The sequence below is a fragment of the Thermoanaerobacterium sp. PSU-2 genome, assembly GCF_002102475.1.
In the GTDB taxonomy this organism is placed as follows: Bacteria; Bacillota; Thermoanaerobacteria; order Thermoanaerobacterales; family Thermoanaerobacteraceae; genus Thermoanaerobacterium.
The window spans coordinates 1-57,671 of sequence record NZ_MSQD01000010.1; the positions used below are offsets into that span (position 1 = coordinate 1).

Here is a 57,671-nt window from a genome sequence, read left to right on the forward strand (position 1 = left end):
TCATCTATAGTTGTATAATAAATTTTACAGGTTTTTTCTGAAAAGTGGATCACTTTTTCGTTAGCACAGAGCCACTTTTTGGCTCACTTTTATATTAGCATATACATAACTGTTAACATAATCAGAATATTTTATAAAAATATATGGAGATAATTTTAATCTCCATAATATAAATAAAATACACAATTTTATAATAGAAGAAGGAACTTACATATAAGCAACAGCTTTTGGCAATTTCATAAACAAAACTTCAGCACTAATATTAGCATATTAGCAACTTTGCGTCATTAGTATTCATACAACCATATTTCATTTAACGCAAAAATAGAGTTTATAAAGTCAATTTTCATTCCTAGTTGTGCCTCGCTAAGCATGGATGAAAATCCTATGAATAAATAATCATGACAACATAAATAACTCTTTAAATATCTTTCAAATCCATATCAATATACACAACTTCTGAGTTTTTTTACATTTTCCTCATAATTTCTATCTCCATAAAACAGTCCCGCTGTTCCTGCTACAAATATACGGGCTCCAGCATCATAAAGCGGTGGTATAGTTTGTATGTCAATATGTCCATCCACTTCTATTTCAACATTGTTGAAACCTAAGCTATTAAGAAAATCTCTTGTTTTTTTTACTTTATTAACTGTAGAAGGTATAAAATCCTGACCGGCAAAACCTGGATTGACCGCCATTATCAGCACGATGTCTAAATAATCAACAATTGGTTCTAATAATAAATGGGATGTTCCAGGATTTAATGCTATTCCTACTTTTACATTATTATTTTTTATTTCTTGAAGAGTTCTATTTAAGTGGGTACATGCTTCAATGTGTACTGTTATTATGTCTGCACCTGCATCAACAAAATATTTTATATATCTTAATGGCTCTTTTACCATTAGATGTACGTCTAATGGTATATTTGTAATCCTCTTTATTGATTTTATTTCAGTACCACTCATTGCAAAGTTATCAACAAAGTTCCCATCCATTATGTCTATATGAAATAAGTCTACTCCGCTTTTTTCTAAATCTTTTATTTCATTATTTAAATTAAGAAAGTCACAGCACATCAAAGATGGAACTATTTTGATTTCTTTCATTTTCTATTCCTCTTCTCTATGTCAGATATCATTTTTATCCTATTTAAATGTCTACCACCTTCAAATTCTGTTGTAAGCCAAACATCTATGATCATTTTGGCTAGTTCAATACCTACTACTCTTGAACCTAATGCTAAAATGTTTGTATCGTTATGCTGTCTGGACAATTTTGCTGAATAGCAATCGCTGCATACTACTGCTCTGATGCCATTCACTTTGTTTGCAGCCAGCGATATGCCTACCCCTGTTCCGCAAAATAACAATCCTTTTTCACATTCACCGCTGGCTACTGCTTTTGCAACTGCTTCTCCATATATAGGATAATCCGTTCGCTCTTTTGAATAGCACCCAAAATCTTTATATTCAATGTTCTTTTCATCTAAATATTTTTTTATTTCTTCTTTAAAATCAAATGCTACATGATCGCTACCTATAGCTAACATTTTTATCATCCCTTCTAAACATTTTAAGAAAATACAAGTATATACATTTTGACCATGTATATACTTGTCAATTATAACTATTTCTTATATACACCAATTAGACATACTGTTATTACAAATTTAAATTTAATTAAATAATATCAAGAAATCGCTAAAGCACTAATTGTTGCTTAAATCTTCTCCATTAGTTGCAATAACTTTTTTGTACCAATAAAAACTCTTCTTTGGATAACGCTTTAAATTGTCATTTTTATCAACATATACAAATCCGTAGCGCTTTTCAAAACCTTCACGTGTTGAATATAAGTCAATAGCTGACCATGTTAAATATCCTATGATCTCAACTCCTTCTTCAACTGCTTCTTTCATTCTTTCTATATGCTCTTTTAGATATTTAATGCGGTAATCGTCATTAATTGTTCCATCATCTTCTAGTTTATCGCGATGTCCTAAACCATTTTCTAAAATCAATATAGGCATTTGATATCTATGATAGAAATCTATCAAAAAATGTTTGAATCCATATGGATCAATGTTCCATCCCCATTCTGTCTGTTCACAATATGGATTTGTGCCTTTTATGTTTGACATGGATATTATTTGTTCATCATTATTTGATTTTATTACGCTGCTCATGTAGTAAGTAATTGATAAGAAATCTGGCTCTGCAGCACCTATTATATTCAGATCTCCATCAAAAATAACATCTGATAAATCATATTCGGAAAAGTATTTTAGGTAATACTTTGAGTACTTTTTACGAGCTAATATATCCGCATATCCATAGCCGAATATATATGCAAATTGATCAGCTGCTTCAACATCTTTAGGATTGCAACTAAATGGATATACACATGTATTGCATATATTGCCACCTGTTTTTGCTTCTGGGTCAATTTTATGAACTAATTGTGTAGCTTGTGCATAAGCTAGATTCATATTATGCTGTAGTTGAAATAGTTCTTTCTTGTTCTTTGTTTTATAACCAGTTATATATTCATCATCGAAAATTACACAATTTTGTTCATTGAACGGTACCCAGTATTTTACGCGACCTTTAAACCTAGTAACAACTGTTTCAACATAATGCAGGTAGTCTTTTACGCATTCTCGAGAAATCCAGCCGTTGTATTTTTTTAAAAGGTTGTATGGCAAGTCATAAGCGTATAAGGTTACTACTGGTTGAATATTGTACTTCTCAAGCTCTTTTAACATTGTATCATAAAAAGCTAAACCATCTTCGTTTGGCTCTAAATCATCGCCATTGGGAAAGATTCTTGACCATGACATCGTAAATCGATAAATTTTGAAGCCCATTTCACCTAAATATCCAATGTCTTCTTTTAAATGATGATAATGATCTGAAGCTATTTTAAAATCTTCAAAGTTTGATTCTTTCGGCATATTGGGTATTTCCCTTACGTCTGCAATAGAAAGTCCTTTACCTCCTTCATTCCAACCTCCCTCAAACTGCTGCGCATTCGTAGAACTTCCCCATAAAAATCTTTTTGGAAAACCTTTATTCTTCATCTATATTCCCCTCTCATATTTCTCGTTTAATTATCTGTTATTTCCTGCCATTCTCTTCCATGTATAGCGTCTACCTCTTATTGTCAAAGATAATTGATAAAGATTTTCTGGCACGACAACACCAGGGTAACCTGCATCACCAATGGCATGTATATCTGCACCTGTCTCTTTCATCATCAATGCTATTTGCCTTATTGTGTCTACATCTGCTCCTTCCACAGAGCTATCAAGAAATACCATAGCTAATGTACCTGGTTTGTATGAATGAGTAAATTCTACACATTCTCTAATCATGTCTGTTGAAATTCCATGGCGAGATCCCGGAGCTGGAAGTGTAATAACGTCTGCACCTACATCAATTAAGTCTTTAATTACTTCTTTTGCAAGCCTTTTTGCAAGAGGATCTCCCAAAACTTTTTCAACTGTACCATCTTCCCACTTTCCAGCAAAAATAAGAGCTTTATCTCCTACTATGCTTTTGGTCAGTTTGGTAGCTGCTATTATACTTTCAAATGTTGTACCCGTTCCAGGATTACCACCAAGTATTATGAAATCTGCTCCTTCATTTAAGCATTTTTCTATATTTTCGGCTGATGCTACTCTATCAGATGCAGCCTCGCGTCTTTCTCCAGCTACATTAGAATTAACCTCAGGACATTCTAAATATATACCTAAAGGTCTATTTACTAATTTTTTTACATCTTTTAATCGCATACCTAACATTCCAGGCATTTCTTTATTTTTATCCAAAGCATATCCATTTAATAATATCAAATCAGCTCCAAAGGCTGCTTCTAATTCTGTATTAGTAATGCCATCAATAAGCCCCGAAAACATAACTAAATTCTGTGCAAGTATTGTTCTCCCTTCGGCAGCAAATATTGATTCTTTTAGCTCTTTTGCAGACATTTTTTCAAAATCGCTTCTTGTACAACTAAGTATCCTCTTAACTTTACTCATATCAAATCCTCCTAAAACACCATTTTGCTTCAAATTATCAATATCTTTAATTCGGCAAGCAATTTAAACAAATTACTTGCCGAATTTCAATGACCAAATCATAGTTTTTATAAGGCAATTAATTATTTACTGCTTTAACGTCCTCTTCCTCTTTTAAAGCTATTCTATCTGCAATTTTAAAAAACGGAAAATATAGGACTACTGACAAAAGATACATTAAGATGAGGTAAATACCAAATCCTACACCTGCACCAAGTAAAAATCCACCGGGAATAAATGGCATCGTAAACACTGAAGAAGGAAGTGCTATTGCAGGAATGCCTATAATGTGTATTTTCATTAATAGATAACCGATTGTAAAAGCAATTACTGGTGTCAAAACAAACGGAATGAACATAATTGGATTCAATACTATTGGAAATCCAAAAACTATTGGTTCAATAATATTAAATACGTTAGGCAATAGCGCAAGCTTTCCCAGAGTTTTATAGCGACTACTTTTAGCAAATAAAGCCATATTTGTTGCTAAACCCAGTAATAACCCCGGTCCTCCAATCCACTGATTAACAGCAAACATGAATGTCAATGTAAGCATGTATGGAATTGGTTTACCAGCAGCTAAAGCTGATTGGTCAGCCATCATAGGTCCTGTCCAAACTGCCATCATCACAGATAGCACAACCAATGTCCCATGTACACCTAAAGCCCATAATATTTGAATCACGAATATACTGATAATAAATGCAGTAAACGAATTACCGAGACCTGTTAGTGGAGTCTCCAACATTTTGTAAATAAATTGACTTAAACTCCCAAATGAAGTCGCACTAAAAATTGCTCTAACTATAAGAAATATTGTAGCAGTAATAATTCCGGGAATAACTGCTTCAAATGCTTGAGATACCATAGGCGGAACTGAATCCGGCATTTTTATCTTCCAGTTTCGATCAACAATGAAACTGTAAATGTATGTTGCAAGTATTCCAACAATAAGAGCTGTAAAAATTCCTTGTGCTCCAAGCCAGTTTATAGGAATAACAGAATTAACTGGTATAGTTTTCTTAGCAGAATCAACAACTGTTGTACTGAAAGGCGTCACTAAAATAAAACTTAGTAAAGACACTACTGACGTTGAAAAAACATCTTTGTTAAAAGCTTTTCCGAATTGATATCCAAGAGCAATAACAAGATAAAGTGCTATCATGTCAGTCGTTGCACTTACTCCAGCGTTGAGTATACCTTTAAGATTTGTTTTCTCTAAAAAAGCAGTATAACCAGCACCAAATGGAGCTGAAACAATCAAAGAGAAAATTGCACCAGCCATAAGTGCTGGCATTGTCGCCATAAATGCTTCTGTAATTGCTTTTAGATACTTATTACTCTGTATTCTACCTGCCATAGGTACCACTTTCTGTGTAATCGCATCCATCTTCATTCTAATTCCTCCTCTTTATTAGAATTTTATAAAATCCCTTATTCTATTTTTTACATCTCTATGATTTAATATCATCTACTCATTATAACTTGATTATTTATCATTTTTGTGATAATTTACTGTTAAATACTAAAATTAAAAACTAAAAGCTATTTTTTGCATTTATATTTATTAATTCTAGTTTTACTTTAATACCTGTTTGGTCAAACTTTGCTACCTGATCCGTATAAATTCAATTTCATTTTTTTAATCTCAATTATCTTTTTTATTTTTTATCAACTTTTTTATTCGAAACAAATATGACTTTACAACCCTAACACATTCTTTAAAACTTTTTCTCCATTCATCATGCCATAGTCTATACTGTCTATTACTTCCACTTTTATTCCTTTAGGTTCGTACGTTTGTTTATACTTATTTAGCAGAAAACCTACCTGGGGTCCTAAAAGCAAGATGTCTGTATCGTTTTCGTACTGCTTAAATTTGCTCTCTGAAGTTGCCCTTATCTCAACCTCCTCTCCTAACTTTTTTGCTGCTTCCTTCATCTTTGTAACCATTAAGCTTGTAGACATTCCTGCTGCACAAATTAAAGTTATCTTTTTCATCTTACTGCCTCCTCATTTTTAGATAATGTGTTTTCCTATTAATATATAATGCAATTATCGTGCCAAAACACTTTCAAGCTTTAACTGCTTTTCGTACATGTCAATAAATTCTTGGGCTAAATCTTTTACAGTTATTGCATTCATAAGGTGGTCTTGAGCATGTACCATAAGAAGCGTAACTTCCTTCCTATTTCCGGCTGCTTCATCTTGAATAAGTTTTGTTTGCACGTCATGAGCTTTATCCAACTCCTCACATGCTTTATCAATCTCCTTTCTCGCCTCTTTAATATTGCCAGATTTCGCATACTGAATGGCAGTCATCGCATGTGACCTAGCATTACCACCATTTACAATAATTTTCATAACTATTTCTTCGTATTCCATTTGCAACGTCCTTTCTTATCATGATTATTGTTGTGTTTTCATTATATTAAATATGCAAATATCGTGCCAAAACACATTGTATAAAAAAATGCGGCAAAATGCCGCGTAAAGTCAATGTATTATTTAAGTATTATCTTGTAGTTGAAAAAAGTCATGATGTAGCAAATCTCATCATCTGAAATATTTATATCGTATTTTTTATTTAAAATCTCACATGACTTTTTAACTATTATATAAAGTTCACGGTTTTCCGAAATATATTTTTCCCTATCAACAAATTCATCAACAGATCCGCCGCCCTTTAATCTATCTATCATACAAGCAACATGCAGGGCTATTCCAATCAAAGCGTTTGTATTAATTTTTGTATTCAGTTCACTTTCAATGGCGCTTATAAATTTTCGTATATCTTGTAGAACACTTTTACTGCTGATATTTTTCAACTGATTTTCTAATGTATCTCCCATCTTTAAATAAGTATTTTCAATATCTATAAGCCTTTGTATAGGCTTTATGGCCTCTAAACTTAATACTTCATGCAATCCATATTGAGGTATGCTTGTATCTATTTTAAATGAGCTCACTATGCATAAAATTTTGTTTTCTCTTTCAATATTTCTCAATCTGGTATGAATGCTTTCTGTCCCCACAAGATTTATAGGAACAATTTCAAATATATTGCTGTCGTATTTAAGATGCTTATCAAGAATATTTTTTACAGCAACAGCGCTTCCTTCTCCAGTTGTACATACAGTTACAATAGAGATTTTCCCTTTCATTTCATTATCTAAATCAGCCCGCCGCTCAATCTCTAAAAATGTATTGACATTCAAAGTTTCATCATATACTTCCTCTAGAGAATACCCCATCATTGCCTTTCTTGTGGCCTCTATGACATGTAGTGTACTTACAAGCGGAATTGTTTTTGTCCTTATTCCAAATTCTTTTTCAATTTCTTCCCCAAAAGTTGTAAGAGACCCCATGTCCACTAAAAATAAGATATCAGATTTTATCCCAGAATTTTTAAGATATGCCTTCAACCTTGAAATAACCTGCTGAGGCTTTTCATCAAGTGGAGCATTAATGCCTATAGCATATTTCGTTCCTAAAAGGTTATTGGCAGTTTCCACCATAGAACTAGCTGTAGCAGTACCATGTGCAATTACAATTACTTTTACGTCTTTCTTCTCTTGCTCTTTTACAACTCTACCGTCGAAGGCAAAAAGCATAGCAAGAAAGCCAGCTTCATCGATAGGCATAGATACATCCAATACTCGCTCTATTATTTTCAGGCAATCAAGGGCTGTATTAAATTCTTCACTATGTTCAGTTCTAATTCTATTTAGCTGGGGATTCACGATCTTTCTATTTCGCTTAATTCGCTCAACCGCATTGTATATGTGTACTGCCATTCCACAGTAAAGTTCTTTGCTTAATTCCTTTTTCAGCCTCTTTTCAGCATATTTTATAATCTCTTCTACCGTTTGGACGATTTCAATGCCAACGACATTTTCGATGTCAGAAACGTCAATAATCTTATTGACTTTGTGAAAATACTTTTCAAAGTAATCATTTATATCTTTCTCCATCTCTTTATCAAGTTCTTCACCTGTAAGTCCCATGCTTTTAAGCTCATGCATCCTAGAATCTATCATTTCATAAATATTATCTTTGCTGCTATCTTTCTCAAACAAGATGTTTTCTTCATTTTTGTCAAATACGTAGTACCTTTTATTTATCTCTAAAAACTTATTCCAAAGTTGACGGTGTTCCGTTTCCATATAAAGGCCATTTCTTATATACTGCGGCAAATCAATGCTATTTATTTTTATTTCTTCTTTTTTATTTGAAACAAAATCTGCATAAGCTTTTGCACACGCAAGCTGAATATCTGTTTTCAACTGCCCAATGTTATTTGGACAGTTATAGCTTAGAAAAGCTTTCATTGAATTTACCGACACAATAATTTGCCTACCGAGTTTATTCGATTCTTCCCTTATAAATTGGCAGATAAGGTTGAATCTCTCATCAATGCTTCTCTCTCGAAGACTTGGCAGACGTATGATCATCGGAATTCTTCTTGTAAATGTCTTAAGAAGGATAGAATCTGGATTCTCTGTAGTAGCAGAAATTATCAATACATTGGATTTTCTCTCTAAATCGGTTTCACCAAGCCTTCTAAATATGCCCTTATCCATAAAGGTAAAAAACATTTCCTGCCCCTCTGGCGGAAGCCTATGAACCTCATCTAGAAAAAGTATTCCTCCATCAGCTTTTTCTATAAGTCCCACTTTATCATAATCCGCCCCTGTATAAGCACCCTTTTTAGAACCAAATATTTGTCCCACCAAAAGTTGTGGATTATTGGCATAATCTGCGCAGTTAAAAACTATAAACGGAGAATTTTCATCCATTCTATTCATTTCAATTGCATATTTGTGTATGAGTTCTGCAAACATTGATTTTCCAACGCCTGTCTCTCCCAATATTAATATGTGCATTCCATTGGGAGGATACAGTATCGCTGCTTTAGCCTGCTCCACTGCAGAAAATAGACTTGGATTTTTTTCTAAAAATTTATCAAGAGAAGTTTCTTCTCTTTTATTTGAAATTTCCTCAACATATCTAAAAAGTACCGGCTTTGTACCTACTTTAACTGCTTTTCCTTCATCACATAGTCTATTTAAATCGCTACTGACATTAGCTCTGCTAAGCCCAAGAGAGTCAGCTATATCAGAAGCACTTACGCCTATTCCTCTATCCAGTTCTTTTAGTTTCTGATAAACAATATCGATTCTCTTCAAAGTTACCACCTCAAGTAAAACAATATAACATAAATCAATTTTAAATCAAATTACGCACAATATTCTCTTTTATTTATTATACATTAACTAAATCTTAATATAAATGAAAAACTTTGCACTTGCTTATTTATTTTTTGCATAAAAAAGAGGCAGCTTTAAAGACCACCTTTTCAAATCCCAAACATCTTTCTTCCATCCATCGTCAATGATCCCATATCTAATTATTATATTGTTGCAGTATTATTTTTGAAAAGACTATCAAATCATTTAAACCATTTTCAATCAAATCCTGGACAATTTTCAAATCTATCAATTGATAATTATGCACAGCGATGTTTCTAAAACCAACCATAGACTTTAATTTTTTCTCTAATGCGCCATCTATGATGCCATTTTTACGAAGCAGTTCAAATGCATCTCTACTATTTTGAGGAATGTGTAATTTCAGTTTTATTAATTACAACATCACTCACTGTAAATCCGTCCCCTTTTTAATATTTTATCAATTATTTCAGCTCTTTCCTCATTCAATTTTGCATAATCTTTCAATGCATACATTTCGAAATTCATTCGACTTAAATCATCACTGCAATAAATTATTTTTTTCGTTCCTACCACCTGAGCTTTGAATACAGTTGATGCTTTTCGCAAATCTATTAAATCCACATCCCGTTTTAGTAAATCCGCTAATTCCTGCGAAATCATAAATAAATCATAACCGCTAATATCTTTATCACTTAAATATGCGATATCAATGTCACTATCGCTTCTAAAGATGCCATTTACAGCCGAACCAAACAGATATATTACATACGGCTCTACTTTATTTATAAGAAAATTCTTTATTACATCGACTTGTTCATCGTTAATATTCATCGTCATCACCACCATTCATTATGATACATATGATATTAATCAAAAAACGATTGTATAAAAAGACCTTAACTTTTCTTGATAAAATCTTTCAAGATTATTATGCCATATTGTTCTATCGCATACAATAGAAATTCATATCCCACCTTAAAAAGATGAAAATTTTCTTTCAAACCTTTTGCTATTTAGTTTTTATTAACAATTGCAAAAATAATTTAGCGTTAATATTAAATAACAGCATTAAAAAATCTCCCCTCTTTTCAGATGGAGAGATTTTTAATCATATATTCATTTGAACATCGTCACAAATGACTTAAATAACGTTCTTACATCATACTGATATTGATTTATTGGTTCCACAGGTCTAGTTATTCCAAAAAGTTTATATACAGCAATTCTTGCAGATCTAACTGAATATTCTTCTGTGAATACTACGTCATCAGGTATTTCACAAAATTGCCCAATAAATGCTAAATTAGTTGAGCCTTCTGGTACAACTTGAGGTCTATCTCCTATCGACCTTGGCATAAATTGTGCTGTAATAAATGGCATCATGCATGGAATGCAATTTGCCGATTTTATTATATCACCCATTTCTTTTTCAAATTTTAAATGATGCAAAAGTTCAATTAATATTTCTTCTCCTGTACATTCTGACATCCTCTTTTTAACATAATTACCTGGATTATCAGGATACAATCCATACCCCCAAAATACTTTCACATTATCAGGCTGATTTCTAAAGTGTGGTTGGTGTGCCAAAACAATTGACATAAACCAATTAGAATCCTTAAATGTAACAAGGGCGCCTGTCCCAGCTTTATTACGCGAAAATTTTTCCATCAAATCAAAAAACTTTGAATCATGGCAAGTTACAGTAAATGATTCCCACTTTGACCCTTGTATATTATCGTCAAATACAGTAGGATTTCCTAAACCTTGTTTTTTCTTTGAAATCTTATCCCATAATTTCCACGATGCACCTTTTTCATTTAAAACAGGTGGCTTTGTCATGGATCCTAAGCTGTAGCCCTCTGTCATTGAACCATTTGTGACAAATACAACGTCGCTTTCATTTAACTCAATTGTTTTTTCCATACCTTCTTCTTTGTAGTATATCTTTGTAACCGTAATTTTATCTGAATCCTTAAAGTCTAGATCTGTTACGACACATTTCAGTTCGAAATCAACATTGTGATTTTCCAAGAACTTCTTTATTGGTAAAATCAAAGAATCGTATTGATTATAAGGTGTTCTTGTCACACCTTCCAATGTATGAATTCTTGGAAATTCATGCATAAACCTTATCATATATCTTCTTAATTCTGCTAAACTATGCCACGGTTGAAATGCAAAAGTCGTTGCCCACATGTACCAAAAATTGGTCTCAAAAAAGTGTGGCTTAAACCAATCACTAATTTTTAACATATTAAGCTTCTCTTCAGGCGTTACAATGAGCTTTGCCAAAGCAATTCTATCATCATTGTCAAAACCCATAGATGATACATCTATGACTTCACCGTTATTATTAACAAGCCTTGCATTAGAATGGGTTGGATGCTGAGAATCAAATTCAATTATTTCTTCTCTAACAGATTTCTCCGGATTGTCAATAGATGGTATTGACAATAAAAGCTCCCAAGTATTTTCATAAGTCTCATCGTTTAACATCCTGCCGCCTCTTATTACATATCCAGTTTCAGGATTACCTGCGCCATCATTGCTTCCACCTAAGACGTTCAATTCTTCGAAAACATGAATATGATCACCTGGAAAGCTGCAGTCCCTAATCAAATAGCACGCTCCTGCAAGTGAGGCTATTCCTCCTCCCACAAAATAAGCATGAGTGTTTTTATAATCCCTCATAAAAATCAGCTCCTTGATTATCGAATATTTCTAAAAATAATATAGCTTTATAAAACTGAATTTGAAATAATCAAAGAGCCTAAACTGTATAAAATTTTGACATTTGATAGAATTTGTATATTTTTTAATCACACAGCTCATATTTTTGTAGAGCTTTCATGAAATTGCCTTCAATAAGTTCACTTAAATCTTTAATTAGTTTCTCCGGCTCTTCCTTCATACCTTTTTTCATCCATTGTATTATTAATCCTATAAATGCCAGGGTATAAAAATTCGCAATAAATTCCTTGTGTTTCTCCTTCACTTTCATGTTCCTGGATATTTCATAAACAACCCCAATAACAAGGTCATATGTTACAGAATAAAGATAATTCTCCAAGTGCTCTCTCCCCAATGAGTTTAATGTATTCATGCAGAATAATTTGTTATCCTCAATGTATTTAAATACTTGATAAAATCCCTCTGTCCAATGTTCATAATTTTTATATTGAGAGATTTTTTCAATAGCTTCTTTTTTATAAATCCACTCAAGCAGTTCAAAAATATCGTGAAAATGATAATAAAAAGTCTGCCTATTGAGGCCACATTTATCTACTATATCCTGTACAGAGATTTTATTTAATGGCTTTGTTTTCATCAATTCTTTAAGCGCATCAGCCATGGCTTTTTTCGTTATTTGAGAATTTGCCATACACTACTCCTCCACGTATGGCAGCGTGGAATTTGCGTATGGAAGAACAAGCACCTTAGGATCGTGATATTTTTTAATAGCTTCATCAAGTGCATCCTGCGAAGTCTTTGCATATTTAAAGAATATTTTTTCAGTGAAACTGCGGTCAAAAGATGATATGAGGTATATATCAGCCCTTTTTAATACTTCGCAGATTACAGCGGCTTTATGCGCTCCAAGCCTGAATTCTTCTTTTATCCATTTCAATGGCTCATCTACAGATGATGAGTTTACCATCCAGTCTGAAAAAAGCTTCTCTCCAAGCCCTTCTCTGCATTCCGCCACTAATATTATTGTTCCACCGTCTTTTACAGAATATTGGGCATTGTCAAGCCCTTTTTGAGCTTGATAAAGGTTAATGTCTTTTGGGTATCCTCCACAAGATGCGACGACAATATCAGCTTTTTCTGGTATAATCCTTTTGTACATTTTATCGATGTATTTAGCGCCTTCTCTGTGAGCTTTTATGGGATCACCTGACACTACTTTCACTATCTCTTTATGGCTATTTAAGACTGCATTTACTATAAAATCGACACCGGCTATCTTGCCACCTTCTTCGATGTCTTCTCTCATGGGATTTCCATCGATTTTGCCTGGCATCGCGCCTTCTGAAAACATGAGGACGTGATTTTTTTCTATTGTATTTTTGCTGCAAACACCTGGTAGCAGCGCTTTATGTCCTCCGCTGTACCCTGCCTTATAGTGAAGCTCTAAGTTGCCTGTAGCTATGATGAAGTCTGCATTGTATACTTCACGAAAGACTTCTACAGGCGTACCTCTTTTTGTAGTGCCAACGTACACGCAGTCATCTATATCATGGTCGATGCACTTTATCCTATTAAACACTTCTTCACCAACAAGCGTCTTCTTTTCATCATCTGTATGTTTCCTGTGGTATCCAAGCCCAAAAACGATTTTTATGCTGTCATCACTTATACCAGCCTTGTTTAATTCATCGATTATAGGCGGTATTAGAATGTGAGACGGCGACGGACGTGTTATGTCGCTGGCTAATATTACGACATCTTTTTTGTCCTTAACCAAATCAGATAAAGGCGCTTTACCAATTGGATCTTTAAGCGACATCGATACTTCTTCCACAGGATTTTCAACGCCGGGTAAGTCCTCAGGATACAGCACTATACACATATTCTCATCTATTCTTACGTCTACCGCACCTTTCCCGTATTTTAAGGAGATCTCTTTATGACCCATCACAAACCTTCCTTTCCACGAATATTCATCTCAGTCTTAAACCTGTCATATAGTACAACATGTCATCTATTTTTTTAATAATCTCATCATCTGCATCGCCATCTATTGATATGCCAATCGTCATGTCATCTAAATACACGCTTGGATTTTTCTTAAGCTTAACTCCCATTTCTCCAAATACTCTCTTTGCAATATTTATGACTTCTATCTGATTGCACCCATTTCCTACTAAGATCTGCCAGCCAGTCCTCTTTATAAGTTCGTCTATTTTTTCTTTGTACCTTTCACCGACTACCTTAGATATGAATGATAGCTCAATATACTTGATGCCATTTAATGTCTTTATGCTTTTTTTATAAGGCTTATGAGGCAAATCCCTAAACACCTCGTCTATGATCTTAAGTGCTTCATTCTGCTCCAGTTTATCATCACCTGTATCGACAAGGCGAATTGTATCAACTGGCGCGTCTTGTCCATTAATAACGAGCTTAAGTCCCGTCTCATTGTAAAATTTATCTTTCACTTCTTCAATATTTTCAATTTCTCCGTCGATCTTTACAGATACTAACTTGTCTGCGCCTTTGTAGGATACTTTGTTAATAGTAACATTTGGCATAAGCTTATATATCACATCATTTATGGCCGATGTGTTTACATTTTCGTTTAATTCGACTTTCCACCATGTCCTCTCCTCAAATTCTTTAAATAAATCTGAATACTTATTTTTAGCTACATCTGGAAAATCAAAGTACAAAATAGCTATCTTCTCATCAAATCTGGCGCCTTTTTTGTAAAGTCCCGTTTCTCTGCTAAAGTATTCATCAACTAACGACAGCATCTGATTCACTTCCATAGGGCCTTCATCTTTTTCTGACTTTAGTTCTTCTTCTGATATAGCGTGATATAAAAACATCATCTTTTTATCAGGTTGGAAATATAATGAGTTATTTAATAAATCTTTTAAAGCATCAGTATCCTCTATACAACCCCATATTCCCCCTATATCTTCTACAGATAATGCGGCATCTGCACCGATTCTGTCAAGTACAAATCTCCAAAGCTTTTCTATATTGATTTCGTTTAAAGCTTCTTCCATTTTCATTGAAGGATATGGATTTCTTTTAAGCTGTTTTCGCGGATTTTGTATATCAATCTCCTGCACATCGCCATTTTGTGGCACGTACACATCTGTTTTAATGTCTTTTTGTATCTCTCTTCCTAAAAAATTTATCGTATCTGGATCGCCATGGATTAAAAACACTTTTTTAGGATAAAGGAAATTTACAAGCGACAGTATCTCGCTCATGTCAGCATGTGCCGAAAGTCCAAACTTGTCAACCGCACATTTTACCGGTATTTCTTTATCCGCCAATTTAAGCTTTTTATCATCGTCTTTCTCATCCGTAAGCTCCAAAAGCCTTCTTCCAGGCGACTCCTCGTCTTGATACCCTGTTATGGCTATCAGATTTTTTTCATCTTCTGCCAGTTTTTCAGCATACCACTGGCTGGGACCGCCTGTAAGCATTCCTGAGCTTGATACTATAACGCATGGCTCTTTTATGATTTCTTCCCTCATTTCAAATTTGTCAACTGGCATTACATTGTCATCAAAAAATATTTCTCCGCCTTTAAAAATTTTCTTAGCCAGAGTTTCCCTTAAGTAGTTTGGATTTAACTTGTAAATCCTGCATATATCTTTTACCATGCCATCTACGTAAACCTTTGTACTTATCATGCCTTTATTTATAGCCTTTTTAAGTATGAGGATTATTTCCTGAGCTCTACCCAAGGCAAAGGCAGGTATCAACACTTTTCCGCCATTTTTTACTACAGATCCTATCTTCTCAACAAGCCTTGATTCTTCTAATTCTCTATTTGCATGAAGCTTGTCACCATACGTAGATTCAAAAAAAGCTACATCAGGCCTTAATTTAGGTATGGAAGCGCCTTCTATCGCATTCTGCCTAAATCTTGAGAAGTCACCTGAGTAAAAAAAGCTTCCCTCATTTCCGACTATGTATATTGACGCTGCACCTGCTATATGGCCGGCACTGTAAAATGTCACCTTTAAATCAGAATCTAAAAAAGGTGAAAATGTATGCCCAGGCGTATGGCATATTATCCTGTTTAACATTTCTTTTACGTGTATCTCAGCATAAGCAGGTATCTCCGCTTCTCTTTCCATTATCTTCAAGCTGTCATACAAAAGTACCCTTGTCAAATCTTTTGCAGCATGTGTCATGTATATCTTGGCATCAGGGTAAATTCTTGATATTATAGGCAGTGCGCCAATGTGATCCATGTGAGCATGGCTTATCAATATCACATCGACACCGCCATTTTCCTGGATAAGCTGAAAATCAGGAAGGTTGTCCTTACTTGACGACATCCTTATGCCACAATCTAATAAAATATTTTTCCCGTCTATATTCACCAAATAGCAGGATGCACCTACTTCACTTGCTCCGCCGCAAAAATAAAACTTCATGTGTATCCCCTTTACTTGACTTTATTTGTAAGCTTGCCTATTCCTTCAATTTCAATTGTGACCACATCCCCTGACTTTATCGGTCCCACTCCCGATGGGGTTCCTGTAAGTATTACATCGCCAGGATTTAATGTCATGACATGGGATATGAATGATACAAGCTTAGGTACATTGAATATAAGGTGCTTTGTGTTGCTGTGCTGCTTCAATACGCCATTTACGTATGTTTTTATCTCTAAGTTTGAAGGGTCTAAATCGGTTTCAATCCATGGCCCTATAGGCAAAAACGTATCAAATGACTTTGCCCTCGTCCACTGGACGTCTTTTGACTGCAGATCTCTGGCTGTGACATCATTTGCGATTGTATAGCCAAGTACATAGTCTAATGCATCATCTTCTGAAACATCCTTCGCCGCCTTTTTTATGACGACAGCCAGTTCTCCTTCGTAGTCAACTCTCTCTGACATTTCAGGAATCACTATGTAATCATCAGGCCCTATCGCTGCAGTTGCAGGCTTTATAAATAGAGTAGGCTCATCAGGGCGCCTGTCCCCCATCTCCTCAATGTGATCTCCATAATTCAATCCGACGCATACAGCCTTTGTCATATCGCATGGCGGCAGAAGCTTCACATCGTCAATCTTTAAACTTTTAATCAAACTCCCATCTATTGTAAAAATATTTTCACCATCTACTATTCCATACTTCTTTCCTTCATCATCTATTCTTACAATTCTCATGTATATCGCTCCTTTTTATATCTTTTTATAGATATTTTAGCATAATATAAAAGAGGTGTAAAAACATTTTAGTAATTTAAAGTAAAAAATTTTATTGACACAAGGGTCTTTTTGTTGTATTATTATTACAATAATTTGAGTGAAAGACGATGAAAGAGGAAAGTAGGTATGTGGAGGATTATAGAGAGTCCGGGATGGTGGAAGCCGGATATCTTAAACATATTGAAGTTCCCTCTTAAGTTGCGATCTGAAACCATAGTAGGTGATGCCGGAGTCTTCTACCGTTAAAAAGAAGGGAGTATGATTGTACTCTTAGAGTGAACCTTTCATGGTTAATAAAGGTGGTACCGCGGAAAATCTCCGTCCTTTGGGATGAGAGATTTTTTTTATAAGATAATATGTTAAAAGGGGTTGATTTGATGGTCATTATAATGAAAGAAAATGCCACAGAAGAGAATATAAAAAATGTCTGCGAATACGTAAATAAATTCAATCTATCGACGCACGTAGTAAATGGCGCCGAAAGGTCTATAATCGGCGTCATCGGAAATGTGGAAGTCCTGGAAGATAAGCCTATATCATCAATGGAAGGCGTATACGACGTCGTCAGGATTTCTTCACCGTATAAGCTTGTGTCAAGGTCTGCAAAGCCTGACAGCACTGTCGTAAGAGTCAAAGATGTAGACATCGGCGGAGGCAGTTTCGTCATGATGGCAGGCCCATGTGCAGTAGAAAGCTATGAGCAAATGCTTGAAGCTGCCAAAGCAGTCAAAAAATCAGGTGCAAAAGTTTTAAGAGGCGGTGCATACAAGCCAAGGTCATCACCATATTCTTTCCAAGGATTAGAAGAAGAAGGGCTTAAGATACTAAATGCCGTCGGGCGAGAAACAGGTATGGTCACTATAACAGAGATAGTCAGCAGCTCCCACATAGAAAAAGTATCACAATACGCAGATATACTGCAAGTAGGCTCAAGGAACATGCAGAATTTCGAGCTTTTAAAAGAGATAGGCAAGTCAAACATGCCGGTTTTACTGAAGCGTGGCTTGTCATCGACTATAGAAGAATGGCTTAATGCAGCAGAATACATCATGAAAGAAGGAAATCCCAATGTCATACTTTGTGAAAGAGGCATACGCACATTTGAGACGTACACAAGAAACACTCTTGACTTAAATGCTGTGGCTGCAGTAAAAAATTTATCACATCTTCCTGTAATAGTCGATCCAAGTCACGGCACAGGCAGGCGTGACCTTATAGCGCCATTATCAAGGGCTGCCGTGGCAGTTGGAGCAGATGGACTCATCATAGAGGTGCACCCGCATCCCGACATGGCCCTTTCAGATGGTGCACAGTCATTGACCCCTGAAGAATTTGACAAAGTTGCAAAAGAAGTGAATAAAATTCTTTTGGCATTGAAAGGTTAAAGCTAAAGCTGGATTATCATACGATAGCCCAGCTTTTTTTATCAGCACACATTAGATTTTTCTATGTTTTACAAACATTCAGCATAGAATAATATACGAAGTTTTAGATGAAGAAAGAGTTGTAAAAATCTACAGGATGTAGACACACTACCAGTAAAAACATTATTCCGTTGATATTATATTACAAACAATGCAGGTGAACTGTCCAAGAAATTAGTCCACCTGCATTGTTTATAAAGTTCGATTGGCATAAACTATCTATGTTGAAATATCCATTCCAATAACCCTTTGTCATCCATTTCTCCACTGGCAAGCTGCAAACCTGCATTAATAATATCTTGATCCGTACAACTAAGCTGTACACCATTCAATTCAAGAAAGACCATCATAGCAAGCATTCCTATACGCTTGTTTCCATCTATAAAAGGATGATTTCGTATTATTGAATAACCAAGTCGTGCAGCCTTTTCTTCAAGGGATGAATATACATAAACGCCGTCAAAAGTTTGAAAAGGTGCGTTAGCAGCAAGGTCCAGAAGCCCGCTGTCACGAATTCCGTCAATTCCACCCGTCTCACGAATCAGAATACTGTGCATTAGTACAATCTGTGGTACACTTAACCGTATCATTTAGCTAATTCCTCAAAAGCACTACGGTGCTTGGCAATTAATCGGATTGCAATGCTTTCTATATCTTCATTTTTTGCAATCTGCTCATCTTTATATTCTTTAAACTCTGTTATAACATATTTCGGAACATTGTTTTTCAAAATTACCACAACACCATTTTTATCTACTAACCTTGCAACTTTCGAAAAGTTTTGATTAGCCTCCGTGATAGAAACCATGTTTTCTGTATTAATCTTCATGCTTTATACACCTCCTACCTTTATTATATCCTAATGTAGGATAAATTCAACCTATTCCCATTAAATAGTAGTAGTAATATTATGACAAACTTGAATTCGCAAGTAATAATTCTATTATTCATAAATTAAAAATATAAAAAATAAATAGCAGCTAAAGCATTTCTTTTAGTATTTTGCGGGCGCTTAATAAAGAAACACTGATTTTAGCTGCACTTTATATCAATACATATTGGGAAAACCCAATTGTTTTAAAGCTTCATAAACTACAATTGCTACGGAATTTGACAAGTTTAAAGACCTTTCCGCCTTTACCTCGTTCATAGGTATCCTTATGCAGTCATCTTCGTACTTCTCTCTAAGCCACTGAGGAAGGCCTGCTGATTCTTTCCCGAAAAGGATGTAAGACTCATCTTCGTACTTTACTTCGTGATAAAAGTGTTTGCCTTTTGTGGTAGCTAAATAATATTTACATCCTTTCGTAGACTCTAAAAATTCCTCTAAATTTTCGTACACCTTTAAGTCAAGGTATGGCCAATAATCAAGTCCAGACCTTTTTAAATACTTCTCACTTAGAGAAAAACCAAGCGGTTTTACTAAGTGAAGCTTAGATCCTGTAAGGACACAAGTCCTTGCTATATTACCTGTATTTTGCGGTATCTCCGGCTCAACCAATACTACATTTATGGGCATTTGCATTCCTCCAGTTTATTTAAAGAACTTCCTTGGTATGTACTTCCACATAGCTTCTATCATCTTATCATTAGGTTCAAAGTAGAGAATCGTCCTTTTGCCGCTATTTTCAAAGACAGCGAAGTACACGTCGGGTGATGTCATCGAACTTACGGCTTCCACCTTGTTTGGTATCTTTCTGTACTCATCTGAATACTTGTCACTTGACACCTTTGCTACAATCTCAAAGTCTTTGCAGTCAACACTTAAAAGTCTTTTCCTTCTGCTTTCAGCTACTATCCTATCTACATCCAGCTCACCGTTGGTATATGCGTACTCGTATTCAATGTTTTGTGATTTAATCACGTAGTAAGCAAAAAAAGGTATGGCAACGATAAAAAAGATGAGGAAACCTTTCACAAAAGGTATAAGTGGTATTATGAAAAAAACAACTACCAATGAAAGTAAAATAAGTCCCAAAGCTTTCAGCATGTCCTTAGATGTCTTTTGTTTTTTTACAAGCTTTTCAATAAATATATCCACAAAATCAACTCCCAGCTTAATTATACTTTTATAATAAATTTATTTTAACAAATTTGCAACATCATTATTTATACCATGAGATATTTCCACTTTCCCTGCTTAAACCTATATGTGTACATGAAAGAACGAACAACGAAGTCAAAGCATATCCCTATCCATATGCCATATATACCCATGCCCATCCACTTGCCTAAAGCGTACCCTATGGCAATCCTAAAAAGCCAAAGCCCTATAAATGCCGTCACGACTATATACACCAGATCTCCCGCTGCCCTTAAAACGCCAGACAATACATTCATTATGGCAAGCATCGGTTCAATTGCAGCAAATATCCTTATTACTACAGACCCCATCCTTATGACTTCAGGATCTGTTGAATAAAGCGCGGCAAGCTGACGTGCAAAGATAAACATGATTATACCTATGACCGTTATTATCCGCACAGCTATTTTATTCGACAGTTTTCCGTACGTCTCCGCCAACATCATCTTTCTAGCCCCCAAGCTTCTTCCAACCAAAGAAGTAGCTGCCAGTTGAAATCCGAATATAGGCATAAATGCAAGGCCATTGGCATTCATGCCTATTTGGTACACTGCAATAGACGCAGTGCCCATTGTAGAAACTATAACCTGCATTATCAAAAATCCGCCTTGCATTATAAGCTGCTCTAAGGACGCAGGGACGCCAACTTTCACAATCCTTAACATCATAGGAAAATTAAGCTTCACGCCGTCTTTTATGCTTAAATTGATCCTTCTCTTTCCAAAGTAAAGAACATAAAGCTGTATAAAACCACCTATGACCCTGGCTATGGTGACAGACATGGCAGAACCTTTTACTCCAAAAGCAGGTATAAGCTGATGTCCACCGATATTTACTCCAAATACCGTAAGGGAATTTAATATTAGGCTTATCAAGTTTATGGTAGCCGTAATGTACATGGGCGTCCTTGTATCACCTGCACCTCTTAGCGCACCGCCTAATACAATATCTATTATTACAAATGGCATGCCCAAAAGAATAATCTTGTAATACATAAGCCCCAGCTCAAATACATCTTTTGCTACAGAACCAAAAAACAATTTTATCAGTGGGACAGCAAAGATGTATCCGAAAACGGTAAACAAAATAAAAATGATTATGCACATTACAAGCGCCTGCATAACAGCAAGCTTTGCATTTTCATCGTCATCTTCTCCTATTAGCCTAGCAACGATTACCGTGCACCCTGTTGACAGCCCTGCAAAGATAGATTGAAAGAAAAACACCAAAGTATTTATCATTCCTACTGCCGCTATAGCCGCTGTGCTTATGTGGCCTACAAATATGGTTGATACCATGCCAACCATCATTATAAGCATTTGTTCAGTTATAGAAGGCCATGCCAGCTCCAATATTTCCTTTTGAAGGCTAAATCGCTGTTCAGCTTTCTCCATTTTGACCCCCCTATATATCGCTTCCTCTTTTTACAAAATATCCTCCAAGCTTTTTATTCACATCATACACTATCTTATCGATCTTCAAATTTCTCTTGACGTCCAAGTCAAAAAGCGACAACTGCTTTATCTTCACGGCACTTAAGTTTGACACAGAAAGTCCTATAAGTCTTACAGGTTGTACTATTTTAGCCTCTTTAAATATGGCCTCAGCTACAGAATAAATATCATCAGGCAAATCTATGTATTCATTTAATGTACGGCTTCTTGTGTGGACAATAAAATTCGAAGTCTTTATCTTTACGGTTACAGTCCTGCAGTAAAGCCCTTCACTCTTAAGCTCTGATGATACTATGTCGGCAAATCCTCTTAAATACCTTAAAAGCAAGTCTACATCGCTGGTGTCTTTTTTAAGTGTCGTCTCTTTACCTATCGATTTCGTTTCCCTGTACGTTTCAACAGGTCTTGAATCAATGCCTCTTATCCTGTCGTATATCTCTTTGCCGTACTTTCCAAATATATTCGTAAGCTCATCCTGGCTTAATTTAAGCAAATCATCCACTTTCTCTACGCCTATTTTTTTAAGCCTTTCCGACGATTTTTTCCCAATACCGTAAACTTTCGATACGCTTAAAGGTCTCAATATGTCAGGCACCATGTCTTCAGTTATGACCATAAGCCCATCAGGTTTATTCCAATCCGACGCAATCTTGGCAAGAAATTTGTTGTATGAAACGCCTGCAGATACAGTAAGACCTGTCTCATTGTGCACTTTCTCTTTTATTTCCTTGGCAATATCTTCTGGATTTTTGTCGATATCAGTCACATCCAGGTATGCTTCATCAATCGACAGCGGCTCCACAATATCAGTCACTTCATATAAAATATCAAATACTTTTTCAGACACTTCTCTGTACCGCTGAAATCTTACTGGCAAAAAAACGCCGTGTGGGCATAAAGTCTTAGCCATGTACATAGGCATAGCCGAATGAACACCATATTTTCTCGCTTCATAAGAGCATGTAGATACAACACCTCTGCCAGATAGCCCGCCTACTATTACAGGTTTTCCTCTAAGCTTTGGGTTATCATGTTGTTCCACAGATGCAAAAAAAGCATCCATATCAACATGGATTATCTTGCGCATCATCTTTATCCCTCATAACTGAATTACTAAAATATATTATAGCACAGCATCACATTAAACCATAATGAGCATATGACAGTTTAATATATGATTTTCTCATACTAACTAACAAAACAAGTTGACACAAATTGAGATAAATTATAAAATATATATGAACAAATATTCATATATTCAATTATAGAGGTGTTTTTATGAAAGACAATAAAAGCAACAATGACGTGTGTGAAATAACTGTAATACACCAAGACATTGTTGACAAAGTAAAAAAGCTAATGCCTGAAGAAGAAAAATTGTACGATCTTGCTGAGCTTTTTAAAATATTTGGCGATACAACAAGGATAAAAATATTGTGTGCTTTGTTAAAGTCCGAAATGTGCGTATGCGATATTGCAGCAACACTTGGCATGAATCAATCTGCAGTATCTCATCAGTTAAGGATATTAAAGCAAAGCAAACTTGTAAAATACAGAAAAGAAGGCAAAGTCGCTTACTACTCTCTTGCAGATGACCACGTCATAAAGATATTTGACCAGGGTTTTAGCCATATAGAAGAATAGCCTTTATTTGGCTTAAATTTATATGAAAGAAGGGATAGTGTTGGAATCAAATAGCATGAAAGGCTCAAAGAAGACATTCCTGTTAGAAGGATTAGACTGTGCTGTATGCGCAGCAAAAATAGAAGATAATGTAAAAAAGATAGATGGAATATGCAATGCCAATGTAGATCTTGTAAATACAAAATTGACTGTTGAATTGGAAGATATAAACAATATAAATGATATAAACAAAATTATAAAGAAAGTCGTAAAAGATGTGGAGCCAAATATTCATATTTCTGATTCTGAAAGCAAAATCGCAAAAGACAAAGACATCCGCTTTAATTGGAAAATCGTGCAATTATTATCTGCAGCAGTTTTATTTATTTTACCTGTTATTTTTAAACTTCCTGAATACGCGAAGTTCTCCCTTTTCTTCATAAGCTACATTATTTCAGGTGGAGAAATAATTGCATTGTCTATCAAAAAAATCTTGAAAGGTCAGTTATTTGATGAGAATTTTCTCATGAGCATATCCACAATAGGTGCCTTTGCTATTGGAAAGTACGAAGAAGGCGTATCCGTCATGTTTTTCTATCAAATAGGAACACTTATTGAGGATTACGCTGTAGACAATTCTAGAAAATCAATAAAAAATTTGATGGATATAAGACCTGACTACGCAAACTTAAAGATAGAAAATGATATAAAAAAGGTACCGCCAGAAGTAGTAAACATAGGCGATATCATCTTAGTAACGCCAGGTGAAAAAATACCGCTGGATGGAAAAGTAATAGATGGCAAATCATTTGTAGATACATCATCACTGACAGGAGAATATTTGCCAATGGAAGTTACCATCGGTTCTGATGTATTAAGCGGTTTTATAAACAAAAGCGGCCTTCTCACCGTCAAAGTCGAAAAGAACTTTAAAGAATCAACTGTATCAAAGATTCTTGATTTGATAGAAAATGCCAGCAATAAAAAAGCACAAGCCGAAAACTTTATAACGAAATTTGCAAAATATTATACACCAGCCGTTGTCTTATCCGCTTTATTTATAGCTACAATCCCTCCTATAATTTTAAACGAGAACCTTTCAAATTGGATCTACAGAGCGCTGGTATTCCTAGTTATATCATGTCCATGTGCCCTTGTCATATCGGTACCATTAAGCTTCTTCAGCGGCATCGGTGCCGCATCAAAAAGCGGTATCCTTATAAAAGGCAGCAATTACTTAGAAGCTTTAAATGATGTTAAAACAATAGTTTTCGACAAAACCGGCACATTGACAGAAGGCACTTTCAAAGTGACAGAAATCTGTGCGGAAGACCCATTTAAAAGCGATGAACTGCTTAAATATGCTGCATACGGAGAATATTACTCAAATCATCCCATAGCATCATCTATCATAAATGCTTACGGCAGCAAAATTGATGTAGGAAAAATAAAAGATTATGTTGAGCTTGCCGGCAATGGCATAAAAACTATTATCGATGATAAGAAAATCCTTATAGGAAATTCAAAATTGATGAAAAGTCATAATATAGCATGTAAGGATGTCAGACCGTACAGTGCTGTCCACATAGCAGTAGACGGAAAATATGCAGGATACATCGTCATATCTGATACAATAAAAAAAGACTCCAAAGATACTGTAAAAGCACTTAAAAGCTTAGGTGTAGAAAAACTCATAATGCTTACCGGAGATAAAAAAGAAATAAGCGAATATATATCAAATGAGTTAGGACTTGATGGTGTTTACTCAGAGCTTCTGCCTGATGAAAAAGTTAATGTCGTCGATAAGCTGTGCAGCAATACTGATTTAAAAGGCAAAGTAGCTTTTGTTGGAGATGGGATAAATGATGCTCCTGCTTTAACAAGAGCAGACATCGGAATTGCAATGGGAAAAATCGGCACTGATGCTGCTATAGAAGCGGCAGACGTGGTGCTGATGACAGACGAGCCTTATAAATTGGTTGACGCCATAAAAATAGCAAAGAAAACTCATAAAATTGTTTTAGAAAATATAATTTTTGCATTAGGCGTTAAATTATCTGTTCTCACCTTAGGAGCATTGGGTTTTGCAACAATGTGGGAAGCAGTATTTGCGGATGTGGGGGTAACTGTGCTGGCAGTGCTTAACTCCCTTAGAATCTTGACAAAATAAAGCAGCGAGATTAGCTGCTTTATAATTTTACGTATTCGTCGTAAACCATCTTTGATATTTTCCCTATAGCCATTCTCCCATCAAGATTCGTATTCATGTTGTTTGTCATCACGCTTATTATGTAGTCGCAATCTTTTAAAAACACTATCCCTACATCGTGCTCTAATGACTTAAGTTCCCCAGGCTTATGAGCAATCAATACATCATCTGGCAGGTACAAGTCAAGCCTCCCAAATTCTTGCTGCTTCTTTAAAATTTCTATCATCTTGATGCTGTACTCCTCATCTACAACTTTTCCAGAGTACATCTGCTCTAAAAGGCGCGTCATATCCTTTGGACATGTATAGTTGTCTTTCCCAGATTTTATAGCTTCAAAATCCATCATCTTTCTCTGTATCTTAGTATGAAACAAACCTAAATCTTCTGCCATCTTATTTATGTTTTTCATATCTGCTATATCGATCAAAACATTTGCGGCAGTGTTGTCACTTATAATGATCATCAGTGTTATAAGTTCTTCTATGGTGAATTTGTGCTTGCTATTTAACTGGTATAAAATCCCGCTGCCATCTGTTTTCATAAAGTCAGATAAAACGATATTGTCAGTCAATCTTATGTACCCTTCTTTAGCCATCTTATATATCTGTGCCATGATAAGTATTTTTATCGTGCTGGCAGATGGAAACATCATTTCTTCATTTACGCCTATCATTTCTCCAGTCTTCAGATTTTTTACAGAAACACCTATGTCTCCACCAGCATTACTGACGAAATTCATTATGTCATCATGTAAACTCATAATTAAGCACTTCCTTTTCTCATAATTCCGTACGTCTTAATAGTATCACTTTTGAAGAAAAAATCCAGTACCTATTTAAAGGCAAAAAAATCAGGTGTATTAACCACCCAATTTTATTTAGTCACTTCTCATATATACCATACTTAAGCATGTTTATGCAACTTTTTAAATCATCAATGATTTTATCTTTATCCGCAATAAGTCTGTCAATGTCGTGATTATACATCTTTATATAATTGTTGCCAATGGCTTCAATAGACGTCATGATAAAGCTTAAAGACCTACTAATATCTACATCTTTTCGAAATCGCGACAAGTCTAAATTTCCCATAAACTTCTTCATGACTTCACTGCTTATTCTCTCATATCTTTTCATTATGTCATCTTTTATTTCTTCTGGCGAATCATAAATAGATACTGTTAAAAATCTATACTCCAAAGGCTTTTTGTAATACAATCTGAATTTAACCATTGTCCAGCTCATGAGCCTGTCAAATATATCTGAAGACGAATCATCTATGAATTCATAAAAAGCAGCAACAAACTCATCTACGATGCGATCAAAAAGATACAAAAATAAATTCTTTTTGCTCTTAAAGTAGTGAAAAAGAAGTCCTTTTGATATTCCAGCATTTTTGACAATTTCGTTTGTAGAAGCCCTCATATAGCCTTTTTCGGAAAACTCTCTTAGGCTTGCTTCAATTATTCTGTTCCTCTTTTCATCGCTTAGATTTTCAAAGCTTTCGTACAAAAAGATCCCTTCCTAAAACTAAATTTTCAAATCCCTCTTTTGATAGAAAACATAAGTCCCGCCAATGCACAATACCACAATCAAAGCAGATATTACAACGTATATTATCTCAAATCCTTTTCCATTCATCAAATTCTTTGCGTCAAAATACTTAAAAGGCGTAAGGTACTTTAAGCGAGAAAGATGATTGTCTATATCTATGGCAAGAGATAAAATATACGTTGCCAGCATCACACCTATAGTAATAGGCGAAGACAATCTGGGATTTTTTAAAAAACCTGAAAAATACAATCCCAATGAAACATATATAAGCTGCAGTGCAAATACCCCCAACATCAATTTTAGCACATCACCGCTAATGTTTTCACCTTTGCTGTAGTATCCCACAAAGTACAAAGACGAAACGAAAGTAACAGCATTGAAAATGATTATATTTGTAAGCGCAGCAAAAAGCTTTGACGTAATAACATTTGCTCTCGGTACAGGTTTTGACATCAAAAATTCCGCAGTCTTATCATCTTCCTCTTTAGAAAGTATATTAGAGCCAATCAGCGAAGCGTGCAAAGCAGCCATCAATACGATGTATATAAACATGGCACCGTAAAAACCTATAGCCTTCGATAAGTCAAAATTTCCACTGCCAAACATGGATTTTAGCGCGTCAGGCATCTTTGAAATCATGTCGTTAAGAGATTGACCAGATATAGACGAGCTGGCAGCGTACTTTCCCATCGACGAAGCTACAAAGGCAATCATAACCAAAGACCATATAATCAACGACTTAACGCTGGATTTCATCTCTTTAATGTAAATATTCACCTATATCCCCCCTTACATTGCGTAAATGTCTCTTTTTTGGAAAAAGACATAGCTTAAAAAAATCGACACAACGACTATAAGCAAAGATATGTTGGAAAAATGAACGTCGTAGGAAGAATTCTTCATGATGTAGTTTAAATCGAAATATTTAAAAGGCGTCAAATATTTCATGTTGTCGTCGTTTAAAATAGCCTGAATCATGCCAATTACATAAAATGCAAATACCACTCCTAAAGATATAGAAGTTGTAGACTTGATCTTCTTCACAACTGATGACAACAAAACCCCCAGCGATAAAAATATCATCTCTACAAACAAAAGTGTGACAGAAATCATGAAAAAGAGTTTGATGTTAAAGGGCTCTTTCGTCACTGATTTTGCCATGATAAATGCAGATAAAAAGTAAACGGCATCTGTAATCAGAAGTATGACGATGGATGATAAAATCTTTGACGTCAAAATAGATCCTCGCTTTACAGGTTTTGTCATGAGAAAATCAGCCGTTTTAAGCTTAATCTCCTTTGATATTGCAGCAACACCGTAATTCATGGCTTGTATGGCGCCTAAAAGCACCACATAAGAAAATACATAAGAATAATAGCCTAAAAACTTAATTATATCGTCTATGGAAATGCCAAAAGCCTTCCTCACAGCTACAGGGTAGCCTTCTAATACATCCTTAAACAAAGACGCATTCTTGTAAAACGTAGGATACATGGAAAGTAAAAAAACTGCCACAAAAGCTAATGATATAGACCATACGGCTAAAGACTTTGTTTTTGATTTCAACTCGTACAAAAATACGTTCATATTGACACCCCCTTAAGTGTAGTAGTGCATGAAGATTTCTTCTAAGCTAGGCTCTTCAATGGCAATATCTGATATGCTTATCTCCGCTATCTTTTTCATTATATTGTTTATATCACCTTTAAATAAAAAGCTGACTGTCCTGTCTTTTACCTGAAGATCGCTTACACCATCCATATTAAAATGGTCAGCCTTTAAAGGAGCATTTGCCTCAACGTAAACTTTCTTATAGCTGTTTTCCCTCAATGTGCTTATCTTCTCAAGGCTCACTATTTTGCCTTCCTTTATGATAGCCACCCTATCGCACAATTTTTGGACTTCGCTTAGTATATGAGAGGAAAATAAAATTGTAACACCTTTCTTGTTTTCCTCTTTTAAAAGATTGAAAAACCTTTGCTGCATAAGTGGGTCAAGTCCGCTTGTCGGCTCATCTAATATAAGCAGTTTAGGCTCATGCAAAAGCCCCTGGACTATGCCTACTTTTTTTCTATTGCCATATGAAAGGTCGTCGATCCTTTTGTTAAGCTCCAAATCCATAAGCTCGGAAAGCTCTTTTATCCTTTTGCTGCAGTCTTTATTATAAAAACTTGCAGAATACCTTAAAAGGTCTATCACCTTCATGTTGTCGTAGTAGAATACTTCTGCTGGCAGATATCCTATATCCTTTTTTATATCTGGGCCGTACTTTATGCAGTCCTTGCCAAAAATCTTGGCACTGCCAGATGTGGGATAAATAAGTGATAAAAGTATCCTTATTGTAGTGGATTTCCCTGCTCCATTAGGCCCTATAAAGCCGAAGATTTCACCTTCTTCCACATCAAAGCTTACATCGATTATACCTCTCGATTTCCCGTAATACTTGGTCAAGTTATTGACTTCAATGATTTTCATAAAAGCGCCTCCTTTTGACCATTCGGTCAATTTTCAATTTGATTATATCTCTAATTGACCATGCAGTCAATACACTTTTAAAAAATAAGAGGGATTTTAAAAGTACAGGGATTTTAAAAATTCTTCTTGAAAATATGGGTTATTTGAAAGTTCGATGTACTTGACCTTATCTCTTATCACTTTAGATTTCTCAAGCATCTCATCAGAAAGAAGCGCAAAAGATGCTCCTAACCCCGCTGCGTTCCCTATTTGAACTGCCTTTTCTTTTAATCCCTTTGGTATAAGCCCTATTGCTGCAGCGCTTTCTACGCTTATGTAGCTGCCAAACCCTCCTGCTAAGTAAACTTTTTTTATATCTTCTTCATCAATATTCATCTCTCTCATGAGAATATTGATTCCAGCCTGTATGGCTCCTTTTGCCAATTGCACCTGCCTTATATCCTTTTGTGTAAGGTATATGCCACCTGCCTTGTCTATTAAAAACGATGGCATATCGTCGTATTGCACAATGCGATCTAAAAACTTTTTACCAACTACGCTTGTCACTTCATCTTTATCAAATATCCTTCCAGTATTATCAACTATTCCATGCTTAAAAAGCTCTGCCACCACATCCACGATGCCTGAACCGCATACACCCTTTGCCGCCTTTCCTCCAATGGTAGTAAATATGGGATCTCTTTCAAGATCCACATGATCTATTGCACCTTCTACTCCGCTTAAACCAAAAGTGATGCCAGCTCCTTCAAAGGCAGGCCCTGCAGCAGCGGAACAGGATATGAGAAAGTCTTTATTCCCCAGCACTACCTCTCCATTTGTGCCTATATCTATCAGCAAAATGATATCATCACTTTCACTGATGCGGCTTGAAAGTACAGCCGCCACTGTATCCGCTCCAACGTATGAGGCAACCATAGGAAGCGTCACAATGTATCCTTCCCTGTTTATATCTATCCCCAAATCTTTCGACTTCACTTCAATTGATGACGTAAACGCAGGTATATAAGGCGAATTAGCGATATTCTCAGCAGGTACTCCTAAAGCCAAGTGGATCATGACAGTATTGCCAACCATCACTACTTCATATATACTTTCATTTGAAATTCCTTGTCTTTCACAAAAATAATCTACTATCATATTGATTTCTTCAATCATCGCCACGTGCAATCTATAAAGTCCATCTTCTTTAGCGATTGTGTAATTTATCCTCGATATGACATCGGCGCCATAGGACCTTTGTGGATTTGCACCTGAAAAGACGTCTATCATTTTCCCTGTGGAGATATCGTACAAGTATGCAGCGATTGTAGTAGTGCCTATATCCAAAGATATGCCGTATAAACTGCCAACAAAGTCAGTACCTTCAATGGATATGATCTCATTCTTTCTCAATACACAAATGGCATTATAACCACTTTTATCTAATACACCTGGAAGCACCTTCAATACGCTTAGTGGAATTTTTGCGTCAAATCCTAATGCGTCGCATACCCTCTTAAAATCATCTCTCTGGTCATCCAGTGTAGGCGTATCAAGCTTTATGGGGATTTTTTTGACTCTCGGGTTTACACTGTCAACTTCAAATAGTCCAACGCTTTCAGTCAAGACTGATATTTCTCCTTCATCTAAAACTGTGATAGAAAGATCTCTATCAACATTTACAAAGCATGAAAGCCTTACGCCTTTTTCAAGCTCTACATCGCTTAAATTTTTCATCTCCTCGGAAGTCACAGGAAGCTTATAATCTATTATGACTTTGCACTTTCCACAAGTGTGATAGCCACCACATGAATTAGGCACTGGCACGCCATTCTCTATCAATGTTTTAAAAAGATTTGCACCATCTTGTGCTAAAATTTCCTTGTATTCATCTCTGTATTTGACTTTCAGTGTGTGATACATCTTTTTCTCATTGCGGTAGATACACTGAAAAAAATCGCATTTGCTGCAATCGTGGTGTGACGATGATGACTTAATATCTTTTCCTATTCCTAATATGAAGGACAGAGATTTTACAGGATGCATCATGTTACTTTCATCCAACGTAACACCTATCTTAGATGCATCCAGGTGTTTGAATATAATCTTCTGTGACGCTATATCCCACTTGTCATCGCCAGGGAACATCATCTCAGTCAATACATACCCTTCTTTTGACGCATAATTTGCCACATCGCTGTAAAACTTCTCACAAAGCTTATCTAATGCCGCATTTCCGATGGCATCGTATATCATTCCATCCATATACTTCCCATCATCAAAAAGTCTTGATGATACATTTTCAATGCCGTCTTTAATAGTGACAACAGCCATGATGACATATTCTGCGCCTTTTAATCTTTCTACTATGTGCTTTTCATTTATCACATCATCGCTTAGAAACCTTATATCATCATTTTCATGGTCGTACTCAAAAGAAACCCTGTCAAAGCAAACTACAGGCTCAATAAGAGCATAAGCATCGTGTATAGCATTTCTGATTTTGTCTAATAAACCTTTATAAGGCTGGGAATCCTTGTATCCCAAATACCTTAAAACAGACTTCTCATCTATCTCTATTTCATAAGACTTTATATCCATCTTCTCCTCCTCATTTTGTTTCATTATAGAAACTACTTCTGTCAAAACCAAACTTAGCCAACTATTGAAATGGTGGTAAAATTCGTCATCTGGATTTTCCGTATTTTATTATCGCCCATATTCCTAATATTGCTACAACACTTACGCAAATTAAAACCAAAATTATAACTATCGCCATTTTATACCTCATATTTAAAAATTATTTGTTTATTTTTCAATGATTTTGGTTTATAATATATATTGCAAGGAATTGCAGGAAATTGTCATTTGGATATAAAACGCATTTTTAGATTATGCTTTTGGGCATAATCTAATTTTCTTTATCTTTTATTACTACTGAAAACTCTGTCTTAGCCTTGTCTACTATGTTTGCTTTTGTTTGGACTTTTACCGCAATGTTATCTCTATTGTATACTACCATCGCTACTATGCCCACAATTGCTACTATCGTTGTGCAAAAAATTAATGTTATTTGTACACTTTCACTCACATACTCACCTCCGCGCTTTGCTCCTGCAATTCCTTGACGGTGTAGGAGAGGTGAGCAGTATTTTATATCCAAATCCCCTTATATTATAACATATCTATACAAAAAGGTATCAATTAAGCTTATTTATGAATTATTCTAAATCTCTATTGATTATCAATCGATTTAGTGCTATTATTTTTATAAAAGTAACACAAGAGGAGATGATACATCTGGAAGAAATTACACGTTTCGGAGTCTCGATGGAAGCGAATTTACTTTCACAGTTTGATAAATTGATTGAGTCAAAAAACTACAAAAACAGGTCTGAGGCAATAAGAGATTTGATCAGAGATTACATAGTGGAAAACCAGTGCAAATCAGATGACGCCGAATCAATCGGCACTGTCACGTATGTTTACAACCATGAAGTAAGGGAGATAAGCGACAAACTTGTGGACATTCAGCATGGACACCATGAAAACATAATCTCCAGCATGCACGTCCACCTTGATGAGCACAATTGCCTAGAAGTGATGGTTGTAAAAGGCACTTCAAAGACTATATCAGCTATAGCCGACGAGATAATAAGCACAAAAGGCGTAAAGCATGGAAAGCTTGTCATGACGACGACAGGCAAAAACTTATAAGGGGGAGTTTTTATGCATATACCAGATGGATATTTAAGTCCTTCCACCTGTGCTGTTATGGGTGCTGCAATGGTACCTGTATTAGCTGTGGCAACAAAGAAAGTAAATGAAACTTTTGATAAGAAGGACGTACCTACAATGGCAATAGGTTCAGCCTTTGCCTTCACCATAATGATGTTTAACGTGCCTATACCTGGTGGTACAACAGCCCACGCTGTAGGCGCCACGCTTTTGGCCATCGCATTAGGTCCATGGGGAGCCAGTATTTCTCTTACAGTCGCACTTCTTATACAATCGTTGTTCTTTGGCGATGGTGGCATATTAGCATTAGGTGCAAATAGCTTTAACATGGCATTCGTAGCACCTTTCGTTGGATACGGCGTATACATGCTGCTTCAAAAGTTTAAAGTAGGAAAGGTGATATCGTCTGCCATAGGTGCATACATAGGCATAAATGCAGCAGCACTTGCCGCATCAATAGAATTAGGACTTCAACCTGTGCTTTTTCACACAGCAGACGGTCGTGCCTTATACTTCCCATACGGGCTTAGTCAGTCTATACCTGCCATGATGTTGGCGCACCTTACAGTAGCCGGGTTAGTAGAGGCAGCGGTAACTGGACTTGTAGTTCACTACCTTATTAAAGCTGGTGAAGACAACTTGCTTTATAAATTCTCTTACAGGCTAAGGGGTGAAAATAAATGAAGAAACTTTTGATAGCTGCTATAGTGATAATACTGCTTACACCGATTGGACTTTTAGCGCCAGGATCTGCATGGGGTGAGTGGGGCATAGATGAGATAAAAAACATGGTGGGATATGTGCCAAGCGGAATGAAACACTTTTCAGATACAGTAAAGGCTTTATTCCCTGATTACGGCATACCTGGCTTTGACAAAAACTTTTTCCAGCAATCAATAGGTTACATATTCTCAGCTATCGTAGGAATCGCAGTAATTGCCATAGTGTTTTTTATCCTTAGCAAAATGATAGGTAGACAAGAGGGAAAAAATGAGTAATTTCATCGAAAAGACTGTATTGAGTATACAAAGTACATTTCAAGATATGTTTGAGTCAGACGAAATTGCCATAAAACACGGCCTTATGCAATCACTGGACACGAGAGTACGGCTTTTATCTATATTGCTTTTGATCCTCTTATGCAATTTAAGCAGCTCATGGCAATTTCTGTGTTTGATGGTTGTATACTCTATTTTTGTTGCTATACTTTCGAAAGTGCCAATAAAGTCCTATATATTCAGGGTATCATCAGTATCCGTAATCTTCACAGGGATCGTATTAATACCGTCATTGTTTAACATTGTGAAGCCGGGAAATCCGCTTATATACATTGGCAAAAACTTGTACATTACAAGGAGCGGAGCTATAAGCGCATCGATTTTCATAATGCGCTCTTTTGTCTCCCTTTCCTTCATATACATTTTGATACTATCCACAAAATGGGTGGAGATTTTAAAAGCCTTTAGGTACTTCAAACTGCCGAAAATTTTCTCTGCCACACTTGATATATCGTTTAGGTATATAACTCTTTTCCTGGATGTGGCGTCAAACATGTACCTTGCCAGAAAAAGCAGAAACGTAGGAAAGTCTAAAGGCAAAAGCGAGAGAAGATTTGTAGCGTCGTCAATGGGAAATCTCTTAATAAGATCTGAACATTTAAGCAGCGAAGTCTACAGTGCCATGATTTCTCGCGGATACAAAGGCGAATACAAGACAATAAGCGACTTTAAATTTGATATCTTTGATGCAATCTGGATATTATTCAACATATCATTTTTTGCAGCAACTTTTATTGTAAAAGGAGGCAGACTTTGGATATAGTATTTGAACTTAAAAACGTTTCGTACTCATATATAAAGCCACAACCTGCGCTTATTGATGTGAACTTTAGCGTATTAAGTGGAGAAAGTCTAATAATTTTAGGCGCCAACGGCTCCGGAAAGTCCACTCTATTAAAATTGATGGATGGCTTGATAAAGCCAGATAAAGGCGATATATTGGCATTTGGCAAATCCATATTTGATCTGAAAGGCGACCAAGAATACCATTTTAGGAGAAAAGTGGGTTACCTTTTTCAGGACTCTGACGTCCAGCTTTTCAATGCGTGTGTCTTTGATGAAGTAGCATTTGCTCCACTGCAGATGGGATTAAATCCAGATAAGGTAAAGTCGATGGTAGAAAATACTCTTGAGTCGTTCGGCATCGCAAAATTAAAAGACAGACCGCCATACAGGCTAAGCGGCGGTGAAAAAAAGAAAGTGGCTTTAGCATCAATAATGGTAATAAATCCAGATGTGTTGCTTTTAGATGAGCCTACAAATGGCCTCGATCCAAGGTCGAGAAAGTGGCTTTACAAGATGTTAAGCGACCTAAAAGATGATGGAAAGACGCTTGTAATATCTACACACGATTTGGATTTATCCAGAATCATTGCCGATAGAGTCGTCGTGATGAATGAATCACACTCGATAGAGGCTGTAGGAAAAGCCAGTGAAATACTTGATGACAGCACACTGCTTGAAAATGTGAATCTGATATGAATTTAGCTCCCACTATCGGGAGCTTTTTATTTAGAATACAGTTTAAGCGATGACTGAAGAACATTAAGCATTACAATCACCAGCACCATAAAAACTACGATAAATGAAAATCCCACAAACACGCCGAATAAATCGCTTAGCTTCCCTATTATAAAATTGGCTACCATGTTTATAGACGAACTTACAGTAACTATGACGCTTATGACAACACCTGTATTTTCTTTAAAGCTCTTCATCGCCAATGCCATAGTCGTAGGATAAATTATAGAGTAGAATAAACCTGCCATAGACAGAAGAATCGATAAATCCTGACTTACCATGCTTAAGGCCACAAAAGATGCTGCTAATGATGCAAATATGAATATGCTTTTCACATATCCTATTTTCTCAACCACAAACCCGCCTAAAAGCCTGCCTATTGTAAAAGCAGCAAAGAAAAGCGACAGATACATAGAACTTTTTACGCTATTCATGCCGTAAGATCCTTTAAGGTACGTCACAGCCCAGTTGCCTATGCCGACTTCTGATGCGATGTAAAATCCTAACATGACTGAAAACAAAATGACATGCCTATCTTTTAGTACATCCAAATATTTTACTTTACCGCTACCTACATATTTAGCTGTGCCAGGAAATCTCGTAAACAAAACCACAATAAGCATTAAAAGAGCTATAATGCCTCCAAAAAGATATATACTTTGCCATGAATACTTTAAAGCCACAAGCCTTCCTGCCGCATTTGGCGAAATCGAAGCTCCAAAACCGTAAAAGAAATGCAAAAGGTTCATCATTATAGCCTGATTAACCAAAAATGCAACTGCAGCAGTGGCATTTATGCCTATCTCCAGCATCCCTATGCCAAAATTCATGCAGAAGAAGAAAATCAAAAACACAAAGAAAATCGGTGATGCAAAATACCCTAAAATCCCTATGATGATAAAGACAAGTCCTAAGGACAATGCCATCTTACTGCCATATCTATTTACAATCATCCCACCAACAAACGAAGCTATGATAAAACCAAGGCTTCCTATAAACAAAAGAAGCCCAATGTACGTATAATCAACATTGTAAAACGACTTAATAGGCGATAATACAGGACCTTTTATGTTATCGACAAGACCTATTAAAAGCATCAAAAGGTAATTTAAAACAACAATAAATATCTGCATTTTTTCCTCCCTTATCAATAATGCCATATTTCATTATATAGCATTAAAGGGAATAATACAATGAAATATACTCTTACACTTAATAGCCATAGCCTCCAAAGAAAGGGAGATAAAGCTAATGTCCACCAATAAAAAAAAGGCGGAAACAAAACCGCCAAATAGATTTGTACAAAATTTTCGAGCTAACGCTTAAACTGTTAGAAATAATATTAGCTTTTATTATAACACAAATTTGTGACTTGTAGACCAAAAGAAATATCTATATTCTATTTTTCAATATAGCTTTCTGCCATTCTGGATATTATGTCTTCCATCTCAGCTAAAAGATCGGTTTTTCCGTCTTTTAAACACCAGTCGAATATTACACCTCTCGCTACAATAAATAGCTTCTCTGTAATTTCCTCACAGTTAAAAGTGCCGGGTATCTTGCCTTTTTCTTGCTCATTTTTTAATATTTGAATAAGCATATTCTGCATAGAACGTCCATGTGTTAAAAACATCTTATTCGTGGGAATATACAGATTTTTAGCCATATCTACTCCATCATTTATTGCAAGCTTGGCATATACGAGAAAATACTGAACCAATATATCCTTGCAGTCTGTATAAGCCTCTAAGATCTTCGGCACTTCAGCCTCAAAAAATTCATCGCCATGCTTAAATATCTCCACTAAAAGATCATATTTGGATCTAAAGTAGTGATAATAATTTCCTATCGAAACATTGGCCTTTTCTGCTATGTCTTTTACAGTTATGTTGTCATACCCGTGTTTTTTTATGAGCTCTACACCGCAACTGTATATCCTCTTTTTAGTGGCAATGGCCTGCTTTTCTCTGGAAGTTAAACTTTCTGGCACCAATCTCTCTCCTGTTCTTCTAATCTATATTTTTAGCAACCTCAAAGGCATTCCATATTGCATACATTATATTAGAAACATTACCGGCATCGCCTATAAGATATACGTTTGAAATTTTATCCTTTATTTCTCTATACAGAGAATCAGACGGGGCATATCCAACCGCAAGAATAACTGTATCTGCTGCGATGTCTATATCACCATCAGGCGTATTCACTTTAAGCACCTTTCCGTCATATGCAGTAGCTTTTGCAGATGTTATAGTCTTTATTCCTTTAAAAGGTATCAATTCTTTTAGCATCTCGCTATTTGCATGGCACAATGGACCATTTACCGCCAAAAGCTTTGGAAGCGCCTCAACTATCGTCACATTTTTGCCCATATCTTTAAGCCACAGCGCTGTCTCGCACCCTACAAGTCCACCGCCAATTACGACAACATCATTTCCTATATCAACTTTGCCTAATAACGCATCTTGAGCGGTATATAAAGGTCCTTCTCCCAGTGAAAATACTTTTGGCTTTGACCCTGTCGCGACTATCACTACATCTGCGTCAAAATTAATGACATCATCAGCATCTAATTCTGAATTTAGATGAACTTCTACGTTTAACTTTTTAAGTTCATTCTCATACCAAGCCACCAGCGCATGATCATCTTCTTTAAATGATGGCACGCCGCCTGGAATAAGGTTTCCGCCTAATCTATCAGTTTTTTCATACACGATTGGCTCATGTCCGCGATGTGCTAATACGCGAGCTGCTTCACATCCTGCTACACCGCCACCTACAATTAAGACTTTCTTTTTGTGCTGCGTAGGTATAAGCCTCTCAGCGCTTTCGCGGCATGCCTGTGGGTTTACTGCACAGTTTAAAGCAGAATACTCCTGTATGCGTCCCATACATCCTTCATGGCATGATAAACAAGGTCGTATAGAAGCGGTATCCCCTGCTTTAAGCTTATTTACATAATCAGGATCAGCCAAAAGTGGACGGCCAAGTGATACTATGTCGCATGCTCCATCTCTTACAGCATCTGATGCAAGGTCTGGATTATCCATACGTCCTGCGCATATTACAGGCACGTCTACTACATCTTTTACCATCTTTGCATATGGGATGTAAAGCCCTTTTTCTTGGTACATTGGCGGATGGCTCCACCACCATGCATCGTAGCTTCCTACATCTACGTCCAAAGCATCGTATCCGTATTCAACCAAAAGCTTAGCTGCCTCTATCCCTTCTTCAATATCTCTGCCTTTCTCTACAAACTCCTCACCCGGAAGGCCACCTTTACGCCAATCTTTGATGAAGCTTTTTACACTGTACCTTAGCGTCACCGGGAAATCACTGCCACATATGTTTTTTATCTCCTCCAAGACTTCCCTTGCAAAGCGCAGCCGGTTTTCAAGGCTTCCGCCGTATTCATCTGTTCGATTGTTAAACATAGATATGGCAAATTGGTCTAAAAGGTATCCTTCGTGTACCGCGTGTATCTGTACGCCGTCAAATCCTGCTCGCTTCGCATTATAAGCACCTTTGCCAAACTGCACAACTATCCTGCGAATTTCCTCTTTTGTAAGAGGACGGCATGTCTTGTCAAGCCAGCGGTGTGGGATAGGCGATGGCGCAACAGGCGGATGTTCTCCTAAATTTGTAGGAATCGTGACCCTTCCAAATCCACCAGATAATTGTAAAAATACCTTAGAACCATAAGCGTGTATTTTTTCTGTCATCTCACGAGCAGTCCTAATGAAGTGAACTGGATTATGTGTAGAACATGGGCAATTAGGCATGTCATGCTTTTCTATATCATTGTCAACAAAAGTAACGCCAGTGATGATAAGTCCTGTACCACCTTTAGCTCTTTCAACATAGTAATCAATTCCTCTTTGATTGAAACCACCTTCGGAATCACCAAGACCTAATGGACCCATAGGAGCCATTGCAAAGCGGTTTTTGATGACACAGCTTCCGATGGACACTTCATCAAAGAGAATGCTGTACTTTTTGTCCATAAAAAGTCCCCTTCTTTTCTTAATTTTATTGAACATGTTCACCGAATGCATTCTACGAAAATTATATCAGTATGTTAATTAATTGTCAAGAAGGTAAAAGATTATTTAGTCATTATTATTTATAGTTTGCTTAATAAAATAAATTTTAAAAGTTTGTATACATTTGTTTATCTGTTTTGTTATATTAATGAAAGAACAAAAACGGCGCCGTTATATAGAATGCATCAGACATTATACTGGGGAGGTCAGTCATGAAAGATGAGAGGTTTGAAGACTTCTTAATAGATAAGATGGCCATAATTTACAAATATCTCATTAAAATCGGTGCATCTTATGAAGATGCAGAAGACATCGTACAAGATACCATTTGCAAAGTTGTTGAGTATGTTGACTCCATAAACACAGACGACATCTATCCATGGCTGTTTAAAGTATCAATAAACAAATATTATAATCTGTACAATAGGAAAAGAAGGAGGAAATCGGTATCGATGATAAAATCCTTAATAGCCTCTATTCAGATGGAATGATAGAAGAACACGTGCTTAATGAAGAATTAAAATCAAACGTTCATAAAGTCCTTGGTCTATTAAAGGAAAGCTATAGAACCCTCTTGATTTTTAAGTATTTTGTTGGATTATCTTATAAAGAAATAGGCGAGATCTTAAATCTGGATGAAAACAAAGTAAAAACATATCTTTACCGTGCAAGAAACAAATTTAAAGAATTATGGGAGGTATCGAATTATGGCAGATGAAAAAAATATAAATAATGATGAGAAAGAACTTGATGAAATTTTTGAAAACACAAAGAATGATAAATTTAATAAAGCAATTAAAAAAGCAAAATGGCGCTCTATTCTAAGAACTACAGTTATAAGTTTGATAGTCATATTAATTGTTTCAATAAGCACCGTCTTTATAGGAATCAAGGTAACACAGTCAGAAAGCTCTGATATAAGTTTTGCCTTATCAGTATTCAACGATATCTCTGCTCCTGACATGTATATAGGAAAATCAATAAGATATGAAGGAATCTTTGGAGGCAAGACAGTTTATTCAACTTACAAGATAATAGAAGGCAAAGTAGTTTATACAGGTCAACAGGAATACAGCTATGGGCTTTTCAACACTGTGGACGTACAGGCTATCAATTCACCGGCTATAGTATGGGGAGAAAGTTTTGATGAAGACAGTTTAAATAAACCTACGTACAACGAACTTGGTCAAAGGGAAATGATTTTCTTCTATCCATACGTAAAATACAAAATGTACAAAAATGATCTAAATCTACTGGAGGACATAGGAAATGACAAATATATAGAGATGGCATTATCTTTTGATAAAGCCTACAACATCGACGAAGTAAATAAAATGATGCCAAAAAACGTAACTTTAACGTGGTATTGGATTGACGATCTAAATAGCAAAGAAAAAGAAGCACATGAACCACATAAAAATAAACAAAAGCTTCCTGATGGAAAGACAATTGATGTAGATAATCCATCAGATGTATGTTCTGAAAGAGCCGCATACGGCATAAAAGTCTATGACAGCAATGGAGACAGATTAAAAAATCCAGAAGAACTTTTTATAGGAGCAATCGAAAACAATATAAATCAGTTAGAAAAACTTAAAACAGATATTCATAAGGTAAATGGCATCAAGTATGAAGTTAAAAGGATTTACGATAATCTAAAAGACAAGAATGGAAAAATAAAGAAGGAAGATTTAAAGATACAAGGCGTCGTCGTAACAGGTACTGCAGAAACCTTAAAATCTCTTAGAGGTTTACCTTTTATAAAGGCATCATCATTAGGTGTTGTCACAGATAAGTATTGAATATTAAAAGCTGCTGACTTTTAATCAGCAGCTTCATTTTGTTACTTTCACATATTATATTCCAAAAATTTTCAAAATCCATCCAAGAATAGAACCAAGTGTTACCATATCGGTATCACCAGCCCATCTCATAAAATCAGTAATTGTATGTGCAACAACAGGTAATACAAATGCTTGACCAAATATGATTATTAATCCTGCAATTATTCCACCAACAATTGCGCCTCTTAAACCACCAGTCGAATTTCCAAAGACACCGGCAGGACCGCCATCAAAAAAGAATGGTATCATAGCAGGTAAGACAACCCATGGATATCCAGTAAAACCTAATATTAAAATTGATATTATCCCTACTATCAAGCTTGTTGTAAAACCAATCATAACAGCAGTCGGTGCATAAGGGAAAATCATGGGACAATCAAGAGCTGGAATTGCATTTGGTATCCATTTCATTGTAATTCCTCTAAATGCAGGAACGATTTCTGCTATAAACATTCTGACACCAGTAAGTAAAATTGTAATTCCCGCGCCAAATGTTAAGCCTTGGATAAGTGCGTAAATTATAAAATTTTGACCATTGCTTATTTTTTGCTCAACAAAAACAGGCCCTGCAATTAAAACTGCTATCAAATAAACTACCGTCATTACCAGTCCTGTTGATATTGTCACATCTCTAAAAAAATCCAAGCTATCAGATATTTTTATATTTTCAGTATCATTCTTTTTATTGCCTACTAAGCCACCAATATATCCTCCTAAAACAGCGCCAATAGTAGACGTGTGACCATACGCAAATGTATTTCCACCTGTAATTTTTCTGATAAATGGTTGCGCTAAAGCTGGCATGAAAGTAATATATAACCCCATTAATATAATACCAAATACTATTAAAGCAGCTCCCTTTACACCAGCATCAACCAAAACTGCTACCCATACAAAAGACATCCAAAAGAGTAAATGCCCTGTTAGCCAAACATATTTTAATTTTGTAAATTTAGCAACTAATATATTTATGATAAATGCCCCAAGCATAACTAAACCAATAACACTACCATACTTTGTAATAACTTCATTTGTGCCTATACCTGTATTATTTACCTGATTTATACCATAAATATGGTTGAATATCGTTGCTAGAGGATTTACTGTATTTGTTATAATGCCGGCCGCAGATGTCATGATCAATAAGCCAATGGCTGTTTTCAATGTTCCTTTAAGTATGTCACTAAAACTCTTTTTCTGCAAAATCAAACCAATAAATGCTATTAAAGCCATGAAGATCGCTGGTTGCTGGAAAATCTGTGTAACAACAAAATTTAGAACTTGCATATATTTACTCCTCTCCTCATTAAAATTATTTAATAAATGGCATCAATTTACCACTTATCTCATTTTTATTTATAAAATTGTCTATAATCACTACAGGAACATCATCTCTTCTGATAATTTTAGCTATTTCCTTAGATGTCAAAATTAAATCACATGGCTCACTTACAGCTGTTCCAGCATCACATGCGCTGACTTCAGCCTTTATTCCGTTTTCACTTAAAATATCTTCAACCGTCATCCTCAATATTAAGCTAGTCCCTGAACCAACACCACAAACCGTCAATATTTTCAATTTATTCATATTCAACACCTCTTGAGAACGTATTTAACAAAAACTATAACATTTTGATTAATGGTCTATATTTATTTATCAAATTTTTATTAAATTCATCCGAACCGTCTATATTTCCACTCATGAATACAGGAACATCAACACCCTTTGTTGCTAATTTTTCAGCCACATCAATAAAAATACTATTTATGATCGTTGCCCCAATTATGGTCGATGTTGGACCTATTTTAACTTTTAACCCGTCTATGCTAATTGAAGCATCCCCAACATCACACATATTATCGATATAATAATCAACAACTTCGTATAATTTTTTCCCACTAATATGTTTAGAAGAATATGCATTTGAATATTTTAGTGACGTTATGGCTACAGTTGTCAAACCATTATTTTTGGCTTTTATGGCAAAATCAATGCTAACGGGATTTCTACCGGAAGTTGAAAATACAAAAAGTACATCACCTTTTCTTAAATTAAAGTTATCATAAATTATCTCTCCAAGATAATTCATACGCTCTAACTTACTGCTTTTTTCTGCACCCTCATGTAACATCAATACTGGTTCTAATATAGGATTTACACATGCTAATCCTCCGGCTCTATAAAAAGTTTCTTCCGCAAATATATGAGAATGGCCACAACCAAATATGTCTACAGTATATCCTTTTGAAATACTATCAGCGACAATATCTTCAATCTTATTCAATATTTCTCTTTGTTCTATAAAAATTTTATCTATTTTATTCTTAATGACTTCAATATATTCTAAACTTTTCATGCTTCTCACCTTTTAACTCACAATCTTTGATATAATCTAAAATATTTTTAGAATCAACACATTTTAGCATGTATTCGACTTTCTCATCATCCCCCAGCAGTTCCACCAATTCCGATAATGCTTTTAAGTGCGAGGAATGGTCAACTGCACACAAGCATACGACTATTTTTACTGGATCGTTTTCCTTATTGCCAAAGTTGACTGGATTTTTAAGAGTGATGAGGCTCATGCCTATTTTCTTAGCTCCTGATTCTGGTCTTGCATGTGGCATTGCTATACCAGGTGCAATGACGATATACGGTCCTATCTCTTTTACAGAATCTATCATTGCGTCTATATATCTATGCTCTATAGCACCTTCTTTTTCTAAAAGTTCACCTCCAATCCGCACTGCTTCTTCCCAATCCTTTACTTCAACATTCAGCTTTATCGTCTTTTCTGTCAAAAGGTCTTTTAACAATGGTTCTGCAACTCCTCTCTCTTCGTTTACATCTTCTATATCTAAGAATTCTTTAAGTTCTTCGATCAGTTTTTGCCTGTTTAAAATACTGCAATGCTTCTCAATAATTTCAATTAGATCGTCTAACTTGATTGCGTATGTCCTGTCATTTCTTATAAACAATTTCAACTTCTCAATGTCATTTTCAGTTAACAAGGGATTTACAACTACAGTCTTAATTCCTTCCGCATTCACTGGAACAGTAGACACTATCAAATCAACATGCTTTTTCTTTAATTGGTCTTTTACTTGATGGTATGCAACAGTTCCCTTTATATTTACATTGAAAACCGATTGAAGCCTTGATGACAGCATCTTTGCCGTTCCGATTCCTGTGCCGCACACAACAAGCACATCCATTCTATTCATCACCGGTGATTTTTGCCTCTCTATCGCTGCACCAAAATGCATCACAAAATAACCGATTTCTTCATCATTAAGCTTGTTTCCTGCATATTCCTCTAAAGGTTTTAGACAACCTTTCACTACTTCAAAAAGCCTGCTGTAATTCCTTTTTATTTCATCCAATACTGGATTTTTCAGATCTAAGCCATGGCTTAACCTGTATATTGTAGGTCTTACATGCTCTAAAAGCCCTTCAAAAAGTTGCACATCTCTGGATAAGTCTATATTTACTTCCTTTTCTACATTGCTTATAATCTTTTTCGTAACAAGCTCCAGTTCAAGCCAATTTTTATCTTTGTTGCTTTTTTTATTTGTCACATTGCTTCCCAAAAGATGGACAGTTATATAGCCGATCTCGTCTATAGGTATGTTGACATTAAAATGCTTTTCAAGCATCTTGGCTATATTTGAAGCGACGCTGAATTCCTTCGTCATTTCCAGCGATTTTAATTCTTCTGTAGGCATTATGATGTCTCTTCCAAGCTCTATCCTCTTTATAGCGATTGCAATATGAGCAACTAACCCTGTAAAGGCTGCATCAGAAAATACCGTCTCCAATTCATTTTCCGCAATTCTTATGCATTCCTCAATGTACGATATATCAATATTTTGAAAAAGCCTTTTTATTTCGTTGTCCATGCCTACGTTTATCTTCGTGTACATAGGCGATTTTACGATGTCAAGCACCTTTTCTATATCTACCGTTTCCGTAAGAAGCTCTATAGCGGCTTTTCTAAGTTTCTTTTCATCACCTATGACTTTCAATCCATACTTTGGCACTGATTTAAGCTCAAGCCCATGCTCTAAAAGCCATTCCCTCACTTTATCAAGGTCATTTATTATAGTGCTTCTTGACACCAATAATTTGTCTGCCAGCGTATTTATCGTCGTATAATCTTTTTGTCCCATTAGACTGCTTAAAATAATGTTAACCCTTTCTTTCTGCGAAAGCGCATAATGGTAAATACTTACGTCGTCTAAAATCTCTAATGCTTTTTTTCTGTCTTCCAATGATTCAGAAAATTTCACACCTACATTTGGTTTTCTTATCAATTGTGGCAAACTATTGTACTTTAAAAATTCATCAATTGCATCAAGGTCATACCTTATCGTCCTTGAGCTTACCTTAAATGAACTGGCCAGTTCAGTGATCTTGACCGGGAGGCTTGAATTAACAAGCTTCATCAATATGTGTGTGCATCTTTCATTGAGTATGATAATTATCACCTCTTTCATTATCAATTATATTATCATTTGTCTTGCTTGAAAAGCTTAACATTTTTCAAATCAATTATGGCAAATTTGCACTATATATTATACTGTATTTTTAAAAACAAAAATACCGCCTCGACTTTTAGTCTTGACGGTATATTTATCTATCTGATAACACTCACATTTAATTTTCATTCATAAATTTTTCCAATGTATCTCTATATGGAAGTCCATCGTTGTCACCTGGCGACATAATTATTATCGCACCTATTGCATTGCCTCTTTTTACTGCATCTTTTAGCGTAAGCCCTTCTAACAGCCCGCTTATTACACCTGTTGCAAATCCATCTCCAGCACCAACTGTGTCAACTACTTTTTCAACTTTATATCCACTTACAGTGAAGCTCTCGTCTTTTGTCTTGACATATGCTCCTCTGTCGCCAATCTTTATAATGACAGCATCAACTCCTCGCCTTAAGTAAAAATCAGCTATGACATCAACATCATCTGAACCTGTCAAAATAAATCCTTCTTTTATGCCTGGCATTACAATATCGCAATTAGATGCGATGTCGTTTAACGTTGCCACCATCTCATCTTCACTTTTCCAAAGGCTCTTTCGTATATTGGGATCAAATGAAATCCTTATGCCATTTTCTTTTCCAATCTGAATCATTTTGTAGACAGTATTCAATGTGTCTTTTGAAAGAGCTGCTGTTATGCCTGTAATGTGTATGTGGTTGATCTCACTCGCATCACAATCAATGTCATTTGGTGTCATGTGGGATGCTGCAGAACCCTTTCTAAAGTAAAATATGTCTGGATCTCCTTTTGATGTCTTTGATTTAAGCATAAAACCTGTCGGGTACTCATCAGTAAATTTTACCGATGAAACGTCGATTTTTTCTTCCAACAATTTATTATAAATGTACTTGCCAAAAGGATCGTTTCCAAGCTTCGTAATGTATTTAACATTATGCCCCAGCCTGCTTAAACCTATGGCCACATTTGCTTCTGCTCCTGCCAACGCTTTTGTAAACTTGCTGACATTGTCAAGGGTACCTTCTTCATCTGCAATGAACAATGCCATAGGTTCTCCTGCCAATAAAACCTTTGCCAAAATGTATCACCTACTTATCCAATTTACTTCAAGGCATTTACCAGCCTTTTTGCTCTTTCTTCTAAAAGGTCAAGATTATCAAAGTTTATTCCCTTTGTCAGATATCCGCCTACGCCAACTGCATATGCGCCGTTTTCAAACCACTCATTTATATTCTCGTCATTTACGCCGCCTGTAGGCATAAACTCCAGAAATGGAAATGGTCCTTTGAGAGATTTTATTATCTTTGAATCGACAAATTCTCCAGGGAAAAGCTTAATGACTTCTGAGCCCATCTTGTAAGCTTTAAACATCTCCGTAGTTGTAGCTGCAGCCATCGAGAAAAATACATCATTTTTCTTGCAATATGCTGCCACTTCCTCAACAATGCAAGGTGTCACCACAAAATCTGCCCCATTTTCTACAGCTTCCTCTGCCTGATTTAACTCTAATACCGTTCCTGCACCTATTACCTTATCAGGGTATTTCCTTTTAAGCTCCTTAATAAGCTTTCCTGCACCTTCCACAGTGTAGGTTATCTCTATTATGTTTATGCCGCTTTCTATGACTTTCTCGGCCATCTTAAGTCCCAATTCATAATCTTTGCACCTTATGACTGAAAATATCCCTCCTTTTGTTTTCTCTTTTATTTCCTTAAAACTCATATAAATCATCCTTTCCATATATTTATTTAATGAGATCTTGTAGATCCCCTTATTACAAGCTCCGCTTTTAAAACAACCTTCTTAGGTTCAATTTCATTGCCACTGCTTATCCTATTAATAAGCATTTTAGCTGATTCCACGCCAACTTCATAGGTAGGCTGCGATATGGTAGTAATCCCTGGCGGTATAAGGGACGCCCATCCCCAATCGTCGTAACCACATACGGCAACATCATCAGGTACCTTTAAATTCATCTTATTTATGACTTGCAGTACATTTAAAAGCACAACACCATTTACGGCAAATAATGCCGTCCTGCACTTCCTATAGTCTCTCATCATTGATACTATATTTTTTTCAATTTTGCTTAAATCATCGTCTACTTCAAATATCAAATTGTTGTTATCTATTCCGTATTTTTTTGAGACATCTGTAAATGCCTGCTTTCTTTCGGTTCTGGTGCTTATATCGCCTATCCTTTCAGTAAAAAAGCCTATTCTTTCATATCCATTTTTTATAAGGTGCAAAATAAGCTCTGATGTAACTTCGTAGTTGTTGACAACAACGGTATCAAATACAATGTCTTTTATGCTTCTATCAGCTAATACTACAGGCAAACCTTTTTTAGACAGTTCTATCAAAAACTCGTCATTACCACCTGCTGTGTTTATTATAAGCCCATCTATATTGTTGTCTAAAAGTGATAAGATGTACTCTCGCTCTTTTGTGGCATCATTATCTGTGCTGGCTATTATTAAATTATATCCGTCTTCTTTTAAGACTTTTTCTATGCCTTTCACAAGGATTGACGAAAAATGGTTGCCTATGTCAGACACAAGAACACCTATAAGGTTTGACTTATTAAGCTTTAAACTGCGAGCCAAATTATTGGGTCTGTAGTTAAGTTCATCTATGACCTTTTTGATGTTTTCCCTTGTAGCATCTGACATGTACTCAAATCGGCCGTTTAAAAACCGGGAGATAGTCGTCTTTGAAACACCTGCTTTTTTCGCCACATAATCGATCGTAATTTTAAAGTTCTCATTGCTCATGTCATCACCAACATTTGTTTTTTAGAAACCAGTTTACGAAACCGGTATATATAATATATTCTACATTAAATTTAAAAATCCTTCTTTTTTTATTTAATGAAAACAAATTTATTTCTATAAAAATATACTTCATAGGAAGTATATAAAACAAGAACCAGGATATAAAAAGATTGATAGAGTGTGGTATTTTGTTACAACAAAAAAGTGCGCACTATGGCGCACAATAATTAGCTAAATCTTCTTTTTAATCTCGACAATACATCTGACATTGCTGCCAAATCGCTGCCGACTTCTTTAACCTTTCCTCTATTTTGACTTATAATATCTTTAATCTTTGACAGAATCTTATCATTTTCCGCCCTCAATTCTTCTATCTGCTTCAATATCTCCTCATCTGAAGGCAATGCAATCTCTGCTACATTTACTTCATCGGACTCAAAGTCATACGTATCGTACTTTGATGGAATGATCGTTTCAATGTTAAGCACATCTTTTATCTTCTCTGAAAGTACTTTTTGAGCACTATCTTCGCCGTGAACAATAAATATTTTCTTAGGCTTTTTCTTAAATGACGATATCCAATCCATAATACCCTTTTGATCAGCATGCCCAGAGAAGCTTTCTATGTTTTGGATTTCCGCATTGACTGTTATTTCCTCTCCAAATATATTCACAGTCTTTTCACCTTCTAATATTCTCCTGCCAAGGGTACCTTTAGCCTGGTAACCTACAAACACTATTGTGCTGTCAGATCTCCAAAGATTGTGCTTTAAGTGATGCTTTATGCGGCCAGCTTCACACATGCCACTGGCTGAAATAATTATGACAGGCTCTTTAAGGTCATTAAGCGCCTTTGATTCTTCTGCCGAATGTGTAAAATGCAAATTTGGAAAATCCAATGGATAATCACCATTTTCCACATATCTTCTGGCTTCATCATCGAAATAGTCAAGATGCTTTCTAAAGACGTCTGTGACAGATGTAGCAAGGGGACTGTCTACGTACACAGGCACTTTACTTATATACTCTATCTCATTTTTGTAAAGTTCCTCATCTTTGTGTATCTCATATAATAGTTCTTGTGTCCTTCCTACGGCAAATGATGGGATTATCACATTGCCTCCTCTTGATATAGTCTTTTTTATTATCTCCATAAGCTTTTTGGCTTTGTCGCCTACGTCTTCATGCAGCCTATCACCGTATGTGGATTCACACACAAGATAATCTGCCTCATCTATTATCGCAGGATCTCTCAAAATCGGTATATTTTTGTTTCCCAGATCCCCTGAAAAAACCACCTTCGTCTCTTTTCCACCTTCTTTTACCCAAATTTCCAATATAGATGAACCCAGCATATGTCCTGCATCATTGAACTTTACTTTTACATCATCTGATGGCTCTATTATCTCATCATAATTGACACCGTAAAAAAGCTGCATTGCCGCTTTTCCATCGTCAGCAGTGTAAAGCGGCATCCTAAGCGTTTTTCCCGCCCTCTTTCTTTTGCGGTTTTTCCACTCGTTTTCAATCTGCTGTATATGCCCACTGTCCTGCAGCATGTATTCACAAAGATCTACCGTGCCTTTAGTTGCGTATATCTTTTTTCTATATCCTCTTTTATATAGAAGTGGAATCCTTCCACTGTGATCTATATGAGCGTGTGTCAAAAGCATGAAATCAATGTCTTCAATATCAAATGCAAACTCTTGATAATTGTACTCATCTTCTATTTCGCTTCCTTGAAACATGCCACAGTCTATCAGAAATTTTGATTTTTCAGTCTCCACAAGATAGCACGAACCTGTTACTTCCTTCGCAGCACCTAAAAAAGTGATCTTCATCATATCTCTCCTCTCGCAATTGATAAAAATATTCAAGATTTTATCAATAGTCTTAATAATATTATACTATAATTAACAAAAAAAGCGAGGAAGAACTTACATGCCTTACCTCGCTTTTACAATCCGGGATATGAAAACACTTCAGATATGACAAGTGTAACAGCGCCTATAGCTCTTTCCAGCATTCCAAGCTTTGATATCTCGATGGCAACATCATTGTACCTTGATACAAGACATTTTTCTCTCACGTACTCTTTGACAGCGTCTATCAACATATCGCCTATGCTGGATAATGTATTGCCTATAAGCACCAAGTCTGGATTGAATGTATTAACTATATTTACAATTCCAACGCTTAAATTCTTAGAAATTTCGTTTATAGCATCGATAGCAAGCTTGCTTCCTAACTCTGCATAACCTGCAATATCGTTTATATCAAGAGAATCAATATTTTCACTGTCTATAAAGTCATCTTCCTGTCCTGCTTCAAGCCTTTCTTTTATATATCTGAAAAGAGATTTTTCGGATGCGTAGTTTTCCCAGCAACCTCTGTTTCCACAACTGCATATATGGTCATTTATATCAATTGTCATGTGCCCTATCTCGCCTGCTAACCCACTGGAGCCTCTATAGAGCTCATTATTGATTATGATTCCTGTACCTATGCCAATGCCTGCACTGACATAGACAAAATTTTTGGCGTTTCTGCCTCCTCCAAACCACTTCTCACCTATAGCACCTGTATTAGCTTCATTGTCTATATACACTTTTAAGTTGAATCTCTCTTCTACCATCTTTTTAAGCTCCACATTTTCCCAATTTAAGTTTGGAGCTTTTAGCACAACGCCTCTTTTATAATCTGTAATACCAGGCACACCGATGCCTATGCCTAATATTCCCTTCACCGTATTTGGCGAATTTTTTATAGCCTCATCTATAAGTTCTATCATCTTAGATATGATGTCTTCCTTGCTTTCGCCGATCTTTAAATTTATCCGCTTTTGCCACAATATGTTTGCAAGTATGTCTGTCAAAATGACGAGAATATAATTCACATCAAGATCGACACCAATGACGCAACCAGCAAGGCTATTTATCATAAGCATTATAGGCTTTCTGCCGCCTTTTGACTCTCCAGGTCCTTCTTCCTCTACAAAGCCTTCTTTTATAAGTTCATCAACCAAAGAAGAAACTGTTGATTTATTAAGCCCTGTAATATTTGCTAAGTCAGCCCTGGATATTATGCCTTTTTTGCGGATAGTGTTTAAGACGATGGATTTATTAATTTGTTTTATTAGCAACTGATCACCTGTTATCATTTAATCACCTTGCAATACTTCGTTTTCACCAGCATATTATACCATATTAAAATGTGTTTTCTCAATGATACGGCCTTAACATAATAATCGAAAAACACGTACAAAAGTTTAACAATTTGACGAATTTTCAATGACTTTATTCAATTCTAAAATATATACTCCAATAGCAATTGTCTCCCATCTAAAGATGGGAGACGATTTTATCTGTTATTTCAACAATTTAGTTGTCAATTTTAAGTCAAACTTTACAAATTCAGCTTCCCAATTTCTTCAAATGCACCTTTAAGCCTCGAATATAAGCTTACGTAGATTGGATACAGCTTGTTGTACTTTTCGACGTTTTCTTGGATTGGGTATACGCTATCTGTAACTTTTATTAAACTATTGCAAGCGTCATCTACATTTTTGTAAAGGCCATATCCTACAGATGCCATTATGGCTGCACCGAATGAAGGTCCTTCTGTAGCATTTATCATGTCGATTCTTACATTGAATATGTCGGCAAGTATTTGCCTCCAAAGCCTGCTTTTAGCGCCACCACCACTTACCCTGGCTTCATTTACAGGTATATTTAAAGCCTTTATAAGCTCCAGCGAATCCCTAAGTCCAAATGCTACACCTTCTAATATAGATCTCGTCATGTGGCTTCTATTGTGAGTAATAGTTAAACCTACAAAGCTGCCTCTCGCATAAGGATCGCTGTAGGGCGTCCTCTCACCCATAAGGTAAGGCAAGAATATTAGTCCATCACTGCCTGGTTTCACCTTTTCTGCTTCTTCTAAGAGTCCGTCAAATGTCATAACATCAGTCTTGTAATTATTTACATCATCCACCCACCATTTAAGACATGATGCAGCCGAAAGCATTACACCCATCACATGCCATTTGCCATTTGCATGACAGAATGAGTGAAGCCTAAGCTCATCATCTGCTGCGTACTTATCCTGTGATGCGAATACAACGCCTGAAGTACCCAATGCGATGGACACTATACCGCTTTTTACTGTGCCGGTACCGACAGCACCGCTGGCTTGGTCACCACCACCGCCCACAACGATAGTACCTTCATGAATCCCTGTCAAATCTGCTACTTCTTTTGTGACATACCCTGTGACATCTGTTGATTCATAGCACTTAGGAAGGGCTTTTTCCGGTATTTCAAATATGTCTATCATTTCTTTTGACCATCTTCTATTTTCCACATCGAAGAGAAGTGTACCTGATGCATCTGAAACTTCCGTAGCGTACTCACCCGTCAATTTAAACCTTATATAGTCCTTAGGTAAAAGGATATGAGCGATTCTTTCATATACATCCGGAAGGTGTTTCTTTACCCACAATATCTTTGGTGCAGTAAAGCCTGTCAATGCTTTATTTCCAGTGTACTTCAGAAGACCTTCTTTCCCTATTTTTTCGGTGATGTAGTCGCATTCTTCCTGTGTTCTTTGGTCACACCAAAGTATGGCCGGTGTTAAAACGTTATTATCTTTATCCAGAAGCACCAGTCCATGCATCTGTCCGCTTAAGCCGATGCCTTTTATGTCATAGCCATTTACGCCGCTTTTTACAATAATCTCTCTTATTCCATCCCTTGTGCTACTCCACCAATCTTCTGGATTTTGTTCTGCCCAGCCTGGTTCTGGATAATATACAGGATATTCTTTTGAAACGCTTGATATCACATTGCCGCTTTCATTCATCAGTATTATCTTAACTGATGATGTTCCTAAATCTATCCCTAAAAAATACATACATTTACCTCCATGATATTTGTTAAGGGCAGCTTTAATGAAGCATGAAGCTGCCCTCATGTTTCATTATTCTGCAAACAAATACTGATTTAGGATTGACTCTAGTAGCTCTTGTCTTCCTGATTTGTTGACAATCTGGCTGTGCTCTAATGCATACTTCTCAAGGCTCTTGAAATCAGCTTTTCCGCTTACAATATCAGCGCCAATGCCATCTTTGTAGCTTGCGTATCTTTCCTCGATAAACTTGTCGAAAACGCCATCTTTCACAAGCTTGTAAGCAACTTTGAAGCCTTTTGCAAAAGCATCCATTCCAGCTATGTGGCCTAAGAAAAGATCTTCTGGCTCAAATGAAGCACGTCTTACTTTTGCATCGAAGTTAAGGCCGCCTTTGTCAAATCCGCCCATCTTTATGACTTCATACATGGCAAGTGTGGTCATGCGTATATCTGTAGGGAACTGGTCTGTATCCCATCCTAAAAGCATATCACCTGTATTTGCGTCAATTGATCCTAATACGCCGTTTATTCTGGCGTATCTTAGCTCATGTTGGAAGTCGTGGAATGCCAATGTTGCATGGTTTGCCTCTATATTCACTTTGAAATATTTGTCAAGATCGTATTTTCTCAAGAACGCCAATACATTTGCCACGTCAAAATCGTATTGGTGTTTTGTAGGCTCCTTTGGCTTCGGCTCAATCAAGAACTGGCCTTCAAAGCCGATTTCTTTTGCATAGTCAACAGCCATGTGCAAAAATCTCGCAAAGTTGTCAAGCTCAAACTCCATGTCTGTATTGAGAAGTGTTTCATATCCTTCTCTTCCACCCCAGAATACGTAGTTTTCGCCGCCAAGCTCCTTAGTAATCTCGAGGGCTTTTTTGACTTGCGCTGCGGAATATGCGAAAACATCAGCATTGCACGATGTTGATGCACCATGCACAAATCTCGGATTTGAGAAAAGATTTGCAGTACCCCACAAAACTTTCGTCTTGCTGGTCTTCAAGTAGTCCTTTATCATGGCAACTATTGTATCTAAGTTTTTGTTCGTCTCTCTAAGAGTGTCCCCTTCAGGTGCAATATCCCTGTCATGGAAGCAGAAGAAAGGTGCATTTATCTTATCAAAAAATTCAAATGCTGCTTCTACTCTAGCCTTTGCTATGTCCATAGGATCTGTATAGTGGTTCCATGGTCTTTGCATGGTAGCTTTGCCAAATTGATCTGTTCCATCAGCAGTAAAAGTATGCCAATAAGCTATAGAAAAGCGGAGATGCTCTTCCATCGTCTTGCCATCGATTACTTCCTCAGGATTGTAAAATTTAAAAGAATAGGGATTGTTTGATTTTGGCCCTTCATATTTTATTTTAGATACATTCTCAAAATATTTATTCATAAAATTTCCTCCTTCTATTCGTTTGTCTGTCCAACAAACATTATATATTATATATTCTACACAAATTTAAAAAATCCTTCTTTAAAACAAAAAAAATTTTAAAAAAAATGACCGCTCTGGTATAACCCAATCCAAAGCGGTTTAAATTTTAAAGCTTCTTATGACAATAAATTTATTTCATATAATTACTTCTTTATTTTTGCATACTTAATCTTGATTCAAAAACTTAATTAATTCATCAGTAAATACATCAGGTTTTATCTACCGTCATAATCGTCACCTTCTTTTTCAAACTGTAAGTGACACTTCTGCTCCAGCTCTTATTGCCTCTACTGCTGTTGCTACTTCTTTGCAGTCGCCTATAAAAATCATATTGTCGCTTATGCAGCTTTTAAATGTTTCATCAGAAATATTGCCTATTGCAATCACCACATCGTCTGATGCGACTTCAGTGCCATTATTGTATACAATTTTCCCATTGTTTATCACATCTACTTTTGCGTTTGTTACGATTCTTACACCGAGATTTTTCAACCTTTCCATCAAAAGCTTCTTATTCATGGCATATATGTCTTTACCTACTTCATCAAGCTCTTCTAATACTGTAACGCTTTTACCTATTGTTGCAAGGTGCTCTGCCGTCTCAAGCCCTGTCAAACCTCCGCCTATTACAGCTATTTTCATCCCTTTTGGCATTTTACCACTTAAAACATCTATGGCTTTATAAGGCACTACATCCGTTTTAATCGTCAATTCCTTTGGAATTGAGCCTGTTGCAATTATTACCTTGTCATAATTCATATTTTTCAGTTCATCGCACGAAACTTCTCGATTCAGATTGACTTTTACACCGTACTTTTTTAAATCAGTTTCAAGATAATCTACTACTTTTCCTATTTCAGACTTGTGTGGAGGCACTTTTGCCACTTTTAACTGTCCTCCCAGTGCATCCGACTTCTCAAATAGCTCCACATTGTGTCCTTTTTTCGCCAAGTACAAAGCAGCGGACATGCCAGCAGGACCACCGCCTATTACAGCCACATTAAGCTTATTTTCTGCGATCGCATCAAACTCTTTTTCTCTGCCTACAGCAGGGTTCATCATGCATGATACAGGAAGACCTTTCTGTATATATGCGATACATGCCTGATTACAGTGGATACAGTATTTTATCTCATCAGCTTTCCCATTGATATATTTAGAAACGCAATCAGGATCTCCTATAAGGCCTCTTGCAATGCCTATAAAGTCAGCATAACCATCTCTTATGATGGCTTCCCAATCGTCTGCTGCACCCAGCTTATCAGCAGCAATTACAGGAATCGAAACACTATCTCTTATTTTCTTCGCGTAGTCTATAAGTGGTTTATCATCTATACCCATTGGCGATATGTGGTATTCTGACGTAGAACCTACACCTGATGAAACGTTTATTGCATCTGCACCATAATTTTCTAAAAGCTTCGCAAGTTTTAGACTTTCTTCTATATCAAATCCGCCATTTGTATAGTCGCTTCCATTTATACGGCAAATTACTGCCATGTCTTGAACTTCACTTTTTACACTCTTTAATATCTCCAATGCAAATTTGGCCCTTCCATCGAAATCTCCACCGTATTCATCATCTCTCGTATTTACATTTGGTGATAAGAATTGATTTACAAACCATCCATGTGCAAAATGAAGCTCAACAGCATCAAATCCCGCTTTCTTCGCCCTTTTTGCAGCATTCACAAAGTCCTTCACAAACCCTTTTATGTCTTCTACAGTAAAATCTGATGGCTTGTATTTAGGGTTGTGCATAGCAATCTGCACCGCAGCTTTTGCACCGTTGCCATGAATGACATC

54 protein-coding genes and 1 other annotated feature (1 of these 55 running past the window's edge) are annotated in these 57,671 nt (G+C 36.1%); of the genes, 11 read left to right on the forward strand and 43 right to left on the reverse strand.

Going from position 1 to position 57,671, the window contains the following annotated elements; genetic code table 11:
• Positions 1-443: 443 nt before the first annotated feature.
• From rpe to BVF91_RS08800, 15 genes are all read right to left on the reverse strand, one after another.
• Entirely contained in the window at positions 444-1,112 is a 669-nt protein-coding gene (gene rpe / locus BVF91_RS08730; RefSeq protein ID WP_085113038.1) for a ribulose-phosphate 3-epimerase, read from the reverse strand.
• A complete protein-coding gene (gene rpiB, locus BVF91_RS08735) occupies positions 1,109-1,555 on the reverse strand; it encodes a ribose 5-phosphate isomerase B (protein WP_085113039.1) in 447 nt (148 codons plus the stop codon). The genes rpe and rpiB overlap by 4 nt, the downstream gene beginning before the upstream one ends.
• A 159-nt stretch (positions 1,556-1,714) precedes the next feature.
• A complete protein-coding gene (locus BVF91_RS08740; protein WP_085113040.1) occupies positions 1,715-3,085 on the reverse strand; it encodes a glycoside hydrolase family 1 protein in 1,371 nt (456 codons plus the stop codon).
• A gap of 30 nt (positions 3,086-3,115) precedes the next feature.
• Positions 3,116-4,045 (reverse strand): DUF7916 family protein, encoded by a 930-nt coding sequence (locus BVF91_RS08745; protein WP_085113041.1) that lies wholly within the window; start codon positions 4,043-4,045, stop codon positions 3,116-3,118.
• A gap of 118 nt (positions 4,046-4,163) precedes the next feature.
• Positions 4,164-5,480: a PTS sugar transporter subunit IIC gene (locus BVF91_RS08750; protein WP_206199042.1), complete on the reverse strand. Its 1,317-nt coding sequence runs from the start codon at positions 5,478-5,480 to the stop codon at positions 4,164-4,166.
• Positions 5,481-5,785: 305 nt separating this feature from the next.
• Positions 5,786-6,085, reverse strand: coding sequence for a PTS sugar transporter subunit IIB (locus BVF91_RS08755; protein ID WP_085113042.1), 300 nt, complete (start codon positions 6,083-6,085; stop codon positions 5,786-5,788).
• 54 nt (positions 6,086-6,139) lie between these two features.
• On the reverse strand, positions 6,140-6,469 hold the full coding sequence (locus tag BVF91_RS08760; RefSeq protein WP_085113043.1) for a PTS sugar transporter subunit IIA: 330 nt from the start codon (positions 6,467-6,469) through the stop codon (positions 6,140-6,142).
• Between the two features lie 119 nt (positions 6,470-6,588).
• On the reverse strand, positions 6,589-9,273 hold the full coding sequence (locus BVF91_RS08765; protein ID WP_085113044.1) for a sigma-54-dependent transcriptional regulator: 2,685 nt from the start codon (positions 9,271-9,273) through the stop codon (positions 6,589-6,591).
• 217 nt (positions 9,274-9,490) lie between these two features.
• Complete coding sequence (gene hepT / locus BVF91_RS08770) at positions 9,491-9,727, reverse strand: type VII toxin-antitoxin system HepT family RNase toxin (protein WP_143588997.1); 237 nt, start codon at positions 9,725-9,727, stop codon at positions 9,491-9,493.
• An 11-nt stretch (positions 9,728-9,738) separates the two neighbouring features.
• Positions 9,739-10,149, reverse strand: a complete 411-nt coding sequence (mntA, locus tag BVF91_RS08775) for a type VII toxin-antitoxin system MntA family adenylyltransferase antitoxin (RefSeq protein ID WP_085113045.1) — start codon at positions 10,147-10,149, stop codon at positions 9,739-9,741.
• 285 nt (positions 10,150-10,434) lie between these two features.
• Positions 10,435-12,012, reverse strand: a complete 1,578-nt coding sequence (locus BVF91_RS08780) for an oleate hydratase (RefSeq protein WP_085113046.1) — start codon at positions 12,010-12,012, stop codon at positions 10,435-10,437.
• 124 nt (positions 12,013-12,136) lie between these two features.
• Positions 12,137-12,703, reverse strand: coding sequence for a dihydroxyacetone kinase transcriptional activator DhaS (gene dhaS, locus BVF91_RS08785; protein ID WP_085113047.1), 567 nt, complete (start codon positions 12,701-12,703; stop codon positions 12,137-12,139).
• A 3-nt stretch (positions 12,704-12,706) separates the two neighbouring features.
• Positions 12,707-13,960, reverse strand: coding sequence for a nickel-dependent malate racemase, LarAH6 family (gene larAH6, locus BVF91_RS08790; RefSeq protein WP_085113048.1), 1,254 nt, complete (start codon positions 13,958-13,960; stop codon positions 12,707-12,709).
• A 25-nt stretch (positions 13,961-13,985) separates the two neighbouring features.
• The gene (locus tag BVF91_RS08795; RefSeq protein WP_085113049.1) at positions 13,986-16,448 is read right to left on the reverse strand and encodes an MBL fold metallo-hydrolase RNA specificity domain-containing protein; all 2,463 of its coding nucleotides are present in this window, start codon (positions 16,446-16,448) and stop codon (positions 13,986-13,988) included.
• 11 nt (positions 16,449-16,459) lie between these two features.
• Entirely contained in the window at positions 16,460-17,188 is a 729-nt protein-coding gene (locus tag BVF91_RS08800) for a fumarylacetoacetate hydrolase family protein (protein ID WP_085113050.1), read from the reverse strand.
• 140 nt (positions 17,189-17,328) lie between these two features.
• Positions 17,329-17,559 (forward strand) — a binding site (T-box leader).
• Between the two features lie 48 nt (positions 17,560-17,607).
• On the opposite strand from BVF91_RS08800, the gene aroF reads away from it, so the two are divergent.
• Positions 17,608-18,615 carry a 3-deoxy-7-phosphoheptulonate synthase gene (gene aroF / locus BVF91_RS08805; protein WP_085113051.1) on the forward strand — a complete coding sequence of 336 codons (1,008 nt, stop codon included), beginning with the start codon at positions 17,608-17,610 and terminating at the stop codon, positions 18,613-18,615.
• A 254-nt stretch (positions 18,616-18,869) separates the two neighbouring features.
• On the opposite strand, the gene BVF91_RS08810 is transcribed toward aroF, so the two are convergent.
• The 6 genes from BVF91_RS08810 to BVF91_RS08835 form a co-directional block, all read right to left on the reverse strand.
• On the reverse strand, positions 18,870-19,244 hold the full coding sequence (locus tag BVF91_RS08810; RefSeq protein ID WP_085113052.1) for a type II toxin-antitoxin system death-on-curing family toxin: 375 nt from the start codon (positions 19,242-19,244) through the stop codon (positions 18,870-18,872).
• Complete coding sequence (locus BVF91_RS08815; RefSeq protein ID WP_085113053.1) at positions 19,241-19,483, reverse strand: type II toxin-antitoxin system Phd/YefM family antitoxin; 243 nt, start codon at positions 19,481-19,483, stop codon at positions 19,241-19,243. The genes BVF91_RS08810 and BVF91_RS08815 overlap by 4 nt, the downstream gene beginning before the upstream one ends.
• A 219-nt stretch (positions 19,484-19,702) precedes the next feature.
• Entirely contained in the window at positions 19,703-20,173 is a 471-nt protein-coding gene (gene trmL / locus BVF91_RS08820; protein WP_013788852.1) for a tRNA (uridine(34)/cytosine(34)/5-carboxymethylaminomethyluridine(34)-2'-O)-methyltransferase TrmL, read from the reverse strand.
• A gap of 15 nt (positions 20,174-20,188) precedes the next feature.
• Positions 20,189-20,695 carry a DUF6106 family protein gene (locus BVF91_RS08825; protein ID WP_085113054.1) on the reverse strand — a complete coding sequence of 169 codons (507 nt, stop codon included), beginning with the start codon at positions 20,693-20,695 and terminating at the stop codon, positions 20,189-20,191.
• A gap of 68 nt (positions 20,696-20,763) precedes the next feature.
• Positions 20,764-22,131 (reverse strand): MATE family efflux transporter, encoded by a 1,368-nt coding sequence (locus BVF91_RS08830; protein ID WP_085113055.1) that lies wholly within the window; start codon positions 22,129-22,131, stop codon positions 20,764-20,766.
• A gap of 10 nt (positions 22,132-22,141) precedes the next feature.
• Positions 22,142-23,281: a DNA polymerase IV gene (locus BVF91_RS08835; protein ID WP_085113056.1), complete on the reverse strand. Its 1,140-nt coding sequence runs from the start codon at positions 23,279-23,281 to the stop codon at positions 22,142-22,144.
• A 188-nt stretch (positions 23,282-23,469) separates the two neighbouring features.
• On the opposite strand from BVF91_RS08835, the gene BVF91_RS08840 reads away from it, so the two are divergent.
• Together BVF91_RS08840 and BVF91_RS08845 are read left to right on the forward strand one after the other, a co-directional pair.
• Positions 23,470-23,835: an ArsR/SmtB family transcription factor gene (locus BVF91_RS08840; RefSeq protein ID WP_085113057.1), complete on the forward strand. Its 366-nt coding sequence runs from the start codon at positions 23,470-23,472 to the stop codon at positions 23,833-23,835.
• 55 nt (positions 23,836-23,890) lie between these two features.
• Entirely contained in the window at positions 23,891-25,984 is a 2,094-nt protein-coding gene (locus BVF91_RS08845; protein WP_085113123.1) for a heavy metal translocating P-type ATPase, read from the forward strand.
• Between the two features lie 19 nt (positions 25,985-26,003).
• On the opposite strand, the gene BVF91_RS08850 is transcribed toward BVF91_RS08845, so the two are convergent.
• The 7 genes from BVF91_RS08850 to BVF91_RS08880 form a co-directional block, all read right to left on the reverse strand.
• Positions 26,004-26,783 (reverse strand): serine hydrolase, encoded by a 780-nt coding sequence (locus BVF91_RS08850; RefSeq protein ID WP_085113058.1) that lies wholly within the window; start codon positions 26,781-26,783, stop codon positions 26,004-26,006.
• A 121-nt stretch (positions 26,784-26,904) separates the two neighbouring features.
• Entirely contained in the window at positions 26,905-27,534 is a 630-nt protein-coding gene (locus BVF91_RS08855) for a TetR/AcrR family transcriptional regulator (protein ID WP_085113059.1), read from the reverse strand.
• 18 nt (positions 27,535-27,552) lie between these two features.
• Positions 27,553-28,353 (reverse strand): ABC transporter permease subunit, encoded by an 801-nt coding sequence (locus BVF91_RS08860; RefSeq protein WP_085113060.1) that lies wholly within the window; start codon positions 28,351-28,353, stop codon positions 27,553-27,555.
• Between the two features lie 12 nt (positions 28,354-28,365).
• Positions 28,366-29,163, reverse strand: a complete 798-nt coding sequence (locus tag BVF91_RS08865; RefSeq protein ID WP_085113061.1) for a DUF2705 family protein — start codon at positions 29,161-29,163, stop codon at positions 28,366-28,368.
• 12 nt (positions 29,164-29,175) lie between these two features.
• Complete coding sequence (locus BVF91_RS08870) at positions 29,176-30,051, reverse strand: ABC transporter ATP-binding protein (RefSeq protein WP_085113062.1); 876 nt, start codon at positions 30,049-30,051, stop codon at positions 29,176-29,178.
• Positions 30,052-30,147: 96 nt separating this feature from the next.
• Positions 30,148-32,631: an ASKHA domain-containing protein gene (locus BVF91_RS08875; RefSeq protein ID WP_085113063.1), complete on the reverse strand. Its 2,484-nt coding sequence runs from the start codon at positions 32,629-32,631 to the stop codon at positions 30,148-30,150.
• A 310-nt stretch (positions 32,632-32,941) separates the two neighbouring features.
• Positions 32,942-33,121, reverse strand: coding sequence for a hypothetical protein (locus tag BVF91_RS08880; RefSeq protein WP_085113064.1), 180 nt, complete (start codon positions 33,119-33,121; stop codon positions 32,942-32,944).
• A 200-nt stretch (positions 33,122-33,321) separates the two neighbouring features.
• On the opposite strand from BVF91_RS08880, the gene nikR reads away from it, so the two are divergent.
• The 5 genes from nikR to BVF91_RS08905 are packed head-to-tail and all read left to right on the forward strand — an operon-like array spanning position 33,322 to position 36,308.
• Positions 33,322-33,747: a nickel-responsive transcriptional regulator NikR gene (gene nikR / locus BVF91_RS08885; protein ID WP_085113065.1), complete on the forward strand. Its 426-nt coding sequence runs from the start codon at positions 33,322-33,324 to the stop codon at positions 33,745-33,747.
• Positions 33,748-33,759: 12 nt separating this feature from the next.
• A complete protein-coding gene (gene cbiM, locus BVF91_RS08890) occupies positions 33,760-34,452 on the forward strand; it encodes a cobalt transporter CbiM (protein WP_085113066.1) in 693 nt (230 codons plus the stop codon).
• The gene (locus BVF91_RS08895) at positions 34,449-34,766 is read left to right on the forward strand and encodes a PDGLE domain-containing protein (protein ID WP_085113067.1); all 318 of its coding nucleotides are present in this window, start codon (positions 34,449-34,451) and stop codon (positions 34,764-34,766) included. The genes cbiM and BVF91_RS08895 overlap by 4 nt, the downstream gene beginning before the upstream one ends.
• Positions 34,759-35,589, forward strand: a complete 831-nt coding sequence (gene cbiQ, locus BVF91_RS08900) for a cobalt ECF transporter T component CbiQ (RefSeq protein WP_085113068.1) — start codon at positions 34,759-34,761, stop codon at positions 35,587-35,589. Before BVF91_RS08895 ends, cbiQ begins: the two co-directional genes overlap by 8 nt.
• A complete protein-coding gene (locus BVF91_RS08905) occupies positions 35,580-36,308 on the forward strand; it encodes an energy-coupling factor ABC transporter ATP-binding protein (protein WP_085113069.1) in 729 nt (242 codons plus the stop codon). The genes cbiQ and BVF91_RS08905 overlap by 10 nt, the downstream gene beginning before the upstream one ends.
• Positions 36,309-36,334: 26 nt before the next feature.
• On the opposite strand, the gene BVF91_RS08910 is transcribed toward BVF91_RS08905, so the two are convergent.
• The 3 genes from BVF91_RS08910 to BVF91_RS08920 all read right to left on the reverse strand — a co-directional run bounded on the left by BVF91_RS08910 (position 36,335) and on the right by BVF91_RS08920 (position 40,354).
• Positions 36,335-37,480, reverse strand: a complete 1,146-nt coding sequence (locus BVF91_RS08910) for an MFS transporter (protein ID WP_085113070.1) — start codon at positions 37,478-37,480, stop codon at positions 36,335-36,337.
• Between the two features lie 266 nt (positions 37,481-37,746).
• Positions 37,747-38,337, reverse strand: a complete 591-nt coding sequence (locus BVF91_RS08915; RefSeq protein WP_085113071.1) for a TetR/AcrR family transcriptional regulator — start codon at positions 38,335-38,337, stop codon at positions 37,747-37,749.
• A 19-nt stretch (positions 38,338-38,356) separates the two neighbouring features.
• Positions 38,357-40,354: an oxidoreductase gene (locus tag BVF91_RS08920; protein ID WP_085113072.1), complete on the reverse strand. Its 1,998-nt coding sequence runs from the start codon at positions 40,352-40,354 to the stop codon at positions 38,357-38,359.
• Between the two features lie 251 nt (positions 40,355-40,605).
• On the opposite strand from BVF91_RS08920, the gene BVF91_RS13510 reads away from it, so the two are divergent.
• Genes BVF91_RS13510 through BVF91_RS08930 form a run of 3 tightly spaced genes read left to right on the forward strand, consistent with a single transcriptional unit; the run spans position 40,606 to position 42,195 of the window.
• Positions 40,606-40,884, forward strand: a complete 279-nt coding sequence (locus tag BVF91_RS13510) for an RNA polymerase sigma factor (protein ID WP_240495861.1) — start codon at positions 40,606-40,608, stop codon at positions 40,882-40,884.
• Positions 40,881-41,111, forward strand: a complete 231-nt coding sequence (locus BVF91_RS13515; RefSeq protein ID WP_240495862.1) for an RNA polymerase sigma factor — start codon at positions 40,881-40,883, stop codon at positions 41,109-41,111. Before BVF91_RS13510 ends, BVF91_RS13515 begins: the two co-directional genes overlap by 4 nt.
• Entirely contained in the window at positions 41,101-42,195 is a 1,095-nt protein-coding gene (locus BVF91_RS08930; RefSeq protein ID WP_085113073.1) for an anti sigma factor C-terminal domain-containing protein, read from the forward strand. Before BVF91_RS13515 ends, BVF91_RS08930 begins: the two co-directional genes overlap by 11 nt.
• A gap of 54 nt (positions 42,196-42,249) precedes the next feature.
• Here BVF91_RS08930 and ulaA read toward each other — a convergent pair whose 3' ends face one another.
• The 12 genes from ulaA to BVF91_RS08990 all read right to left on the reverse strand — a co-directional run.
• Positions 42,250-43,524 carry a PTS ascorbate transporter subunit IIC gene (gene ulaA / locus BVF91_RS08935; protein ID WP_085113074.1) on the reverse strand — a complete coding sequence of 425 codons (1,275 nt, stop codon included), beginning with the start codon at positions 43,522-43,524 and terminating at the stop codon, positions 42,250-42,252.
• Positions 43,525-43,549: 25 nt separating this feature from the next.
• Positions 43,550-43,825 (reverse strand): PTS sugar transporter subunit IIB, encoded by a 276-nt coding sequence (locus tag BVF91_RS08940; protein ID WP_206199043.1) that lies wholly within the window; start codon positions 43,823-43,825, stop codon positions 43,550-43,552.
• 34 nt (positions 43,826-43,859) lie between these two features.
• Positions 43,860-44,594, reverse strand: coding sequence for a sugar isomerase domain-containing protein (locus BVF91_RS08945; RefSeq protein WP_085113075.1), 735 nt, complete (start codon positions 44,592-44,594; stop codon positions 43,860-43,862).
• Positions 44,572-46,734 carry a BglG family transcription antiterminator gene (locus tag BVF91_RS08950; protein ID WP_085113125.1) on the reverse strand — a complete coding sequence of 721 codons (2,163 nt, stop codon included), beginning with the start codon at positions 46,732-46,734 and terminating at the stop codon, positions 44,572-44,574. Before BVF91_RS08950 ends, BVF91_RS08945 begins: the two co-directional genes overlap by 23 nt.
• A gap of 160 nt (positions 46,735-46,894) precedes the next feature.
• On the reverse strand, positions 46,895-47,830 hold the full coding sequence (locus BVF91_RS08955) for a sugar kinase (protein ID WP_085113076.1): 936 nt from the start codon (positions 47,828-47,830) through the stop codon (positions 46,895-46,897).
• Positions 47,831-47,853: 23 nt separating this feature from the next.
• The gene (locus tag BVF91_RS08960; RefSeq protein ID WP_085113077.1) at positions 47,854-48,474 is read right to left on the reverse strand and encodes a bifunctional 4-hydroxy-2-oxoglutarate aldolase/2-dehydro-3-deoxy-phosphogluconate aldolase; all 621 of its coding nucleotides are present in this window, start codon (positions 48,472-48,474) and stop codon (positions 47,854-47,856) included.
• Positions 48,475-48,500: 26 nt separating this feature from the next.
• Positions 48,501-49,526, reverse strand: a complete 1,026-nt coding sequence (locus BVF91_RS08965; protein WP_085113078.1) for a LacI family DNA-binding transcriptional regulator — start codon at positions 49,524-49,526, stop codon at positions 48,501-48,503.
• Between the two features lie 227 nt (positions 49,527-49,753).
• Positions 49,754-51,367 carry an MBL fold metallo-hydrolase RNA specificity domain-containing protein gene (locus tag BVF91_RS08970; protein WP_085113079.1) on the reverse strand — a complete coding sequence of 538 codons (1,614 nt, stop codon included), beginning with the start codon at positions 51,365-51,367 and terminating at the stop codon, positions 49,754-49,756.
• 116 nt (positions 51,368-51,483) lie between these two features.
• On the reverse strand, positions 51,484-52,686 hold the full coding sequence (locus BVF91_RS08975) for an ROK family transcriptional regulator (protein ID WP_085113080.1): 1,203 nt from the start codon (positions 52,684-52,686) through the stop codon (positions 51,484-51,486).
• Positions 52,687-52,931: 245 nt separating this feature from the next.
• Positions 52,932-54,437, reverse strand: a complete 1,506-nt coding sequence (xylB, locus tag BVF91_RS08980) for a xylulokinase (protein WP_085113081.1) — start codon at positions 54,435-54,437, stop codon at positions 52,932-52,934.
• Between the two features lie 66 nt (positions 54,438-54,503).
• The gene (gene xylA / locus BVF91_RS08985; protein ID WP_085113082.1) at positions 54,504-55,823 is read right to left on the reverse strand and encodes a xylose isomerase; all 1,320 of its coding nucleotides are present in this window, start codon (positions 55,821-55,823) and stop codon (positions 54,504-54,506) included.
• A gap of 288 nt (positions 55,824-56,111) precedes the next feature.
• Positions 56,112-57,671: the 3' portion of an NAD(P)/FAD-dependent oxidoreductase gene (locus BVF91_RS08990; RefSeq protein ID WP_085113083.1), read on the reverse strand. Its footprint extends 249 nt past the window's final position; the window shows 1,560 of its 1,809 coding nt (coding positions 250-1,809); its start codon lies beyond the right edge, outside the window — the gene reads right to left on this strand; its stop codon occupies positions 56,112-56,114.

Excerpts from the sequence above, each read along its gene's own strand:
- dhaS (WP_085113047.1), bottom strand. The coding sequence starts at position 12,703 with ATGGCAAATTCTCAAATAACGAAAAAAGCCATGGCTGATGCGCTTAAA.
- BVF91_RS08755 (WP_085113042.1), bottom strand. The coding sequence starts at position 6,085 with ATGAAAAAGATAACTTTAATTTGTGCAGCAGGAATGTCTACAAGCTTA.
- cbiM (WP_085113066.1), top strand. The coding sequence starts at position 33,760 with ATGCATATACCAGATGGATATTTAAGTCCTTCCACCTGTGCTGTTATG.
- BVF91_RS08780 (WP_085113046.1), bottom strand. The coding sequence starts at position 12,012 with ATGAGGGATTATAAAAACACTCATGCTTATTTTGTGGGAGGAGGAATA.
- BVF91_RS08965 (WP_085113078.1), bottom strand. The coding sequence starts at position 49,526 with ATGAGCAATGAGAACTTTAAAATTACGATCGATTATGTGGCGAAAAAA.
- rpe (WP_085113038.1), bottom strand. The coding sequence starts at position 1,112 with ATGAAAGAAATCAAAATAGTTCCATCTTTGATGTGCTGTGACTTTCTT.
- BVF91_RS08940 (WP_206199043.1), bottom strand. The coding sequence starts at position 43,825 with ATGAATAAATTGAAAATATTGACGGTTTGTGGTGTTGGTTCAGGGACT.
- ulaA (WP_085113074.1), bottom strand. The coding sequence starts at position 43,524 with ATGCAAGTTCTAAATTTTGTTGTTACACAGATTTTCCAGCAACCAGCG.
- BVF91_RS08950 (WP_085113125.1), bottom strand. The coding sequence starts at position 46,734 with ATGAAAGAGGTGATAATTATCATACTCAATGAAAGATGCACACACATA.
- BVF91_RS08835 (WP_085113056.1), bottom strand. The coding sequence starts at position 23,281 with ATGATGCGCAAGATAATCCATGTTGATATGGATGCTTTTTTTGCATCT.
- BVF91_RS08760 (WP_085113043.1), bottom strand. The coding sequence starts at position 6,469 with ATGGAATACGAAGAAATAGTTATGAAAATTATTGTAAATGGTGGTAAT.
- BVF91_RS08975 (WP_085113080.1), bottom strand. The coding sequence starts at position 52,686 with ATGATAACAGGTGATCAGTTGCTAATAAAACAAATTAATAAATCCATC.
- BVF91_RS08745 (WP_085113041.1), bottom strand. The coding sequence starts at position 4,045 with ATGAGTAAAGTTAAGAGGATACTTAGTTGTACAAGAAGCGATTTTGAA.
- trmL (WP_013788852.1), bottom strand. The coding sequence starts at position 20,173 with ATGCCCATAAATGTAGTATTGGTTGAGCCGGAGATACCGCAAAATACA.
- BVF91_RS08795 (WP_085113049.1), bottom strand. The coding sequence starts at position 16,448 with ATGAAGTTTTATTTTTGCGGCGGAGCAAGTGAAGTAGGTGCATCCTGC.
- BVF91_RS08875 (WP_085113063.1), bottom strand. The coding sequence starts at position 32,631 with ATGGATATAAAGTCTTATGAAATAGAGATAGATGAGAAGTCTGTTTTA.
- BVF91_RS08895 (WP_085113067.1), top strand. The coding sequence starts at position 34,449 with ATGAAGAAACTTTTGATAGCTGCTATAGTGATAATACTGCTTACACCG.
- larAH6 (WP_085113048.1), bottom strand. The coding sequence starts at position 13,960 with ATGGGTCATAAAGAGATCTCCTTAAAATACGGGAAAGGTGCGGTAGAC.
- BVF91_RS08930 (WP_085113073.1), top strand. The coding sequence starts at position 41,101 with ATGGCAGATGAAAAAAATATAAATAATGATGAGAAAGAACTTGATGAA.
- BVF91_RS08920 (WP_085113072.1), bottom strand. The coding sequence starts at position 40,354 with ATGGACAAAAAGTACAGCATTCTCTTTGATGAAGTGTCCATCGGAAGC.
- BVF91_RS08870 (WP_085113062.1), bottom strand. The coding sequence starts at position 30,051 with ATGAAAATCATTGAAGTCAATAACTTGACCAAGTATTACGGGAAATCG.
- BVF91_RS13515 (WP_240495862.1), top strand. The coding sequence starts at position 40,881 with ATGATAGAAGAACACGTGCTTAATGAAGAATTAAAATCAAACGTTCAT.
- BVF91_RS08800 (WP_085113050.1), bottom strand. The coding sequence starts at position 17,188 with ATGAGAATTGTAAGAATAGATGATGAAGGAAAGAAGTATGGAATAGTA.
- BVF91_RS08815 (WP_085113053.1), bottom strand. The coding sequence starts at position 19,483 with ATGAAGATTAATACAGAAAACATGGTTTCTATCACGGAGGCTAATCAA.
- BVF91_RS08740 (WP_085113040.1), bottom strand. The coding sequence starts at position 3,085 with ATGAAGAATAAAGGTTTTCCAAAAAGATTTTTATGGGGAAGTTCTACG.
- BVF91_RS08910 (WP_085113070.1), bottom strand. The coding sequence starts at position 37,480 with ATGCAGATATTTATTGTTGTTTTAAATTACCTTTTGATGCTTTTAATA.
- xylB (WP_085113081.1), bottom strand. The coding sequence starts at position 54,437 with ATGTATTTTTTAGGGATAGATTTAGGAACATCATCAGTTAAGATAATA.
- BVF91_RS08810 (WP_085113052.1), bottom strand. The coding sequence starts at position 19,244 with ATGATACGGTTAAGTGTACCACAGATTGTACTAATGCACAGTATTCTG.
- rpiB (WP_085113039.1), bottom strand. The coding sequence starts at position 1,555 with ATGTTAGCTATAGGTAGCGATCATGTAGCATTTGATTTTAAAGAAGAA.
- BVF91_RS13510 (WP_240495861.1), top strand. The coding sequence starts at position 40,606 with ATGAAAGATGAGAGGTTTGAAGACTTCTTAATAGATAAGATGGCCATA.
- BVF91_RS08845 (WP_085113123.1), top strand. The coding sequence starts at position 23,891 with ATGAAAGGCTCAAAGAAGACATTCCTGTTAGAAGGATTAGACTGTGCT.
- BVF91_RS08840 (WP_085113057.1), top strand. The coding sequence starts at position 23,470 with ATGAAAGACAATAAAAGCAACAATGACGTGTGTGAAATAACTGTAATA.
- nikR (WP_085113065.1), top strand. The coding sequence starts at position 33,322 with ATGATACATCTGGAAGAAATTACACGTTTCGGAGTCTCGATGGAAGCG.
- BVF91_RS08750 (WP_206199042.1), bottom strand. The coding sequence starts at position 5,480 with ATGAAGATGGATGCGATTACACAGAAAGTGGTACCTATGGCAGGTAGA.
- xylA (WP_085113082.1), bottom strand. The coding sequence starts at position 55,823 with ATGAATAAATATTTTGAGAATGTATCTAAAATAAAATATGAAGGGCCA.
- BVF91_RS08945 (WP_085113075.1), bottom strand. The coding sequence starts at position 44,594 with ATGAAAAGTTTAGAATATATTGAAGTCATTAAGAATAAAATAGATAAA.
- mntA (WP_085113045.1), bottom strand. The coding sequence starts at position 10,149 with ATGAATATTAACGATGAACAAGTCGATGTAATAAAGAATTTTCTTATA.
- BVF91_RS08970 (WP_085113079.1), bottom strand. The coding sequence starts at position 51,367 with ATGAAGATCACTTTTTTAGGTGCTGCGAAGGAAGTAACAGGTTCGTGC.
- BVF91_RS08830 (WP_085113055.1), bottom strand. The coding sequence starts at position 22,131 with ATGGAGAAAGCTGAACAGCGATTTAGCCTTCAAAAGGAAATATTGGAG.
- BVF91_RS08850 (WP_085113058.1), bottom strand. The coding sequence starts at position 26,783 with ATGAGTTTACATGATGACATAATGAATTTCGTCAGTAATGCTGGTGGA.
- aroF (WP_085113051.1), top strand. The coding sequence starts at position 17,608 with ATGGTCATTATAATGAAAGAAAATGCCACAGAAGAGAATATAAAAAAT.
- BVF91_RS08865 (WP_085113061.1), bottom strand. The coding sequence starts at position 29,163 with ATGAACGTATTTTTGTACGAGTTGAAATCAAAAACAAAGTCTTTAGCC.
- cbiQ (WP_085113068.1), top strand. The coding sequence starts at position 34,759 with ATGAGTAATTTCATCGAAAAGACTGTATTGAGTATACAAAGTACATTT.
- BVF91_RS08960 (WP_085113077.1), bottom strand. The coding sequence starts at position 48,474 with ATGAGTTTTAAGGAAATAAAAGAGAAAACAAAAGGAGGGATATTTTCA.